The sequence below is a fragment of the Anoxybacillus sp. LAT27 genome, from assembly GCF_022030075.1.
In the GTDB taxonomy this organism is placed as follows: domain Bacteria; phylum Bacillota; class Bacilli; order Bacillales; family Anoxybacillaceae; genus Anoxybacillus; species Anoxybacillus kestanbolensis.
This window is the reverse complement of record NZ_JAIWYK010000424.1, coordinates 1-57,237: the sequence shown is the minus strand read 5'-3', so window position 1 is coordinate 57,237 and position 57,237 is coordinate 1. Positions and strand designations below refer to the sequence as shown.

Below are 57,237 nucleotides of genomic sequence, written 5' to 3'. Positions count from 1 at the left end.
TACCGAGTCCGCTTGAAATGAGCGCCATCGCTGGACTTAACCCGACCAAATATGGCACTAAAATGGTGGCACCAAACATCGCAAATAAATGTTGTAAACTAAGTGTAACAAGCTGTCCGAAAGAAGGAACATCTTTCACGTCTAATACTGGTTTATTCATCTTCTCTCTCCCTTTCTTTTTATTAAAAAACCCTCTTTGTCCGTACGAAGGCACAAAGAGGGTATAGGAAACGAATCCCCTTTGTCAGCCTCGCTGGACTGCCTTTAAAAAGGGTGCTTTATTCATGTATGCTCACTTGATCGATGTCGTCCACTTCTTTTAATTCGACGACAATTCTTTCTGCGCTTGATGTCGGGATGTTTTTGCCGACGAAATCGGCACGAATCGGCAATTCGCGATGACCGCGGTCAACGAGAACAGCTAATTGAATTTGCGCCGGGCGACCGAGATCCATAACGGCATCCATGGCGGCGCGCACCGTTCGGCCTGTAAATAATACGTCATCAACTAAAACGACTTTTCGATTTGTAACGGAAAATGGGACGTCCGTTCCTTTCACAAGCGGTTCACGATCGTCTGTTTTTACTGTTAAATCATCACGGTATAACGTAATATCTAACTCGCCAACAGGAATAGACGTTCCTTCAATTTGTTCAATGCGTTCAGCTAATCGTTTTGCTAAGTAAATGCCGCGCGTTTTAATACCGATGAGGACGCAACCGTCAATCCCTTTATTGCGCTCAATAATTTCGTGAGCAATGCGCGTCAACGCGCGTCGAATCGCTTGTTCGTCTAATACAATTGCCTTTTGCATCGTTCCACCTCCATACAAAAAACCCTCTCACCGTTTGGCGAGAGGGTATATGTAGGCATACGTCACCTAAATCCGACACCTTCTCAGCCTCACGGGACTGAACTTAAAGGTCTTTGTTCACTTGAACTCATTGTACGTTTCTTTTTTTCGTTTGTCAACGATTATTTCGCAACATGTCGAGCAATCGCTCAAATTCGTGAGGAATCGGGGCTTCAAACTGCAAATATTCGCCCGTGCGCGGATGTTGAAATCCTAATACGCCAGCGTGAAGCGCCTGTCCGTCAATCGGCAACGTTTTGCGTGGACCGTATTTTGGATCTCCGGCAAGCGGATAGCCAATGTATTTCATATGCACACGAATTTGATGCGTCCGCCCTGTTTCAAGCTGACATTCAACGAACGTATAATGTTCAAATCGTTCGAGGACGCGAAAATGTGTCACCGCTTCTTTTCCGTTTTCCACAACGGCCATGCTTTGACGATCGCGTGGGTCGCGCCCGATTGGGGCATCAATCGTCCCGTAATCGTGCGGAATGACACCGTGAACGATCGCGACATATTTGCGCGTCACCGTTTTGTTTACAAGTTGATTGACAAGCGACTCATGCGCCAAATCGTTTTTGGCAATCATTAATAAACCGGACGTATCTTTATCGATGCGATGAACGATGCCCGGTCGAAGCACACCGTTAATGCCGGAAAGGTCTTGACAATGTGCAAGTAACGCGTTAACAAGCGTCCCGTGCATATGACCTGGCGCTGGATGAACGACCATGCCGCGCGGCTTATTGACAACGAGCACGTCCGCATCTTCGTAATAAATATCAAGCGGAATTGGCTCCGGTGCGACATCTAACGGCTCCGGACTCGGAATGGAAATGACCACTTCATCATCGACATGGCATTTGTAGTTCGGTTTCACCGCTTTACCGTTCACGAGCACATGCCCTTCTTTTAACCATTGTTGTACTTGAGAACGCGACCATTGTTCATTTAGTTCAGCAATGACTTTATCAATGCGCTCTCCATCGTGTTGTTCTTCAATCGTGAGTTGAATTTGCTCCATCGCTCATTCCCTTTCGTTGTTTTTCTTCGGTCCATGTATAAATAAACATGAGCGCAACACCGATTGTCAATGCTGCATCGGCGACGTTAAAAATCGGGAAGCTATAATTGAAAATATACGTATGCACAAAATCGACAACTTCTTTTCGAAATACGCGATCAATAAAGTTCCCGAGCGCGCCGCCAAGCATCAATCCAAGCGCGATGCCAAACAGCCGTTGCGTCGGTTGCAACCGTTGAATGTATATGACGATGCCGACAACGACGACAATTGTAATCAAATAAAACAGCCAAAATTGTCCTTGCAACATGCCCCATGCCGCTCCACGATTGCGATGCGATGTCATATATAACACGTTTTCAATAATCGGAATGCTTTCGCCTAATTCCATATAGCGAACGACGAGCCATTTCGTCCATTGGTCAATCAATATCACGACAAAAGCAAGCAAATAATATAACATTATACCCCTCCAAAGCGAAATTCTTTTTCATTTTATCACAAACAATCCCGTTACAGAAAACTTACAAGACTTTATAAAAAACTTATAAAAGTCTATGTTTCCTTCCTTGTTCATCGCGCCCGATTTCGCGAAAAGCTACTCTCGTTTCTTTGACGCTCCGAAGGCTTCACTTCCCCACTAACGTATGGGTACATGTTGTGCTTTACTTGGCATAGTTTTTCAAGTTGATGCTTGCGTTGAGGTCGCGATCCATTTCTATCCCGCAAGCTTCACAGCGATACGTCCGTTCGGATAAAGAAAGCTTCTCTTTTACATGACCGCAACAGCTACACTTTTTGCTTGACGGATAAAACCGATCCGCCACGATCAACTCGATCCCATGCCATGCACATTTGTACGTCATTTGCCGCTTGAACTCGTGGAATGTTTGTTGTTGAATCGCTTTCGATAGCTTGCGATTTTTTAACATGCCACTTGTATTCAAGTCTTCCATCACGACATACGCTGGCTTGGTTTTCACCAACGTCGTGGTGATGTGGTGGGTATAGTTTAGCTGGGTATTTTTTAGCCTTCGGCGTTTTTTCAAAACAAGGAATTCTAGTTTCTTGATGTTTTCCGTTTTTCTGTAACGGAATTCCCCCCTTTCTGTTTGGATTTTGTTCATTTCATATTTTCGCGATATTTTTCTTTGCATTCGCTTCATTTGTTTTTCAAGCTTTTTCACTTGAGGCATGTGATGGATGTTAGGAAATGTCATCCCATTGCTGACGGTAGCGAACGATTTTACTCCCAAATCAATACCAATGCCTTCGTTGTATGTTCCATGTTTCACTTCCGCTTCCTCTACACCGACCGTTAAAAACCAATGAAGTCCGTCAAACACGATGCGCGGATTGACATACTTTATATGTGCACCGTGAGGAATACGTCCTCTTTCAGCAAGACGGATCCAATTGAATGTCTGTCTATTTTTCTTTTTAGAAGGCGTCAGTTTTTCTAGTTTCACATGCGTGTCGGTGATTTTGATTTTCGATGTATCTTGATAAAAGCTCGGTCGCGTTCGTTTTTTCGTTTTAAACTTTGGAAACTTCGCCCGTCCTTCAAAAAAGTTTTTGTAAGCTTGACACGCGTCTTTGATCGCTTGTTTTGTGATGTTGTTTGAGAATTGATTGAGCCAACTGTACTCTTTCGTTTGTTTGAGCTGCGTTAATCTTTTTCTTAGTTCGCCATCACTTAAAAATTTGCCACCTTGTTTATCATTTTCTTGTTGTTGCGCTAATGCAAAGTTATACGCCCATCTGGCAACACCTGCGCATTGAAAAAGCTTCGTCTTTTGCTTATTGTTGGGCAGAAGCATGACTTTGTACGCGCGAATCATCTTCTCCCAGCCCCTTTTTGACTTTTTTTACATAAAATGATCATCAGATTTTTACAAAATTTTTATAAATATTTATACATTTATCATGAACAGTCAAAAACCCCCTTGAAAGAGAGGGGGGATATGTGTTATTGCTTGACAATTGTCGCACAACGTGGACATAGCTCTGGGTGGTCTGCATCTTCGCCGACTGTCGGTGTAACGACCCAGCAACGTGCGCACGTTTTTCCTTCCGCTTGTTTGACGACAATCGCTGTTTTCGTAAATGTTTGCGCCTCGTTCGGTGCATCAGCAAACGTTCCACCAATCGAAAACGCGGAAACGATTAATAGCTGTTTCATATCTTCTTCAATTGAATCGATGAGCGCTTTCGTGTCGTCAGTCGGATATAAAATGACGTGCGCCGTTAGCGACTTGCCGATTAGTTTTTCATTGCGTGCCACTTCTAGCGCTTTTAATACTTCATCGCGCAATTCCATAAACGCATCCCATTTTTCAACGATGCGATCGGCATCATCAATATGCACGGCTTCTGGCATATCGACAAGCTGTACGCTTTCTTCTTTAACGTGTGGAATGTACGACCACACTTCATCTGCCGTATGCGGTAAAATTGGCGCAACAAGTTTCGTTAACGCTACAAGCGTTTCATACAACACCGTTTGAATTGAACGACGTTCATGATTATTGGCTGCTTCGATGTACAACACGTCTTTTGAAAAATCGAAGTAAAAAGCGCTTAAATCGACGGTGCAGAAGTTGTTTATTTCATGGTAAATCGTCGCAAATTCATACGTTTCATACGCTTGTTTTACTTTTTCGATGAGACGATTTAATTTAATGAGCATGTAACGGTCCACTTCGCGCAACTGCTCGATCGCTACCGTATGTTCTGCAGGATTGAAATCGAATAAGTTCCCGAGCATGAAACGGAACGTGTTGCGAATTTTACGATATACTTCTGCGACTTGTTTTAAAATGTTGTCAGAAATGCGCACGTCCGCTTGATAGTCGACAGAAGCAACCCAAAGACGCAAAATGTCGGCACCAAGCTGTTCCATGACTTTTGCTGGTACGACGACGTTGCCGAGCGATTTGCTCATTTTTCGTCCTTCGCCATCTAGTACGAAGCCATGGCTTAATACGCCTTTATACGGCGCTTTTCCGGTAACTGCAACCGCGGTGGAGAGCGATGAGTTAAACCAGCCGCGATATTGGTCGGACCCTTCTAAATAAAGATCTGCTGGACGTTGTAAATCGTCCCGTTCTTCTAGTACCGCTTGATGGGAAGAACCAGAGTCGAACCAAACGTCCATAATATCTGTTTCTTTCGTAAAGCGTCCGTTCGGGCTACCTGGATGCGTAAACCCTTCTGGGAGCAAATCTTTCGCTTCGCGCTCAAACCAAACGTTTGAACCGTATTGGCGGAACAAGTTCGATACGTGTTCAATCGTTTCGTCTGTAATAATCGGTTCACCGTTTTCCGCATAAAAGACTGGAATCGGTACGCCCCACGCACGTTGGCGCGAAATGCACCAGTCGCCACGATCGCGAATCATGTTGTGGATGCGAATTTCACCCCATGCTGGCACCCATTTCGTTTCTTCGACAGCTTTCAATAATTGATCGCGAATTTTGTCGATGGACGCAAACCATTGAGCTGTCGCACGGAAAATTGTCGGTTGTTTCGTCCGCCAATCGTGCGGATACGAGTGCGTAATAAACGATAGTTTTAATAAAGCACCTACTTCTTGTAGCTTTTCTGTAATCGCTTTGTTTGCGTCATCGTAAAACATGCCGGCAAACCCTGGCGCTTCTTCCGTCATATAGCCGCGCTCATCGACAGGGCAAAGAACACCTAAACCGTATTTTTGACCGACGATAAAGTCGTCTTCCCCGTGTCCTGGGGCCGTATGAACGCAACCGGTTCCGGCGTCTGTTGTGACGTGTTCGCTACAAATGACGAGCGAATCACGGTCGTAAAACGGATGTTTCGCAACGACGTATTCGAGTTCGCTTCCTTTCACTGTTTTTAATACAGTCACATGTTCCCAGCCAATTTCTTTTTGTACCGATTGTAATAACTCCGATGCAACGACGTATTTGCCACCATCTGCCTCAACGACGCTATATTGCAACTGTGGATGCACAGCGATACCTAAGTTCGCTGGAATCGTCCATGGCGTTGTCGTCCAAATGACGATTTTTTCGTCGCCATCAAGCACCCCTTTTCCGTCTTTGACAGGAAAAGCGACGTAAATCGATGGGGAACGTTTGTCTTTGTACTCGATTTCCGCTTCGGCAAGCGCCGATTCGCTTGATGGAGACCAATACACAGGCTTTAATCCTTTATAAATTAATCCTTTTTTCGCCATTTCACCAAACACTTTAATTTGTTGTGCTTCATATTCTGGCGTTAACGTAATGTAAGGATTGTCCCAATCGCCGCGCACACCAAGGCGTTTAAATTGTTCGCGCTGGCGGTCAATTTGCTCGTATGCATATTGCTCACATAACTTACGAAACTCCGCAACGCTCATTTCTTTCCGATTGACGCCTTTATTTTTCGTCAGCGCCGTTTCAATCGGCAAGCCATGCGTATCCCAGCCCGGTACGTACGGGGCACAATAGCCGCTCATTGACTTATAGCGAACGATAAAGTCTTTTAAAATTTTATTAAGGGCATGTCCCATATGAATGTCGCCGTTCGCATACGGCGGTCCGTCATGCAATACGAAAAGCGGGCGATCTTTTGTACGCTCTTGCACTTTACGATAAATGTCCATTTCATCCCATTTTGCTTGCATTTGTGGTTCACGTTGTGGAAGATTTCCGCGCATCGGGAAATCCGTTTTTGGCATGAGTAACGTATCTTTGTAATCCATTTTGTTTACCTCCTTTTATGTAAATAAAAAAACCTTCCCATGCCCAAAAGGGACGAGAAGGTCTCGCGGTACCACCCTTGTTGACTATGTAAACATAGCCCACTTGACATTCGTAACGGGAATGACGCGCCGTGGCCTACTATTTGTTCAGCACGGAACTCCGGGGTGATTTTCATTCTTTCGCTTATGCCGAGCTTCCACCGCCCTCGGCTCGCTGTAATAAGCTGATGAAAGAACTACTGTCCCCTTCATCGTTTTTGCGATATAACTGTATTCGATATTATAGGCAATCACAATAGCCATCGTCAAGACTCTGTTATTTCTTGTACCGCTTCATCATCAAGCTTGTAATCTAATAAATGATCCCAGTCGCCGCTATTTAACATATCAAGCTGCGCTTCAATTAACATTTTAAAACGATTGCGGAACACTTTCGCTTGACGCTTTAGTTCTTCCACTTCCATCGCGATTTTTCGCGTTTTTGCGAGCGCCTCACTAATGATGCGATCTGCATTTTTCTCCGCCTCTTTAATGATGAGCTTCGCTTCTTTTTGCGCGTTTCGCTTCACTTCTTCGGCTGTTTCTTGCGCAATTAAAATCGATTTATTTAACGTTTCTTCGATATTTGTAAAATAGTTGAGTTTTTCCGTCAGCTCTCGCACTTTTTCCTCAAGCTGCTTTTTTTCACGCAAAATCATTTCATAGTCTTTAATGACTTGATCTAAAAACTCGTTCACTTCATCTTCATCATATCCGCGAAAGCCTCGGCTAAATTCTTTATTATGAATATCTAACGGCGTTAATGGCATGCGGCCCACCTCCATCTTATGTACGTACCGTATGTTTCGACATGTTTTGCGAAAATCCTTCTTTTATTTTGCTTTTTCGACAACGATGCGCCATTTTTCTTTTTTTGTTTGCCCGACAATCGCTTGCAGTCGGCAGCGCCCATACCCGCGTAATGACAATAAATCACCTTCTTGGCACTCCATATGAGCTTGGTCAACCGTTTTCCAATTCACTTTCACGAAGTTTTGGGCAATGCAAGCTTGTGCTTTTTGGCGTGATATGCGAAAACATTGCGCTAAAATGGCGTCAAGTCGCAAAGAAGAAACGGTAAAAGTTTCTTCTTCCCATTCTTCTTTCACAGCGAGAAGTTGCGAAAGCGGTTGTTCTTCTAACGATACTTTTGCTTTTCCAATCGTTGTGACGTTCATTTTCACAAACGTTGCAATTTCTTTAGCGACGACAAACTGAATGATATCATCAACGATGACGATATCGCCAAATTTTTCACGCTTCACACCGAGTGACAAAAGGGCACCGAGCACGTCACGATGCCCGAGTGTAACAAATTTTTTTGGATAGCGAACGGAAAACAACGATAGTTGAAAATCATCTTCATTCGGTTGCATGTAAGTCGGATATAGCAGTGCTCGCTTTCGTTCAACAGATGATGAGCCACCAAAAAAAGCAACGTGCACTTCATCGTGATGGCCGACAATCGAGCGGACGATTTGTTGTTCGCGCGGAGTTAAAAAATCTGTGAGCTTCGGAGCATATTGTTCCGTGACAAGCCGCTTCCATTCGCAAACGAGATCAATAAAATGATGCTCTTCCTTGCGAAAATGTTGATAAATGTCCATTACAACCCTCGAATGACCATGTCGACTAATCCGTAAACGCCCGCCGTCGCAAAACGTAACACAAGCAAGGCGACGATCGGAGAAATGTCGATCATGCCAATCGGCGGAATAAAGCGACGAAACGGCTCTAAATACGGCTCACAAATGTTGGCGAGAAATTGACCAATTTTTGTTTCACGCGCATTCGGAAACCATGACATTAAAATGTAAACAATAATCGCGTACGAATATACTTCAATGACGGTTGCTAGAAAATTTGCTATTTGATACAAAATTACCACCTCTTTATTGTCGGTTCATCGTCAGAAACGATCGAAATGGATCCACTTACATCTACATTATCCGGCGTGCATAAAAAAATGGTAGAGCCGACTTGTTGAATGTCTCCGCCAATCGCATACACCGTTCCGCTTAAAAAGTCGACAATGCGCCGCGCTTGATCACGGTCAACACGATGAACGTTTACGACGACAGCACGCCGATTTTTTAAATGGTCGGCAATTTCTTGTACTTCCGCATATGCGCGCGGCTCAAATAAGACGAGCTTGGACGATTTTTGTACACTTTGTAAACTCACAACATTTTGTTTTTGTTCGGCTTTCGGTTGTTGAACGACTTCTTCTTCCTCGTATTCATCTTCTTCCCATTTTTCTTCATCTAAATCGAAAAAATCGCGAATTTTTTTCACAAATCCCATCATTCCACCTCCTCTTCACCGACAAGACATGTACCGAGGCGAAGAAACGTTGCTCCTTCTTCGACTGCAATTACGTAGTCGTTTGACATCCCCATGGACAATTGTGTACAAGGGGCGTGCGGCAATTGTTTTTCTTGTACTTGTTCTTTTAACTCGCGCAACGTCCGAAAACAGCGACGAATCGTCGCCTCATCGTCCGTATATGGCGCCATCGTCATTAATCCGACAACTTCAATACGTGAAAAAGCAGATAATGTTTCAATAAACGGCAATACGTCTTTTGGCGCTAGCCCGTGTTTCGATTGCTCCCCTGAAACATTGACTTGCACGAAACATTTGATCGTTCGATTCGCTCGTTTGTTAATTTCTTCTGCTAATGAAAGACGGTCGAGCGAATGAACGTAGTCAACGTAATCGATGATTTGTTTCACTTTTCTTGATTGCAACGTGCCGATAAAATGCCATGTTGCTTCTTTTCCGATTGTTTCGTATTTTTGTAAAAAACCGTCGGTACGACTTTCGCCTAAATGAACGATGCCCGCATCGATCGCCTCTTTTGCTCGCGCGATGCTGACATATTTTGTCACTGCCACAATTTGAACGTCTGATGCGTTTCGTCCTGTTTTTTCACACGCTTTAGCAATATGTTGTTGAATTGTTTGTAGCCGTTGTTTGACCGACATATCATTCCCTCCAGCCAATAAGCGCCATCATTCTTCCTGTTTTGCCACCGTCGCGTCGGTGAGAGAAAAATAATGACTGCTCACAGCTTGTGCAATACGATGAAACAGCGATACGTTCGCTCGGAACACCTGCTTGTTGCAAAAGCTGTTTATTCATTTCTTTTAAGTCGAGCGCATACTGTCCCTTACTTGTTTCATTATAAAGAGATTGTGGCGAGTTGACTAGCGCCTTTTGAACGAATTCAATGACGCGATCATCGACGACGTAACAACAACGGCCGATCGACGGACCGATGACGACGTAAATATCATCAGCCCCTTCTTCGTTCCATCGCTTCACCATTTCACCCGCGATGTTATGCACCGTTCCTTTCCAGCCGGCATGTGCAAGTCCAATTAGCTTTTTACTTGGCGAAAAAAAGTAAAGCGGAACGCAATCCGCAAAACAAAGCGCCAACATCAGTTGTCGTTCGTTCGTATACAGCCCGTCTGTATGAGGTACAGCGGTATCGTACGCGCGTACCCCTTTTCCTGCATGATTGTTCGTCACTTTTTCGATGTGTACGCCATGCACTTGATCGGCACATACCCAGCGATCAAGCGAAACGTTTAACTGCTCGGCTACTTTTTTTCGATTTTCATATACGACATCGCAATCGTCTGCGACATGCATGCCGAGGTTTAACGTGGCAAACGCCCCTGTGCTCACTCCGCCTCGTTTTGTCGTAAACGCAACGCTCACATTTTCCCATCCATCAAACAAAAGCAACGACTCGTGCGCTTGTCGAAATATTTCATTCATCGTTCGACATCCTTTGTACAATTTTATCACTTTTTTTCCTATTTTATCACAGCTTGCCGAAAACGTGAATTATTCATCGCCATCTAATCGAACGAGAATGACGTCGGCACCAACTTTCACAATATCGCGCCACGGAATAATAATTTCATCCGTTCGTCCAAATAAACCGAGCACCTTCCCTGCACCGATAATGATGATAGCTTCAATTTGACCGGTCGTTAAATTAATATCAATATCTCCAATATTTCCAAGCCGTTTGCCGTTTGCGACATTGACGACGTCTTTTTGTTGGAGTTCAGAAATTTTCACCATGTTCCCCCGCTCCTTTTCTTCTTTCTATCTCCTATATGTATGCGTAAATCGAAGGTTGTAGTCATGTTGAAAGCATAGAAAAACCCCCAGCTGTGTGGGGGATGTTACCATTGAATATTTTTATTCATTTGTTTAATGGCCGCTTTTTCTAAACGAGATACTTGCGCTTGGGAAATCCCGATTTCTTCGGCCACTTCCATTTGTGTCTTCCCTTGAAAAAATCGTTTGCGGATAATCATTTTTTCGCGCTCATTTAGCCGACGTAGCCCTTCTTTCAGTGCGATTTCCTCAATCCAATTTATATCACGGTTTTTCTCATCACTCAGCTGGTCCATCACATAAATTGGGTCGCCACCATCGTTGTAAATCGGTTCAAATAAGGAAACAGGATCTTGAATCGCATCCAATGCAAACACAATTTCTTCGTGTGGGACGTCTAAAATTTTTGCAATTTCTTCTGCTGTCGGTTCTTTTGCTGTTTCGCTCATCATTTTTTCGCGCACTTGTAGCGCTTTGTATGCAATATCGCGCAGCGAGCGGGACACGCGAATCGGGTTATTGTCACGTAAATATCGGCGGATTTCACCAATAATCATCGGTACAGCATACGTTGAAAATTTCACGTTTTGACTTAAATCAAAATTATCAATCGATTTCATAAGTCCGATACAGCCGACTTGAAACAAATCGTCGACATATTCACCACGATTGTTAAATCGCTGAATGACGCTTAATACGAGCCGTAAATTCCCGTTGATTAATTTTTCGCGTGCCGATATGTCACCGGCTTGCATTTGGCGGAATAGTTCACGCATTTCTTCGTTTTTCAGTACGGGAAGTTTCGATGTATCAACGCCGCAAATTTCAACTTTGTTTCTTGCCATGTCTTTCCCTCCTTGCAGGAGATGCTGTCAGCTTTCAGTATCTCCTTCGAAGGGAAAAATATGCATTACATCATTTTGTTAAACTCTTTTCGCAATCGTTTAATAATTCGCTTTTCTAAACGGGAAATGTACGATTGGGAAATGCCTAACAAGTCCGCGACATCTTTTTGTGTTTTTTCTTCTCCACCACTTAGCCCGAAGCGAAGTTCCATAATTTGTTTCTCTCGATCGCTTAATTGATCGAGCGCACGAAATAATAAGTTTCGGTCAATATTTGCTTCTAAATCTTTCGTAATGACGTCATCTTCTGTACCTAATACGTCCGACAACAGCAGTTCGTTGCCGTCCCAGTCGATGTTTAACGGTTCATCAAACGATACTTCTGAACGTACTTTATTGTTGCGTCGTAAATACATTAAAATTTCATTTTCAATGCAGCGCGATGCATATGTAGCGAGTTTAATTTTCTTCTCCGGATTAAACGTATTGACTGCTTTAATTAACCCGATCGTACCAATGCTAATTAAATCTTCAATGTTAATGCCGGTATTTTCAAATTTTCGGGCGATGTAGACGACGAGGCGAAGATTTCGCTCAATAAGGAGCGAACGCGCTGTTTCATCCCCAGAAGGAAGTTTTTTTAATAACATTTCTTCTTCCTCTTTTGTGAGTGGCGGTGGCAATGCCTCGCTTCCACCGATGTAATAAATTTCGTCCGCTTTAAGCCCTAATTTTTTTAATAGTTTGTACCATACATATGTGAGGCGTAATTTGAATAACTTCATAAAAAACCTCCTTCTATTTCAGCACGAACGGCCGTATGATAATAATAATTACGAAGCTTGCGACATAACCATATGCGGATGAACGATGCAGTTATACTCTCCGTCTGCTGATAACGATGACGGATAAAAGCCAACAAGCACTTTTTTGACAGATATCCACTGTTTTCCGTCTGACCATTGTACGCCGTCTGGTTTCATCGCCACTAACAGCTGTTGCTCGACGCCAACGGCACGGTACGGGACGAAACGTATCCGATCCAACCATTCGTTCGGGATGTCATCTGTGTACGTACGTTTTTGAATCATTTGTAAAACAGCTTGAGGGAAAATATGTGCGAACGGTTGCAATTCGACGATCATAACCGGTGTGTTTGTGAATGGGTCGCGCAACTGGTTTCCGCTGTCGACTAATCCTTTTAAACATACCGTTTGTCCAAAACATGTGACACGCACATCGATGACGTGTTCAAACCGCAATTTTTTTTCGCGAATCGTTCCCATTTGCACTTTTGATAACATCCATAAAATTGGAAACATGATGACGATAAACAACCAGCTAATCGAAGTTGAATGCGTGAGCCAACCCGATGAATAAGGCGTGATTTCACTTTGCAACAAAAAGTGAAAGGCAACCATCCCTCCCCCCATCATAAACGTGGCAAAATAAAAAGCGAGCACGTTTTCCACAAAAAAGCGAAAGCGATGGAAACCAAAACAAATCCACACGATGAAAAAAGAGATGACAAGTTTCGTTACGAAATGAGATGTCATATAAGCAAAAGGAGTGAAAACAAGCAAGACGAGCAACGAACCGAATAATGCTGCAAGCATAAGCCGCCATAAACGAATGCGACGCTTTAACATAATTGCCGCAAGCCATAGCAACATCGCATCAAAACAAAAATTTAATAACCATACGAGATCGGCATAAATCAGCGGCATCCCCTCCTTACAACATCTTGAAACTAGTATATAGCACTTCCAATAGAAAAGTGTGTCAAACGATGACGTCATTTCTTCAGAGATTTTGTCATATGATGATGGAAATAAAAAAACGCCCACACGTAGTGAGCGTTTTTTTAACGGCGACGGTTGCGATTGCGTAAAAAGGCAGGGATGTCGAGTGGATCCTCGACTTGTTGTCCGCGTGTTGGCGAGTAGTCGACTGGCTCTTCTTTTTTCTCGCGCTTGACGCCAACTGTCGGTTTGACAACCGCTTGTCGCGTCGCTTTCGCTTGATTCACTTCTTCGTTAAATCCTGTCGCGATAACCGTAACGATAATTTCGTCTTTTAAGTTTTCGTTAATAACCGAACCGAAAATCATATTGACGTCTTGATCAGCAGCAGATGCGACGATATCAGCTGCTTCTTGCACTTCGTACAAGCTTAAGTTCGTACCGCCTGTAATGTTCATTAATACGCCTTGGGCACCGTCGATCGATGTTTCTAATAGCGGGCTCGAGATCGCCTTTTTCGCTGCCTCCGCGGCGCGATTTTCCCCCGTTGCTACGCCGATTCCCATGAGGGCTGAACCTTTGTTCGACATAATCGTTTTCACATCGGCAAAGTCTAAGTTAATTAATCCCGGCACCGCAATTAAGTCGGAGATGCCTTGTACCCCTTGACGAAGCACGTTGTCTGCTTCGCGGAACGCTTCTAACATCGGCGTATTTTTATCAACGATTTCTAATAGACGGTCGTTCGGAATGACGATGAGCGTATCAACGGCTTCTTTCATCGCTGCGATACCGCTTGCCGCTTGCATCGCGCGCTTTCTTCCTTCAAACGTAAACGGCCGTGTGACGACGCCGACAGTAAGCGCACCTAAATCGCGTGCGATTTGAGCAATAACTGGCGCCGCTCCTGTTCCTGTGCCCCCACCCATGCCGGCTGTGACGAATACCATATCGGCACCTTTGAGCGCTTCTTCAATTTGTTCTTTACTTTCTTCGGCCGCTTTTTTTCCTACTTCTGGATTTGCTCCTGCACCTAATCCGCGCGTCAATTTTGCACCAATTTGCAGTTTAGTTGGCGCCTTGGATAAGTTTAGCGCTTGAGCATCTGTATTAACCGCAATAAATTCAACACCTTGTACACCATGTTCAATCATGCGATTGACAGCGTTATTTCCGCCGCCGCCGACACCAATTACTTTAATTGTTGCTAACTGATCAACAGTCGTGTCAAACTCCAACATGATAATCCTCCTAGCCATTCAAATTGTCATTCAAAAAAGTATCCGAAAAATTTCTTTACTTTATGCCCTAAATGTTCTTCTTTTTGTTTCGGCTTTGCTGGCGCTTTATGCACCTTTTTCTCCGGTTGGAAATCGTCTGTCGCGCTCGAAGAAAGAACAGGAACGTGTCTTCCTTGTAGCTTCGCATTTTTATAAGCAAATTGAATTAAGCCAACACCGTTTGTATATTGTGGATCGCGGACGCCAATATAATCCGGCATCGCCACGCGTACAGTATTTTCAAAAATGGCTTCGGCAAGTTCCAATACGCCCGGCATATTGACTGTTCCACCGGTTAACACGTATCCGCCAGGCAAATCGCGAAATCCACGTCTGCGAATTTCAGCTTGCGCCATTTGTAAAATTTCCTCTACACGCGCTTCAATCATATCCGCGATTTGTAATTGGCTAAATTTTTGATGTTGATCCGTACCGATAATCGGAACGCTAAATACTTCTTCATCCGAAGCGAGATCGTAAAATGCGTGTCCATGTTTTAGTTTAATGCGTTCTGCATCTTCTGTCGACGTACGCATGCCGATCGATAAATCTTTTGTAATATGTTCACCACCGATCGGAAGTACGGTCGTTGCTTGTAAAAAGCCTTGTTCAAACACAGCGACCGTCGTTGAACCACCACCGATATCAATAAGTGCCACACCTAAATTTTTTTCATCTTTCGATAATGCAATTGAGGCGGCCGCTAGTGGTTGAAGGCACACATCAAGCACATCTAACCCCGCTCGTTCGACACAGCGAAGCACGTTATGTAAAGCGGTTTTCGATGCAGTAATCATCGTTCCTTCCATTTCCAATCGGACACCTAACATACCGCGCGGGTCGTTAATGCCATCAAGGCCGTCAACGATAAACTGTTTCGGAATGACGTCAATAATTTCGCGCTCTGGTGGAATGGAGACGACTTGTGCCGCTTCAATAACGCGTGTGACGTCTTCAGTTGTAATTTCTTTATTTTCGCTTGATACAGCGACAATCCCATTGCACGGTTGAAGTTGAATGTGGTTGCCGTTTACTCCGACAATGGCGCCTTTAATCGTTACGCCGACCATCCGTTCCGCTTGTTCAACCGCTCGTTTAATGGATTGTACCGTTTCATCTATATCAATGATAGAGCCTTTTTTCAGCCCTTGCGACTTCACATTGCCGACACCGATAATGTTTAACTGATCGTTAATCATTTCGCCAATGATAACTTTTACACTGGACGTACCGATGTCAAGACTAACATAAAAATCGTTGCTGTTCATTCTGGTGGCACCTCCTTTACAAAATGAACGTTACTATGTATATCAACACTATATTCCACATTCGAACAGCATTCCCTTTTTTATAAGCGATTTTTTTGGCGGCTTTCTAACCATTTCGTTAGCAAAATTCGGCGGATGACAGCGATGTTTTGAAACAGGCGCACACCGAACGCAAATACAGCTGCTAAATACAAGTCTACACCAAGATGCACACCGAGAAAAGCTAAACTTGTTGCTAAAATAATATTAAAAAAAAATCCGGATACAAACACGTGCTCATCGTAAATATTTTGCAAATGTGCGCGAATACCACCTATGAGCGTATCAAACGCTGCGAGCACCGCGATCGATAAGTAGTTAGCATATTCGCTCGAAATGCGCCAATCTGTCAACAATCCGAGCAATATGCCAATGACGAGGCCGAGCAACGGAAGCCACATCACGTTCACCTCCTATCCTCTTCAACTGCTTCCATTTGTTTCACACGCACTGCTCCATCGTACGGAGGAATGACGACACGTTGTTGCGGTTCTGAAATCGTCAGAAGTAAATTTTCAATGGCAAAGTCATCGGCAATCGTTGAAGCTTTTAACCGGTTGTACATTTTTTCGGCGTCCGCCGCAATGACTTTAATTTCAAATGGGAAAGAGCGAAGCGGATACGAATCGACTTTCGTCACACCGTTAATGTCGCGAATGACCGTCGTGTTGACGACGCGCTGATCTGCAATCGCTACATATTGGGCGCCATACATGTTTAATTCATTCATGAGTCGGCGAAGCAACTCTGCTGACACCGTATCGCTAATCGGGCCAACGTACGATTCATCATACATTTGTTCGACATAAAGCACGACACCTTCCCCGACAACTTCCGTTAACCCAGCTTCTTTTTTTAGTTCTTCTACCGTTTGGCGAAGAATCGCTCCTTTGCTTTCTGAACGTTGCTGTTCATATTTTTCTAACGTTTCTTCATATTTTCGTATTTCGTTTAATAGTTGTTTATGTAGCTCTTGTTCTTTTTTTAAATCTTGTCTAATTTCCCATATGTCACGTGTATCGCGCACATCTGGCTCGTTGTTCGTCTGGAATTGGACAGCTAACATAAAGCCAATAATGAACGACACAAGCGTGAAATGCCATATCGTTTTTTGCGTCAACATCGCTCCTCCTCTATTTTTGCATCAACGGTTCCATTGTAATTTCCGATTTTTCCGTAATGTCAACAATAATATGGTCGCTCGTCAGCTGATCTTTCACCCCACCAGCAATCGTTAACGCCGGAATAAGTACGTTTGGGTCGCCGATCGCTTGAATAACGAACGGGGCTGGATGTTGTGTCCCATCGATTTCAATGACCGGACCATTGCACAAAATATACGATCGGTGCGATAATCGCTGTCCGTTAATCGATATTGCAGACGCCCCCGCAATCAATAGTTCATTGACAACTTGAAACACATGTTGTTCATGGACGATGTAGTTTGTGGCGTTCGCTTCTGAAGGAATGTATGAAGCATCAGATAGCGTCACTTCGACCCCTTTTCCTTTCACTTTCACTTTGCCAAGATACATGCGCAACCGCTCTGCATCTTCAGCGAGGTTAAAATAAATTTGTTCTTCGCTTGCTAATTGTTTTTCCATTTCGCGTACGCGTTGTTGTTTTTTAAACAATTCAGCTTGCAACTTTTTGTTTTGCTCTTGTTGTTCAATGAGCTGTTGACGATATTCGTACTCTTTATCCCATTGACGTTCTAGCTCGCGATTGGCCGTCTCTTTTTTCGTTATCTGATAAGAAAAAGCCAACATAAATCCTAAAACTAAACAAACGAACGACAAAATGACGTGGCTACCGTTCATTTTCATCTTCGTTTTCCTTCCCTTCATCCGCTTCGTACGGTTTGAAATATGTGCTCATCTCTAAATGAAGAACGCCTTTTACCCCCGGCTGTAACTGACTGACAATCGAAGGATAATGCACAATTTTTTTCGCAAAACGATCGATTGTAGCACTCACTTCGATGCCGTCATTCATATAGACAGTAATATGCCTTGCATCCAATGCGTTTGGGGTATAATGAATTTCTGAGATAAGGTTTAAAATCGAATTTGGCGTATTCGCCAATTGGGCAGCCATGTCTTGAATAGCCTCTCCTTCTTTCCACCCGACTAAAATCGGAGCATCACTCGGAATCACTTGTTTCGCATGCGTCAACACTTTTCCGTTATCTAAAATCGGCAAAAAGGAATGCTTGTCCAAAATGTAAGCGATGCGCTTTCGCTCGACGATCACGATGTCGATACGATTCGGAATTCGTTTTTTTACACTGACGTCTTTCACTTCTGGATGTTGTTTCACTCGCTGTTCGACCTCGTCTTTTTTTACTTTCCAAAAGCTCGTTTGTTTCGTTATACCGCTTAATTGGATGATCTGTTGCGAAGCGATATGATGATTTCCTTCGACGTGGATGACTGCGACGTTGCTAAGTGGCGACTGGGCATAAACAACGCCTAATAAAAGCATAAAAAATAAAGCGATATATGCAACAAGTAAGCGATTAGCACGCTGTCGTCGCTGCTCCTTTAATTTTGGTACACGTTCTTCAAGAACAACAACTTTTCCTTTTTCTTTTCCCATTCACTCCACCTCGGTCGATGGACCAAATCAAAATAACAAGAAAACTAACGGCGCATGTCAGCCACCGTTAGTTCATCATCTCCATTTCTATTATAGCATAATATAGAAAAATTAGGATGGGGAAAATGTATTACTTCCGCCCAACAATTTCAACTTCTGTTTGCAACGACACGCCATATAAGTCGTGAATCGTCTTTTTCACATAATCGATGAGCTCGAGCACGTCGTTTGCTGTTGCCCCGCCTGCGTTGACAATAAAGTTCGCATGCTGTTCAGATATTTTCGCCCCGCCGATCGTATATCCTTTTAACCCTGCTTGTTCAATTAACTGCCCAGCGTATTGCGGAAGCGGATTGCGGAAAATGCTTCCCGCACACGGGTAGTTCCACGGTTGCGTCTCGCGGCGGTAATCTTTATTTTTTTGCATCGCCGCGACAATTTCATCACGGTTTCCTTTTTTCATTTCAAGCGTTGCTGCAATGCAAATTCCTTTGCGCTTTTTTTGTAAAACGGATGTGCGATACGAAAACTCCATCTCTTCATTCGTTAACCATTCAATCGTTCCGTCTTCAAATAAAATTTGTGCTTTTTTTACGATGCGCGACATATCCGATCCGTGAGCACCAGCGTTCATATACACCGCTCCGCCAACTGTGCCCGGAATGCCTCCTGCAAACTCCAACCCAGACAATCCTTGCTTACTAATGACCGTCGCTAGTTTAATGAGCGAATATCCCCCACCGACTGTCACTTCTGTATCATGAATGTATAGATCATCTAATCCTTCGCCAAGTTTAATGACGACCCCTTCAATGCCTCCGTCTCGCACAAGTAAGTTGGAGCCGCGACCGATCGCACGCCAAGGTACATTATATTTTCGTACGATTTCTATCGTCTTTTTTAAACCATCTATATGTTTCGGTTCCACAAACAAATCAGCAGGTCCACCGATTTTAATCGTTGTATGACTAGCCATGCGTTCGTTTTCTTTTACTGTTCCCACGTTAGCTTGCAGGAGCTCTTCACGTAGTTTTTCCAATGGTCTACCTCCTCTACCTCTTTCCTATATCGTATGCAACTTATGAAATCATCTCCACCATGACGCGATATAAACGCTCTGCCGCGTCACGAATGCCTAATTGAAACGCTGCTTCTTTCATATTTGTCAACGTTTGTTCGTCTAACAATATGCGGTCGATATCATCAAGCAAGCGCCCGCCTGTCAATTCGCTTTCTAAACGAACGATCGCTGCTCCCTTTTTTTCAAGCGCCCGCGCATTTTTTTCTTGGTGATTATTTGTCACATACGGGCTCGGAATTAAAATGCTTGGAATGCCGAGCGCCGTAATTTCTGCGAGTGTCGTTGCGCCTGCACGAGCGACGATGACATCGACCCCTGCCAATACTTCCGGCATGTTGTGAATAAACGGACGGATGATGACGTTTGAAGGATTGCCGACATCGTTTACCGCCTTTATTACTTTATCATAATGAACGTCACCTGTAACATATAAACATTGATACGGCTTTTGTTCAACTTCATGCAGCACTTGCAAAAACGCCTCATTGATCGGGCGTGCGCCGCGACTCCCCCCGACAATGAGCACCGTTTTTTTCTTCTCATCTAATCCGAGCGACCGTCTCGCTTCTCGTCCGTCTTTTCCTACGACTTCTGAAGCCCGCGGGTTTCCTGTTAACACTACTTTTTCTTGTGGGAAATATTGTTTTGTTTCTTCAAAACAAATGGCCACTTTATTCGCATAACGGCTTAAAAAAGTATTCGTCAGCCCTGGAATGCTGTTTTGTTCATGAATGATCGTTGGAATACCTAGTTTAGCTGCCGCATATACGACAGGTGCGCACACGTATCCCCCTGTGCCGAGCACAACGTCCGGTTTGTATTGTTTCAACAGTTTTTTGCATGCGCGCACACTTTTTATAAAACGTACGATCGTTTTGACGTTTTCAAATGAAAGACTGCGCTTTAATCCGCTAATGTCAATCGCATGAAATGGGATGTTTTCTCTTGGAACGATCGTACTTTCTAACCCTTTTTTTGTCCCGATATATAATACATCGACGTTTGGATGTTGTTTTTTTACTTCATGAATAAATGCAAGCGCAGGATAAATATGACCTCCTGTTCCGCCACCACTTACTACAATTTTCATCGTTTTTCCCCCTCATCGAAAGTAACAGAAGAAGCTGACTTCCGGGAAGTCAGCCTTAATATCGCGCATAACGGCTAATGTTTAGCAAGACGCCAATCGCCATAAGCATGAGCGTCAATGACGAGCCGCCATAACTTAAAAACGGCAACGTAATCCCCGTTACCGGCATAAGTCCGGTCACGACCCCGATATTGATCATCACTTGGATGGCCACCATCGCAATGATACCGACAGCTAAAAAACTGCCGTATAAATCTGGTGCTCCTAAAGCGATACGAATGCCACGCCAAAGCAGTAAACTGAAAAGAAGCAAAACGAGCGAGCCGCCAATAAAGCCAAGCTCTTCTGCTAAAATGGCAAAAATAAAGTCCGTTTGTGGCTCAGGCAAGTAAAAAAACTTTTGGCGGCTTTGTCCGAGCCCGAGCCCAAATAGCCCGCCCGGCCCGATCGCATAAAGCGATTGAATGATTTGAAAACCGCTTCCTAACGGATCTTCCCACGGGTTTAAAAATGACGTAATGCGCTTGATGCGATACGGAGCGGATAACACAAGCCCAGCAAAACCAGCCAAACCAAGCAAGCCAAGAAGAACAAAGTGGCTCATGCGCGCACCAGCGACAAAAATCATAACAACACACGTGCCGACCATGACCGTTCCCGTCCCTAAATCGGGCTGCAACATAATCATTCCGAACGCAATAAATACGAGCGTTAAAGACGGAAGTAAACCTTGTTTAAATGACGCGATTTTTTTTTGGTTTTCAGATAAATATTTCGCTAAAAACGCGATCATCGCCATTTTCATAAACTCAGATGGCTGAATGGAAAACGCGCCAACACCAATCCAGCTACGCGAGCCGTTGCGCACCATGCCGATGCCCGGAATTAAGACGAGAATGAGAAGGATAAAACAAACGATAAGCAACACTTTCGCCCACGTCCGCCACGTCCAATAGTCGATGTTCATGAAAAAAAACATTGCGACGATGCCGACCCCTGCGAACAATAGTTGGCGTTTCGCAAAGAAAAACGAATCATGAAACTTGTAATCCGCCCATATGGCGCTAGCGCTATACACCATAACAAGCCCGATCGCCAACAACGAAAACGTGATGATCATTAACAAAAAATCAGGTGCAGACTTTTTTCCATGCAATGCGGAACACCTCAATTTACTTAAAATTCGTCTTATTTAAGCTTATGCACCGCATGTACAAACATGTCCCCACGCTGTTCGAAAGTTTTATATTGATCCCAACTTGCACACGCTGGGGAAAGTAAAATAATATCGCCCGATGACGACCATTCATATGCGGCAAAAGCTGCTTGTTCCACATTATCGACACGTTTCACTTGCTGTATTCCTGCTTCGCGCGCAACCCGCTCAATTTTTGGTGCCGTCTGCCCGAATGTAATGACGGCTTTCACATGTTTGAAGTACGGCAATAACTCATCAAACTCGTTGCCGCGGTCTAACCCACCGGCAAGTAAAATGACCGGCTCATGAAAGGCGCTTAACGCTTTTTGCGTCGCTAATATGTTTGTCGCTTTTGAGTCGTTATAAAATTTTCTTCCGTTGATTTCAGCGACAAATTGCAAGCGATGAGGAACGCCTGTAAACGTCGTTAAGACACGGCGAATCGCCTCGTTGTCTGCACCTGCGAGTTTTGCTGCTGCAACAGCGGCCAATATGTTTTCGAGATTGTGCGTTCCACGTAGCGCTACATCTGTAATATCGATGATGCGCTCGTCATGAAAATAAATGGCGCCTTCTTTCACCGTTGCTCCGTACGATAATGGTGTTTTCACAGAAAACGGCACGTGTTGTGCGCGGCTTTTTTTCGCTAATTGCATGACGATCGGATCATCGGCGTTGACGACCGCGTAGTCCGTTTCCATTTGGTTTTTAAAAATGTTTCCTTTCGCTTCTGCGTACGCTTCTTTCGTTCCGTGATAGTCTAAATGTGCATCAAAAATGTTTAACAACACGGCGATATGCGGACGAAAGCGAATCGTCCCGAGCAGTTGGAACGAAGATAATTCCATGACGATAACATCATCTTTTGTCGCCTGTTTCGCGACTTCGCATGCAACTGTTCCGATATTTCCGGCGATCAAAGGACGACGTTTCGCTTCTTGTAACATGTGATAAATCAAGGTCGTCGTCGTCGTTTTTCCGTTTGAACCTGTAATGCCGATAATCGGTGCTTCTGACGTTTCATACGCAATTTCGACTTCCGTAATAATCGGAATGTGTTTGGCGAGCGCTTTTTGAACGAGCGCGTTTGTATATGGAATGCCCGGATTTTTTACGACGAAATCGAACGGCTCATCAAGCAACTCAAGCGGATGCCCCCCGCATACGAGACGAACGCCAAGCGCTTCTAACTGTTGCTTTTCTGGCTCGCTCGGTTCGTTGCGATCGTTGACAACGACATCCGCACCGAGTTCACGGAGTCGTTTTGCTGCTGCCAACCCGCTTTTCGCTAAACCTAATACGAACACTTTTTTTCCGTTGTACATTATACCCACACCTCAATATAAATTCCTAAGATGGCAAACAATAAGCCAACTGCCCAAAACGTCACGACAACGCGCCACTCCGACCAGCCGATTAACTCGTAATGATGATGAAGCGGGCTCATACGAAACACGCGTTTTCCTGTCGTTTTAAACGAAATGACTTGAATGATGACAGATAATGTTTCAATGACGAATACGCCACCGATAATGACTAATAATATTTCAAGTTTCGTCAAAATGGCAATCGTCACAATCGCCCCACCAAGCGCAAGGGAACCGGTATCCCCCATAAACACTTTCGCAGGATGCGCGTTGAACACAAGAAATCCAAGCACCGCACCGACAACCGCAACGCTAAAAATAGCGATGTCATATTGCCCTTGGTTCCATGCTAAGACAGCATATGCACCGAACGCAACCGCTGCTGTTCCCGCTAATAACCCGTCTAAGCCGTCCGTTAAATTGACTGCATTCGAGCCGCCAACAAGCATAAAAATAATAAGCAAAACATAAGCAACACCTAAATCGATCGATACGTCTGTCCCGGGAATCGAGACGACTGTTGAAATGTTGTAACGTTGAAAGAAAAAGTAAAAAACGAGCGCAATTAACAATTGTCCTGCTAGTTTTTGCTTGCTCGTTAAGCCGAGGTTGCGTTTCATCACCACTTTAATAAAGTCGTCAATAAAACCGAGCAACCCATATCCGACCGTAACGAACAACAACATGTATGTGTGCGCTGTTCGTTCAAAAAATATATCGCTCATGATCCATGTGGTGATAGAAAGCGACAATAAAATCATTAACCCGCCCATCGTCGGCGTACCTGATTTTTTTTGATGAGATTTTGGTCCTTCTTCACGAATGCTTTGCCCAAATTTTAATCGTCTTAAAAACGGAATGAAAATGGGCGATAACACAACGGTAATAATAAAGGCAAGCCCTGCCGTAAACAAAATGACTTTCTCGTTCATGATCGTTGCACCTTCCTCATTTCCTATTTATCTTTTCTTCGTTGAATAGCTTCGCGTGCGACGACACGATCATCAAAATGGAACACATCTTTCCCGATGATTTGATACGTCTCATGTCCTTTTCCAGCGATTAAAATGATATCGTCTTTTTCGGCTTGCTCAATGGCGTATGTAATCGCCTCTTTTCGATCGACAATACATACGACGTCTTCGGCTACCCCTTGTTTCATATCGTTTAAAATGACGAGCGGATCTTCTGAACGCGGATTGTCGGATGTAAAAATCGGTACGTCGCTATATTTGACTGCGATTTGCGCCATCAATGGTCGCTTCGTCCGATCGCGATCTCCACCGCAGCCGACGACGACAAATACACGTTTTTTCGCAAACTGTCGAATCGTATGCAATACGTTTTCTAAACTATCTGGTGTGTGTGCATAATCGACGATGACAGTAAACGGTTGTCCGGCATCGACAACTTCAAAGCGACCGGGAACACCTTCAATATCGGCAATCGCTTCGACAATCGTAGAGAGCGGAATGTTTGAAACGAGACAAGCGCCGACTGCAGCTAACAAATTATAAACATTAAACATGCCAATAAGCTTCGTTTTCACTTGTACCGTTTCGATTGGGGTAACAAGTTGGAATGTCGTACCACTTGTAGTTATTTCAATTTGTTTCGCCATAATGTCGCTTTTATGATGAATGCCGTACGTCACAACTGTTGCGGCCGTACTTTTTTTATACTCTTCTGAGGCAGCATCGTCTGCATTCAATATCGCAAATTTTGGACGTCGGTGATCAAAACGGTTACCGAGTTGCGCAAACAACAGCCCTTTCGACCAACGATAATGGTCCATCGTTTGATGATAGTCTAAATGGTCTTGCGTTAAGTTTGTAAACACCGCGACATCAAAATCGCATCCGTGTACTCTCCCCATATGTAACGCATGAGACGATACTTCCATCGCAACGACGTCCACGTGCGCATCAACCATTTTCCGAAACATGTTTTGTAAAATAAGCGATTCAGGTGTTGTATTTTTTACATCATACGTGTCATCGCCAATTTTCATGTTAATCGTACCGATGAGTCCGGTTTTTTTTCCAGCGTGACGGCATATGCGTTCGATGAGATGCGTCGTCGTCGTTTTTCCGTTCGTTCCTGTTACCCCAATTAAATGAAGGTGGTGCGTCGGCTGACCGTAAAAGGCGTCGGCTAATACAGCGAGGGCACGTCGGCTATCGTTCACATAAATGACCGGCACAGGCAATGTGAGCGGTTTTTCTGCCACGACTGCAACTGCTCCGCGCGCGACAGCTTGTTCCGCAAAATCGTGTCCATCTACTGTAAATCCTTTGATGCAAACAAATAATGAACCTTGTTTGACTTCCCTTGAATCCATTTCGATCGATGTAATCGTTGGATTTTCTGTTGCAAGTGGGGTAAAGCTATGTAAATGTTGAAGTAACGTTTGTAACTTCATACCGATCGTTCCTTTCTTTTTTTCTTATCTAAACAGAAAAAGAAGCCATGAGGATACTTCCTCTAGGCTTTACCGTTTCGTTCCAAAATAAACCCGGATCGTCGCTCCTTCTTTCACTTTGACTCCAGGCTTCGGCGCCTGTTCAACAACCGTATCGCCTTCGCCACTACCATCTAATTTTAAGTTAAAAAGTTGCTGTTGCAAATCTTTTTTTGTTAAACCGATTAAATTTGGTACTTCTACATAGCGTGGGTCGAGCCATGTCGTTTCTTTTTCAATTTGCTGTTTGCGCGGTTTGACACCGAGCGCGCGCAAGCTATCTTCCATAATGTTTCCAACAATCGGGGCGGCGACGACACCACCAAATTGTACTGTGCCTTTCGGATTATCGACCGCCACGTATACAACAATTTGTGGATCGTCTGCTGGCGCAAAACCGATAAATGAAACGATATGGTTGTCTTTTAAATATTGACCGTCTTTCGCTTTTTGAGCTGTTCCGGTTTTACCGCCAACGCGGTAACCGTCGACAAACGCTCCCTTCCCTGTTCCTTGGGCTACCACGCTTTCGAGGGCATAACGAATTTGTTTAGACGTTTCCTCGGAAATAACCCTTCTTTTTGCTTTCGGTGTTTGTCGTTGAATGACTTCTCCTGTAACCGGATCGAGCCATTCTTTTGCGATGTATGGTTGGTATAAAATCCCTCCATTTACCGCAGCAGCGACCGCTGCCACTTGTTGAATCGGTGTAACAGCTACCCCTTGACCGAAAGCAGTCGTTGCTTGTTCGACCGGTCCAACGCGATGAAGTGGGAATAAAATTCCTTTTCCTTCCCCTTGCAAATCGATGCCCGTTTTCTCACCGAAACCAAACGCGCGAATATATTCGAATAGTTTATCTTTGCCGAGTCGATCACCAAGTTCAACGAATCCCGGGTTGCAAGAGTTTTGGACAACTTCAAGAAACGTTTGATCGCCATGCCCCCCACGTTTCCAACAATGAAGCGTCGCACCAGCCACTTTCACATATCCCGGGTCGTAAAAATGTTCTTTTAATAAATCGACTTTTTTTTCTTCTAACGCTGCCGCGAGCGTAATAATTTTAAACGTGGATCCCGGTTCATACGTGCTCCAAATCGGCAAATTGCGGTTAAAAATTTCAGGTGGCACGTTTTGAAAATCAGCGGGATCAAATGTCGGACGGCTTGCCATCCCTAAAATTTCTCCGTTGTTCGGATTCATCGCAATCGCAATAATTCCGTCAGGGCGGTACGTCGCTTCTGCAATCGTTAGCTCGCGCTCTAAAATCGTTTGTACACGTGTATCAATCGTCAATTTTAAATCAAGCCCATCCACGGGGGGCGTGTACGCATCCGCCATCCCAGGCATGCGTTTTCCTTTCGCATCGGAATAAAATTGAACGGAACCGGGTTTTCCGCTTAGCTGTTTATCGTAGTAAAGTTCAAGTCCCATTAATCCTTGATTGTCAATACCTGCAAAGCCGAGCACATGTGATAAATAGCTCCCGAACGGATAATAACGCTTCGAATCTTCCGCAATGTATACTCCTTTCATCCCTAAATCGCGAATTTGTTTCGCTTGTTCGTTTGAAATTTTTCGCCCCTCTGGATGAATACGTTCAATCGACGTTTTTTTCGTCACATGTTTATACGCTTTTTCTACCGGCATATTTAATATGCGCGCAAGCTCTTTCGCTACTTCCGATGGGTTTTCAATTTGTCGTGGAACGACGAGCACGGATGGGGCACTCATATTTGTTGCGAGAGGCACTCCGTTACGATCAACGATTTCCCCACGCTCTGGTTCAAACGGAATGTTTCGACTCCATAAATCTTTCGCTCGTTCTGTTAACATATCTCCTAAAACAAATTGTACATAACCGAGACGAATGTCAATAATCGCAAAAATGAAAAATCCGATCAATAAAACAGCCGTCAATCGCTTTCGAACAGTTACTGCACGCATACAGCGGAACCTCCTTCATCTATTTCGGCTCGTTCCACTATATGCTTGTACCGTTTTATATAGAACTAATCGACTGGGCCGTCTATCTCTTGCTGTTCAGTGCTTGCTTGTTGTTTTTCATCGATGTCTGACGGTTTTGCAAGCTCGACAATCATATAGTCGTTTTGCTTGACGACTGTCCCCGGCGTAATATTTTGCCTAAATACGTATCCGCTTCCGATAAAGCTTGGCTTTAACCGCAACAGTTCGGCAAGCTTCATGACGTCGCGCAACGACCAGCCTGTCACATCCGGCATGATCGCATCGCCGTCCGTTTGCAACAACACGCGATCTGGCGCAACGACATATTCGCCAGCTTGTGGAAATTGGGCACGCACTTTCGTTCCCTTTCCGATGACCGTCACATGTAATCCTTGTTTTTTCAATGACTGCGTTGCTTGCTCTACCGACTGACCAATATACGAAGGAAGAGCGATGCTTTTTTCTTTTTTCACGTGTTTTTTCTTAACGGTCGGTTCAATGTTTAAATATTGTAAACTATTTTTCATCACCGAGTTGAAAATCATCGATACAGGTGCTGCCCCTGTTTCTGTATATGAAATGTTCGGTTGTTGCACAGCAACATACATCACTAAGCGCGGATTTTCACGTGGCACCATTCCTAAAAATGAAAAAATATAGTTTTGATGCCCAGTTAAATACCCGCCTTCTGGATCTGGGATTTGGGCTGTTCCTGTTTTTCCTGCGACGCGATAACCCTCAATTTGATACGGACGCCCTGTTCCTTTTTCAGATGTGACGACCGTTTCTAAAATGTCTAGTACTTTTTCAGCTGTTTCTTTTGAAATCGGTGTATCGACAACAACAGGTTCGTGCTTCATCACTGTTTTTCCTGTATCTCCGTCAACAATGCGGTCAACAACGTACGGTTTCATCATTTTTCCACCGTTTGCGATGGCGGTTGCTGCTTGAATTTGTTGAATCGGTGTGACTGACGTTCCTTGTCCGAATCCTGTCGTCACTTTTTCGATCGGATAACGATATAAAATGTTTCCAGCTTTTTCACCCGGCAATTCAATGCCTGTCGGTTCGTTAAAACGGAAACGATGCAAATATTGTAAAAAGCGATCTTCCCCTAATTTTTCACGCACAATTTTTGCGAATGCGACGTTTGACGAGCGCTGTACTCCCTCAAGAAACGTAATTTTCCCCCACCCGACTTTGTTATGGTCACGAACGCGATGAGGACCGATTTGATACGAACCGGATTGATACGTTTCATTCGGCTCAAACACCCCTTCATTCACCGCAGCGGCGAGCGTGAAAATTTTCATCGTCGATCCCGGCTCATACGGATACGAAATCGCATCGTTAAAATAGTTTTCAATGTTTCGTTTGTTCGGATCAAAACTCGGACGGGTGCTCATCGCTAAAATCGCCCCAGTTTTCGGGTCGGCGACAATGGCGATCATTTTTTTCGGTGTATATTGTTTTTCAACGGCATTCATCGCATCTTCTAAAAACGTTTGAATATGTTTATCGATCGTTAAATAAATGTTTTTACCGTTTTGCGGTGGAACGATTTGTTCATCTGCATACGGGAGTTTAAATCCTTTTGGGTCGCTTTCATACGTGATCTCTCCGTCTTTTTCTTTCAGCTGCTCATTAAACTGCTTTTCAATGCCCATTTTCCCAACAACTTCTTCCAGCGTCTCATCTTTTTGGGCGTAGCCGACAACGTATGACGCGAACGTACCGTTTGGATAAAATCGTTTTGAATCGCGTATAAACGTAATGCCTGGAAGCTGTAACGCCTCAATTTTTTGTTTCACCGTTTGGCTAATGCCGCGGCCGTTCGGGCCGAACTCAACTTGCTTCGCCTTCTTTTTTAAAATGCGCTCGACATCCGCTACATTCATGTTTAATAGCGGCGCAAGTTTACGTGCGGTTTCTTCCGGATCGGTCACATGTTGCGGCATGTTCGGATCGAGAATGGCGGCCACTGTATATGAAGGAATGTCTTCAGCAATTACTTCTCCGCTTCGGTCGAAAATCGTTCCACGCTTCGCTTCAAGCGTTTGTTTTTTGAAATAACGTTTTTGTGCCTCGACCGCTAACACTTGTCCATCTACAACACCTGTAGCTTGTAAATAAACGAAACGTACAAACAATATAAAAAAGAGCAAGCTAAAAAAAACAAAACATATAGCTGCTCCTTTATGCGTATGTTTATGCTTTCTCATTCTGCATCAGTCCTGCACAACTTTTACGTTATTTTCGTTTAATGTAAGGCCAAGTTCTTTCGCTTTCGCTAAAATGCGCTCATACGTGCTTAACTCTTGCACTTGTACGTATAAATCGCGGTTTCGTTTTTCTTGCTCCTCAATGCTTGTTTGTAATTGTTGCACTTCTTTATTGACATGATAAATCGTAAATTGATTCGAAACGATTGTGACGCTACTATATAAAGCGAAGGCAAAAAACGAAACGAACACCATTTTTTCCCCAATCGTCCAACGTATATTTCGTTTTCGCTTTTTCTTTGGCGCGCGTTGGACGTGTTGTTCTTGTTGTACTTTTTGTACTTTTTGTTGAATGCGAACAGCAGCCATACATTTTCCTCCTTTTTACAGTTTTTCAGCAATGCGCAATTTTGCAGATCGTGCGCGATGGTTATGTTGCAGTTCTTCTTCAGACGGGACGATCGGTTTTTTTGTAATGATTTTTAATTTCGGCTTATATTCATCTGGAATGATCGGCAATCCCGGCGGCAAGTGCGGTGTTTCACTTGCTTGTTTAAATGCGATTTTGCAAATGCGGTCTTCTAGCGAATGGAACGTAATGACGCTAATTCTTCCTCCGGGCTTTAATAGATCAATTGCTTGTTCAATCGCTTCTTCAAACGCGCGCAATTCGTCGTTGACTGCAATGCGAATCGCTTGAAACACGCGTTTGGCTGGATGTCCCCCTGTTCGACGCGCTGGTGCGGGAATCGCTTCTTTAATGACTTCTGCAAGTTCTGTTGTCGTTTCAATTGGCTTTTGCTTGCGTGTTTGCTCAATTTTACGAGCGATCGCTTTTGAAAATTTTTCTTCACCATATTGGAAAAAAATTTTCACGAGCTGTTCGTACGACCATGTGTTGACAACGTCGTATGCTGTCAACGTTTGGTCACGATCCATGCGCATATCGAGCGGCGCTTCATGTTGATAACTAAAGCCACGCTCAGGCATATCTAACTGCGGGGACGATACACCAAGATCGAACAAAATGCCGTCGACTTCATGCACACCGTAAAGCGCCAGCTGTTGTTTCAAATAGCGAAAGTTGCTTTTAATGATCGTAAACTGACCACGATATCGTTCAAGTCGCTGTTGCGCATGACGAATCGCGATATCATCTTGATCAAAGGCAAATAGTCTTCCTTCTGGCGATAATTGCGACAATAAATATTCGCTATGTCCAGCTCCCCCGAGCGTGCAATCTACATATGTACCATCTTTTTTAATATTTAATCCGTCAACTGTTTCCTTCAATAATACGGTTACGTGATGAAACAATGATGTCACCTACCTAAACAACATATACATAAAAAATGAGTGCAATTGTATTGTACCATCATTTCACAAAATTCACTACTTACTTCCGAACTATTCTATTGTACATAAAAAAAATCCTGTACGCGACAGGATTTTTTTATCGACGAAAATAGTTAAAGATATACAATTTTATGCATCCCATTCCAACGATAATCGACATGAAGAAGACGGTCAACAAAGTCTAAGCCGTAGCGATTCATATAGTAAAGCACGTTCCAAACCCGCTCTTGTGGCATATTGTTCGGGCGAAGCGACAGTTCAATGCGTTCATATTTGCGCACATGTACGTCATGTTTTTGCAACATGCGCCGTGTAATCAATTGTTGAAGATAATCGATTTGTGTCTCGACTCGTTCGGCATTTTTCAACATCACTCTTTCAAGATGCGGATCGACTTGCATGCCGAGTTGGCGAAGTTGCTCGTGAATGTGCGCTATCTGTTTTTTCGCTTCATGAAACGTCTCATCAAACGCCACAGGTTGATTGTTGCGCACCCATTCCTCTAACGCTTGCTTCGTGCCGTTTGTCAACGCCTCTGCTACTGTCATTTGCACATCCGCCAAGTCCGTAGCAATATGACGCTCGACAAGCGTGAGCGAAAGGCGCGGCACGATCGGCGGCATATGCCAATGGAAATGCTCAAATACTCGTTTTAATTCCGCCCAATAAGCAATTTCCCCCGGACCGGCGATAAAAGCGAGCGTCGGAAATAACCATTCTTGCATAAGCGGTCGTGTAACAACGTTGTTGCTAAACGATTGCGGCTCACTTTCGATTCGCTGTCTTAATTCGTCTCGCGTGAAACGATACACCCCATCTTTTGTGTAAAAACAATGTTGGGCATCGTCATAATATAACAAGCGACGTTGACCGTCATCATAAAATAAATGTGCGCACATCGGCGATACATCAATCGCTTGCTCATAGCCGAGTTGGGCGAGATGTCGTTGTTGAATTTGCAACGCAGTTGTAATCGCTTCGTGTTCACGAGCGAGCGTCATAAACCATTCGCGCTCAATCGCCCGCAAATGCGGATGTGCTGCATCGACAATTACGATTCCTTCTTTCGCAAACAACTTAAGTACGATCGTCGCAAAAAAGTCGGCCACCGTTTTTGATGTTGCCATGCATTCATATATGTACGTACGCAATTCGTTTGTTACATTTGTTTCGCCAAATGTTTTGAATATGTCATCTATCCATTGCTTCAACGCATCTGCATCAAGCTCGATGTGAGCAGCCATTCGCTTTTCTTTCGCTAGTGGCGAATACACATATTTTTTCACTTTTCCACGTTGTGCGACATGGACGTAATTAATTTCTGCAATGTCGTGGTCTTCAGATGCCATCCAAAATACCGGAACGACCGGCACACGAAGCTGTTGTTCTTGCTGTTTTGCTAATGTAATGATGGAAATGATTTTATATATCGTATAGAGCGGTCCGGTTAAAAGACCTGCCTGTTGCCCGCCGATGACGACGACGCTTTCTCGATGACGCAATTTTTCAATGTTTGCAATCGTTTCTTCACTTGCTTGAAACTGTTTATGATACGCAAGTAAATGATGAACGAGCGCATCCCGGGCATACGTCCGCTTTTGTAACTCATGCAAACGTTCTTCAAATGAACAAGGATGGAACGCCTCGTGAACAGGAAACGTCCCTTCAATATATTCCGTAGCTAAACGGTTCGTTGCTGGCAAAGACAGCTCGATAACTTCCATTGTAAACTTCCTTTCTCATTCATGATGAAAATGCGATCATGACACGATGGATGACCCCATATATAAATAATCCCATATAAGCAGTTGCAAATAATAAAAATTGCATTCTCCAATATAACTTAAACGTTCGTTGTAACGATACATCGCCCGTTTTTTTCCAATACAAAATCATTCCAAGCATAAACGTTACAATCAAAAAAATGAGCAATTCAACGATATACGATCGTTGAAAAACGGCTTGCAATAAAACATGAACAGCAAAAATAAAAAAAATGGTCGATCCGTTCACAGCGAAATGAAACGCCCGTTTTCCTTTTCGTTTAAAAATAGCTTTGGCAAGTGTAAATATAAAAAAAAACGACAAAAACGGCATAACAATCATGATAGCAATGAAAGAGGTGAGTATATCTTTCATCTCTCCGTCTCCCCCTCTAATTGTTTCCCTTTCATAAGCGCATATAAAAACGTGCTAATTGGGGCTGGGGCGCATCGCTCGTTCGCTCGCTCAATCACATAGCCTAAAATCGCATCTAATTCCGTCATTCGCCCCGCCTCGATGTCACGCAACATCGATGAGCGATTGGCAGCCGTTTGTTGACAAACCGTTTCAATATGCTGCCATATACGTTCTCGCTGTTCAATCTGAAAAATAGATGCGACTTCATGAAACAACTGTTCCATCGCTTGCCGATACGGCGCATGTGTCACTAACATGCCGTTTGGTACTTGCAATAGAGCGGTAAGCGGATTAATAGCAACGTTCACCATTAATTTTTCAATTAACATCGTTTCCCAATCGCCGACATATTGGAACGGAAAACGGGCATCTGTCGTATATAGAAAAGAAAACGTTTCTTTTTTTCCGCGCCATACGCTCCATTTCGTTTTACCGACACCCGTATGGGAAACCGTCGTATCGTCGATTTTGAACGCGCCATGTTCAACAACCGCAAGCGCAATATGATGATGAGGCATGTGCGGTAAATGGGACACATGCTCCATGCCGTTTTGCAAAAACATCACAGCGTCCGCTCGAAGCATATGCATGTTTGTTTTCAATATGTTTGTTAAGTCATATTGTTTCACCGCTATAAATAACACATCTACATTCGTTTCACGAACGAACGGTTCAGCATGAACACGATGCTTCGTCCGTTCATCGCCACAAATGACCGTCAGCCCATGCGTACATAATTGTTCTGCTTGTTCTTGCCGACGCGTATAAACCGTCACGTCATAGTGGTTACTGAAATACGCTGCCGTCAATAAGCCGACTGCTCCGCCCCCTATAATTCCGATGCGCACGATGCGATCCTCCTCTTTTTTTCCTATGTTTTATTGTATAAAAAAAAGTAGCTGGCGTCTATCAGCTACTACACAGACAATTGACGTGCACGTTCTAAAATGTGCATCACCGTCTGATATTCTTGTTGCACCGCTTGCAGTTTCTTTTCAAGCTCTTCTTTTTCTTTTTGGAGCGTCCGTACTTGTTCGCGCAACTGTTCGATTTCTTGTTGCCCTTCCCCGCGTTGTTGCAACGTTTGTAAAAAAGAGATCACATCTTGCAACGTCATGTTTCGCTCGGCTGGTTGCGGTTCTTTTTTCTTTTTTCGTTGCTGTTTAGCAAGCTCTAACGCCTCTTCATATTGCTTCCGCACGTATGCGTTCCAACGAAAACCACAAGCGGCTGCCGTTCGTGATAGTTTTTTCCCTACTTCTTCAAACGCGCGTAATTGGGTGCTCCCTTCGCGCACAAAAGCTAACACCGTTTCAGCGAGCAATACATCTTCTTCTTCTGTCCATGCATCTTGGCGCGTCATTTCTATCCCTCCTCGCTACATTTACTATATGAGTATGCAGCTAATAGAGAAGATAGACTATTTGTTTCGTTTTGCTAAAAATGATTGTACCGCTTCATTGTGTTCTTCGCTTTCCCATAAATATGCACATCGTTCGATTTCAGCGAAAAACCGTTGGCGAAACTGCTCTGTTTTCCAACGTGCCACCGCGGCTTCTTTATAAGCGCGCAATACAGCCGTTGATTTGTTCGTATACTCCCTTAACTCTTTTTCACATCGTTCGCGCAACGAGTCAGGAAAAACGCGATGGACAAAGCCGATATGCTCCGCTTCTTCCGCTGTCATCGTTTTCGCGCACAACAATATATTGAGCGCTTGATCGTACGGCATTTTTTCAAATAACATCGTCGCACCGCCCCAGCCGGTCGTGATCGCTAAATTCGCTTGCACAAATCCGAGGCGCACCCCGGCACGCGCGAAACGAAAATCGCATGCGGTCGCTAACTCGCAACCTCCGCCGATCGCAGTTCCATTGATTAATGCAACCGTTGGCTTCGATAACGTCAATAAACGATATAAAATGTTTCCCATTTTCGCTAACATCGCATGCGCTTCTTCTTTTGTTTTCAGCTGATGAAACACTTGTAAATCGCCACCCGCGCAAAACGCGTCTTCTCCTTCCCCTGTAATGACGAGCACCTTCGCCTCATCATCTTGTTCAACGAGCGTCAGCGCTTGCTCGAGTTCATCCATGACTGCATAATCAATCGCATTTCGTCTTGCCGGACGACAAATGGTAAACGAGACGATGCCATGTTGTTTTTCGATCATTTTCCCTCTCCCCTTTACTGCATGTCCATCTTTTTTATTCGCTTTCCCGTTCTTTTTTCCTTCCAAATAAGAAAAGCGCAAGGGAGTGGCCCTTACGCTTCTCTTATTTGTTTACAACGTCTTTTCCTTTGTATGTTCCACAAACTTTACATACGCGATGAGCAAGTTTCATTTCACCGCAGTTTGGGCATTCTACCATACCAGGTACGCGCAATTTGAAGTGCGTACGACGTAGTCTTTTCTTCATTTTTGATGTTCTTCTAAAAGGTACTGCCATCATTTCCACCTCCTTAAAGAGATTTAGGCGAATATGGAGGCCGGTGTAGTTCCGGATCTTCCCTTAAGATTCATTTTTGTTTTCGAAAAACTTTGCTAGCTTCGCAAGGCGCGGATCAATTTTGTTTTCATGTTCTTCTTCCGAAATGACCGTCCATCCTTTTCCTGATTGTGGAACGGCATCCGGATGATCCGGTTGCTCGCTAAACACTTGCATCGGCACTTCAAGAAGAATAAGCTCTTTGACGATCGGCATTAAGTCGATCGCATCTCCTTGAACAACATGTGACTCTTCATCGGTTGCATCATAATCGTTCAAAAAAAACGTTTCTGTGCTTTCGATGGCGAATGGATACGATACGTCCACGAGCGTACGAGAACAAGGGAGTTTCATCGTCCCTTCGATCGTTAAGTGGAACGTGAACTTTTTCGCGCTCACATCTGCCCGTCCGTGCACACGCACAGGGGAAATGTCGCGAATCGAGTCGTCCACTTCTTTCAATTCGGACACATCAGCCATTTCGTCAATCGTTAGCCCTTTATGTTGCAACTGATGAAGTTGATGAATAGACCATCTCAATGATAATCACCTCAAGACAACAAAGAAAATTATACGTTTGAACAACGGTTTTGTCAATATTTTTTCTTTACACTACTTCCATTATAATCAGTTTATACTCACTGTATCACGTTTTACATAAAAAAGAAAGGTGGACAATACATGAAAGCGGTCGGCATCGTTGTCGAATACAATCCGTTTCATAACGGGCATTTATATCATGTGCAACAAACGAAAAAAAAAACGAGCGCAGATTGCGTCATCGCTGTCATGAGTAGCTCATTTACACAACGGGGCGAACCTGCGATCGTACCGAAATGGGAGCGCGCTCGCATGGCGCTTGCAGGCGGCGTCGATCTCGTCGTTGAACTTCCTTATACGTTTGCTGTCCAAACAGCTGAATGGTTCGCTCAAGGGGCTATTTCGATTCTCGATGCGCTTTTTTGCGAGCAATTATGTTTCGGAAGCGAGCACGGAAGCATCGAACCGTTTATAAAAACGGCTCAACTGCTCGTTTATAAAAAAGAGCAACATAACGAAAAAGTAAAACAATATATGCAACAAGGTATCAACTATGCAAAAGCGTATACGCTTGCCCTTCATGACATTGGTCACGATACGCTTGACGTTTCACAACCGAACAACATTTTAGGGTTACATTACGTCAAGGCGATTATCGAACAACGAAGCAAGATGATGCCAGAAACGATTCAACGAACGGTTGCTCATTATCACGACGAAACGCTTCCAGCAAACGATAACATTGCGAGCGCAACGAGCATTCGTCGCTTTTTACAGGTTAGTTATGACGATGTCGCACGCTACGTTCCGCATACAACATATGAAACGTTACAAACGTATCGCCATACGTATATGACGTGGCACGATTGGAAAAAATATTTTCCGTTTTTAAAATACCGACTATTGACGATGGAAGTAGACGACATTCAACAAATTGCTGAAGTGGAAGAAGGAATTGAGCATCGACTAAAAAAAGCAATCATTCACGCCACGTCATTTCACGATTTTCTTTCGGCTGTCAAAACGAAACGATATACGTGGACACGATTGCAACGTATATGCACCCACATATTAACGAACGTCACGAAAAAAGAAATAGCGAAAGCAATCGAAAACAAGCGTGCAACATACGTTCGTCCGCTAGCGATGAACGAAACAGGGAGAGCGTATTTACAAGAAGTTAAAAAGCGCATGACGTTGCCGCTTGTGACAAGCGCTAAACAAATGAGACACGATCCGATATATCAAATCGAAAAAAAAGCGACGCAGGCGTATTTTTCGATTTTGCCTGAGCCGCTTTGTTCGGAAGCGTTACAGCGCGAGTATAAAACTCCGCCGTTACGATAACTTTTGTAAAAATTGAACGGCATCATCAAACGTATCAACAGGTACAATTTTCATGTTTGTGCCAATATCTTTCGCTGTTTTGACCGCTTCTTTATAATTGGAATGTTTCGCTCCACGTTCGTTCGGCGCGAAAAAAATGTCCGCTCCTGCTTTATGAGCAGCGATCACTTTTTGAGAAATGCCACCGATTGGTCCGACTTCGCCGTCGATGTTGATCGTTCCGGTGCCAGCGATGCGATACCCTTTCGTTAAATCTTCTCGGATCAATTGATTGTACACTTCAAGCGCAAACATAAGCCCAGCGGACGGTCCGCCAATTTGATCGGATTCAATGCGGACAGGCGGATCGGTAACGATATCGCGGTCGGTCATGACGGAAAGTCCGAGACCGACGCGATGCTTTTCTTTTGGAAACGGCGCAAGCGTCAACGTTGCTGTTTTTTCTTTTCCTGATCGTTTATACGTAATTTGGACGCGATCTCCTTTTTTCTTTCCGCTTACGTATTGAATAAATTCGTCTGCGTCGTTGAGACGTTGCCCGTCAATCGCAACTAATTGATCGCCGCTTTTCAGCACGTTTGAAGCTGGCATGCCATCCACGACATATAACACATATACTCCTTTATTTCGATACGAAAACGATTTGTTTGCTTTGTTATAGGCAACGGCAATCGCCGTTTCTTTTGAATTTTCCATCATTTTTAATTGGCGATGCGTATATTCTTCGTCGCTTTCCCCTTCTTGTCTTACTTCATCCATGCGGTACAACTCGTTATATTTACTCACATGCGCAAGCATAAACGAAAAAAGATTGGCTTGCCCCATGCGAACGGTCGTTAACATAAATTGTCCTTTTTCTTTATAGCCGCCTTGCACTTCAACGAGCGGACGTAACGGTTCCGCCGTTCCAGGCATCGTCACGTAATACGGCAAGTGAAAAAAAGTCGCAAAAGCGAGTAGTAGTGCAACGATGATCGTAATTCGAATATACCGTCTTTTATTCATTGTTTAAACCCCTTCTCTGCAAGCAATTGACGAATGATCGGAAGCTGTTGGCGCGTTGCTTCTTCTCCCATTTGAATCATCTCTTTCGCATGGGTGAACGCATACGAGCTATAACGCTCAAGCGATGGACGAATGACGACATCCGCTTGGGCGATACGGTGGGAAGCAAGTTCAGCTTGAATAATATCTAAACTTTGTAAAATGACATCAAAAATCGAGGTGATCGTATCATTTTTTTTCACGGAAGCAACGTCGACAGCGATGACGACGTCAGCTCCCATGTCGCGTACAACGGACGCTGGTACGCGATCGATCACTCCACCGTCAACAAGCAGACGCCCGTTCCATCGTTCTGGCACGAAAATGCCCGGAATGGAAATGCTGGCGCGCACCGCATCTGCCATACTTCCTTTGCGAAACACAACTTTCTCCCCTTTTTGTAAATCGGTCGCCACGATCGCAAGCGGAATACGGGCGTGTTCAATGCGCTTTTGTTTTGTCATGACCGAAATGAAATGTTTAATTTGACGCCCGGCAACGAGTCCCATTTTCGGGACTGTCCAATCGATGTAATCGTTGCGTCGAAACGCTGTCGCGAGCCGATATAATCGTTCCGTTGTCATGCCTGATGCGTACAACGCACCAACGAGCGCCCCCATGCTACTTCCGGCGATCATATGAATCGGAATGTTTTCTTCTTCCAACACTTTAATGACCCCGGCATGCGCAAAGCCGCGCGCACCGCCAGAACCTAACGCCAACCCGATTTTCATTCCTGCTCCCCCTTCCTGTTCAATACTATGGTCTAAAATGTCCGCATATACTCGTATATTAAAACGAGTACGATCGGCAAATGAGGAGGCTAACGAACGATGAAAGAAAAATGGAAAACGTTGCTGTTATCATCGATCATTATTTGTTTATGTATCGCATTACTTCGCTATCCGCAACATTCGTTTGAAGCGGCGGTGCGTGGATTGCATATGTGGTGGGATGTCGTCTTCCCATCTCTTCTTCCTTTTTTTATTGTATCAGAAATTTTGATCGGCTTTGGCGTCGTTCATTTTCTCGGCGTATTGCTTGAGCCGTTCATGCGTCCGCTATTTAAAGTGCCGGGCATCGGCGGATTTGTTTGGGCGATGGGTATGGCTTCGGGATACCCTGCCGGTGCAAAACTGACTGCTCGCCTAAGACAGCAACAACAGCTTTCCGCCATCGAGGCGGAGCGGCTCGTCTCGTTCACAAACTCATCTAATCCGCTTTTTATTTTCGGAGCGATTTCCGTCGGTTTTTTTCATAATCCGAACATCGGCATCATTCTTGCTTTGTCTCATTATCTCGGCAACATTTGCGTCGGGCTGATAATGCGCTTTTACGGAAAAGACGAAAACAACGCGGTTCAAAAACAAACAAAAAGCCTTTTGCGTCAAGCGTTTCGCGCCATGCATGAAACGCGCTTAAAACATAGCCAAGCCATCGGAAAGCTGCTTGGAGATGCGGTTCGTTCCTCCATTCAAACGCTTCTAATGATCGGTGGATTTATTATTTTATTTTCTGTTTTGAATAAGCTACTTTATATTACAAACATAACGAAATGGCTAGCCGACATCGTACGATACGCCTTAGCGCTTTTCCATTTGCCTAGCGAACTAAGCGTTCCATTCATCGCCGGGTTGTTTGAAATTACACTCGGCAGCCAAATGGCAAGCGAGGCAACAAACGCAACGCTATTACAAAAAGTCATTATTACAAGCTTTATTCTTGCTTTTGGCGGCTTTTCGGTACAAGCTCAAGTCGCAAGCATTTTAGCGGAAGCACATATTCGCTTTCAACCGTTTTTTATCGCTCGTATATTTCACGGCTTTTTCGCTGCTTTTTTCGCATTCATTCTTTGGAAACCGCTGTATGTTCAGCCGCTTGAGTCGGCAGAAACGTTGCCTGTTTGGCTTCCGGAAGCGACGATCCGTTGGCCGATATTGTACATACATTGGATCGAGCAATATGGCTTTTTTGTGACTGCAATCGCATGTTTCCTATATGTCTTTTCGGCTTTCCGACGTGAAAAACCACCTGTTTAAAGGTGGTTTTCTGCATGAGCAAACTTTTTTCGGAGCGCTTCTTCGACAACTTTTGGCACAAGCTCGGAAATGTTGCCGTTATATTTCGCGACTTCTTTCACGATGCTTGAGCTTAAAAAGGAGTATTGGTTGTTTGTCATCATAAAAAACGTTTCAATTTGCTCATTTAATATGCGGTTCATCGATGTAATTTGCATTTCGTATTCAAAATCGGAAACGGCACGCAAGCCACGCAAAATGGCACTTGCGTGTTTGCTTTTCGCATAGTCAACAAGCAAACCTTGATAACTGTCAACGACGACGTTATGTAAATCTTTTGTCACTTCTTCTAACAGCTGCACTCGCTCTTCTGCTGAAAATAACGGTTTTTTTGATGAATTGTTTAATACGACAACATACACTTTGTCAAACACTTTCGCTCCGCGGCGAATAATATCTAAATGTCCATATGTGACAGGATCAAAGCTTCCTGGGCATACCGCAATACTCGCCATCTTTATTCTCCTTCCTCATCTACGTAAGCGTAAATCGATACAGCCGTAATGCCATACGTTTCGTGTTTCACTTTTGTTAAACGACCGATGTGAATGGGAAGCTCGACTTCCGCATCATGCTCCGCAACAAGAAAGCCGTCTCGTTGTAGAAGCTGATGCGCATCAATGATCGCGATAAGCGCTTCCAACTGTTTATTTTTATAAGGCGGATCAAGAAAAATTAAGCGAAAGGTCAGCCCTCTTTTTATAATTGCTTTTAATGCGCGTTCGGCATCGTTGCGATAAATTTCCGCTTGATCGGTCAAACGACAGGCAGCAACGTTTTTTTTCATCGTTTGCACCGCTTTTGCGTCATGATCGACGAAAATAACGCGATCTAATCCGCGGCTTAACGCTTCGATGCCAAGTCCACCGCTTCCGCCAAATAAATCAAGCCCAAGTCCGCCGGAAAAATACGGACCGATCATATTAAACATCGCTTCTTTCACTTTATCTGTCGTTGGACGTGTCGTCATTCCCGGAACTGCTTGAAGCGATTTACCTTTACACTTCCCTGATATGACTCTCATCGTATTTCACCTCGCTTTTATGATCATAGCATAACCGACGAAATGGACAATCATTGTAAGGAAAAAAATGATGGGGATGTATACAATGCGAAACAATGGTCATACTGTTAGTAACAACATCGTTAATGATGTTGTTGCCAACCACGGAGAAGACTTACGTTCCCCATAAGTTCTTCCTCCGGTTTCTCCTCTCCCTTTTTTCCTTCTCTTTTTCGGCTTGTCCGAGAAAGAATGGAAGGGACCCTGCGGCATATGCCACAGGGCATTTTTTTTGCCTTATTGGCCGATCACGTGTATTTCTTCAGCCGTTTCGCTAATGTAGACGGAAAACCATTTCGGAAATTCCGTCCGTTCAATGTATAGCGTCCCGTTCCATTCCCGAATGACTGCATTTGTGCTGTTTGTAAAAAATCGCCAACGAGCATTCCCTTTTTCAATAAATACCGCTTCTCCCGAACGTTGAACAGTATAGCCGAGCGTGCGCATAATCGGAATAAACGGAAACAGTTGTTGATCGTCTTTTAATAAAACGTGAGCGTTTGGCAATTTCACGTCATTGACGACGAGCATTTTTCGCTCTGTAAACGTCATGTATGGTTCCTCGTTTTGAAAAAATGTCGTGTTTCCTTCGTACGCTTCGCCTAGCCATTCGTCTAATTTTTTCAACGTCAACGGCTGACCGTCATTTTTATTGACTAACGTCCAAAACGTTTGTTGTTGTTCTTTCGTTAACGTTTGTTGCAATTGCTGAAAAACAAGTTTCGCTCTTTTTGTCATCGGCTCAGTTTTCGTCATATATGAAACGAGCAAGTCCCATATCCAATCGGGAACAGTGCTATTTGGAAAGCGATGCTGTAACTGCACGCGAACGTAAGCGCGCTGTGCGTCAGAAACGGAAGATGTATCCGATATAATGACGAACGTCGGCGTCATATATTGCAGACGCGATGAAGTAACAATTAACGTTTGTACATCGCTTTCTTTCCAAAACGATAACGCTGTTTCGTGAAGCGGTTTTGTCGCGTATATGACTAAATCACCGTTAAACGTTGGCTGCAACGGTTGCGATTGAAAATAAAGCGGAACGGTTTGTCCGCCTTTTTTCTCCCACATGAAAAAAGAAAAAGACGGTTTATAGACGTAACCAACGAGCTTTCCGTCTGCTGCCCATACCCCTTTCGGATGAACAACATCGGTGAACGATACGTTCGTTTGTTGTGGTTGTGTCGTATGAAAATAAACGAGCCATTGTTGAATGAAAAGCGGTTCTTTTGGAACAATCGACACGCGATAAGTGAGCGAAAGTGTATTTGTTTTCGATGCGTCGACGATCGTTTTCCCATTTTTTTGTTCGACGCACGTTTTTTTCTTCGCACAAGAAATGTTTGTCACTTCTTTTGGCACCGTCACTTCATATGTGTCAGCAACCGCACCGCGTATATGATGAACGACTTCGATTGTTTTTCCAGTAAATGTTGCTTCAATATCATGTTGCAACACTGATTGTTTCGTCGCTTCGGTATGATATTCGTCCCATTGGTAATATAAAGCTCCTGCGCTAACGCCAAGGAAAAGGAGCATTGAAATAAAAGCTACTTTCCACATACGATGGCTCCTCATTCAGCAGTTTATATTATAACAATAGCAAAATTTCGATGCATTGTCATATACCGTTTTCACTAATTGTCGAAAAAAGTTGAACGTGTTAAAGTAAATGAGGGAATACAACATAAAGTGAGGGAATGGTGATGATTCAACGTTTTATTGAATTAGGGGAAGGATATTCTGACATTTATGAGTTAATTGAAATTGCGAAATCAAACCGTCATCGTTTATCGGGTTTGTTTGCTTTTCATACGATGAAAGACGGCAAGGCGCTCACATCGTTCGTCGTCGTGCTTCATCCGACAGATCCTGGCGATTTTCAACCGCTATACATTTGCCGTGAAGGCATTCCACACCCGTCTGTGAAAGTGACAAAACGATATGAGTTGTTCCTCGATTTAGCGAAGGAACTGAATCAAGAAATCATTCATTTGGACGTCAAACCGTCTAACTTTTTTGCGGACTTACAATTGTACTATCAGCATTTAATCGGCATTATGCGCATGAATCGATTTATTCCGCCACTACAGTAAGAAAAGCGAAAAGGATGTCAGCGATTGACATCCTTTTTTTATATGCCGTATTCGTATTCTCTCTCTTTGTCTGCTTTTGATTCGAATTCAACTTTCACATACGGGCGATATGAAGGTTCGACGCGTTTAACAAACGGAAGCGAAGCGAGTTTTCGCATCGTCTCTTCTGCTTCGTCCATATTGCAATATAAAACGGCGTATTTTAACCGTTTCGATACGTAATGAACGTTTCCGTATTTCCGCAACTGTTTACTATGTTTTAACGAATACAGCCAAACGATAATGCCTTGACGCATTGGAAACATAAAAATCCCATCCCCCTTTTTCACTTCGTCCGACAGCCACACGCGCCACCAGATCCGCATCCTCCACCGCAAGATAAAGAATCGAAATACGGATTTCCTGTCGGCACTTTAATGTTTTCAGATACGGCTCGACCGATCATCGTACTAATTTCATCTAACAGCGACTGCATGTCTTTTTCTGCTTGTTTAAACGCGGCAATCGGACCGTATAAATCCAGTTCACGTTTCGCCTCACGCACTTGCTTTGTGACTTCTTTGTAGTCTGGATGATATTTACCAAAACGCTGCACCTCTTCGTACCGTTCTTTTAGCTGAACGAATCGGCGAATGAGTTGCTGCGCTTTTTCATCTTGTTGCATATGATAAAAACAGCGACGGTATTCCTCCGCCACGTCTGATTCGACAATCATTTTGCCAAGCTCTTCAGCAAAGTCTAACAACTGTAATCGTTCGATCGTTGCTACAATCACGAGCAACACCTCCACAACGGTATCATAACATGATTTCGCCAACAAAACAAATAAGTCTGGTTGTCCCAGACTTATGAAATCGTCACCGTAAATTCATGTGAGATGTTATATTTACTTGCATCGTTATGGACAAGTTCCAACCGAATCGCATGTTTTCCAACAGGCAACCCGCGAATGACAAAAGCCGCCGTTGTCGTTTCGCCCACTCGTTTCCCGTTCACGTAAATATATATGCGTCCTTGTCCGTCTTTTTTCGGATGCGTTCCTTTTGTAAACGTAAACTGATCGACAATACATTCGACAAATACGTTATTTCCTTTGACGAGATGTTTCACAAATAACGTTTGTTTTTGCTCAGCAAAAACGATTGTGCTGTCATGATGAACATACGTAGAAAACAAAAGCGCAATACATAAAAAAAAGAAGCGCAACACTTTCACCATCCTTTCATAGTGATAGTGTTTGCGTTTCTCGCTTAATTATGAGTGTCCTTCATCAGTTTCATCATCGCCATCATCATGTTTGCCATTTCGATCGTTTGAACGACTTGTTCGACTTTATGCGGCAACGTTTGTTTATAATAGTGACGCATTTGTTTTTCCATCTCTTTTATATCCAGCGGGCGTCTTGCTAGCCGGCGATACCATATCGGTTGCTCGCGTAAAAATTGATGAAGCTTTGGCTTCGCTACAATGTATTCGTATACGTCTTTTCTCATCGCCTATCTCCTTAATCTTTTCGAAACGAAAACGGATCTTTTTTCGTCTGTTGCATTTGGCGAACGACTTCTTGGATGGATGCAATCGCTTGTTGAACGTTTGTAATGTACGTTTGAAGTTCATTAACATCAAGGTGTTTGACGTAACTGGCTAGCTTTTGCATCAAATCCCCTTGATCTTGTTTGACATCGCTTGAGCGATATTCGTCCCACATGTCATCGTCTTCGCCAAACACGTACCAATCGTTATATAACTCTTTCCACGTCTTTTTCCCTTGGCGCACCTCTTCAATCAGTTTCGGATGGTTTTTCACAAACTGTTTAAATTGTTCGATGGACATATCGGTCGCTCCTTCCTTGTTTGTTTGCCTATCATATATTACGACCGAACAGCCAATGCGTGCGCCTATTTTGGCTCAGAAAAAGGACGAATAAAGTTTTGCGTATAATGACGTTTATATACACCAACGCCTAAATGCGTCAACTCAGCATTTAACAACGTTTGCCGATGACTACGGCTGTTAAGCCACGCTTCGACAACCGCCGGTCCATCGACATATTCCGAGGCGATATTTTCTCCCGCTAATTCAAAACGAACGTTTGCTTTCGTCAACCGCTGTTGTAAATCTCCGTTCGTTGGCGATTCGTGCGCAAAAAAATCATTTTCTGCCATATCTTTACTATGTCCGTACGCCACTTCCGCCACGCGCTCATCCCATGTAAGCGGTGGAACACCGTGACGAATGCGCATGACGTTTGTAATCTCAAAAATTTGTTGTGCATTTGCTTGCTCGACTTGTTTTTCGAGCGTTTCATCCATTTCTATGCTCGGTAACGGACCGCGATATTCAAGTTCATATGGACGAAGCTTCACTAACGTTTCTCCGTCGACCCAGCGAATGCTTGATAATTTGCCGGTAAAACGATCAATATACAATTGTACGTAAACGTCGTCAAACGAAAGAAGCGGTTGAATGAGTAAATCTTCTTCTGTCAGTTGAAAGCGATATACCCCATCGTCCAGTTGCACATGAATTGTATCGTGAAGCGGCATCGTTTGTAATAGCTCGTTAATCGAGCGATCGAACTGAAACGGGGCAACGTTGACTTCCGGTCCACATGCATAAATTGTGACAACCCGTCCGTCAACAATACCGATTTGCATATACGTTTTCGGGTCGTTATATACCCACCATACGTAACCGTAAGCGGACGGATCGATACGTGCTGGTTGTCCGAATGTTTGTTTCACTTCTTCTTCTGTTTTTCCAATCCATGTACCAAGCCCTTGTACAACAGTTTTCTCGCTCGTTTGTTCACTCATGATCGATGTATCGTTTAAAGGGGCTTGTTCATCTGTTGGGAAAAAAGAAAAAATAAAAATAAAGATCGTAATTAGAGCAATGATCCAACGCATTCATCATTCTCCCTTAGCTATTGTATGTACTTCCATTATATACAGCTTGTCTACATTGCAACACTAAAAAATAAAGGCTATGCAAAAAACATAGCCTTCGTGCTTAGTGATATTGTGAGATTTCAGATAACGCTTCCCCTGCTTGTTCGTCGCTTGCTTCATGAATCGCTAAGTCGCCAAGCGACATCATGCCAACTAACGTCTCGCCTTCGACAACAGGCAAACGACGAATTTGATGTTTTGCCATCAACCGAGCCGCTTCCTCTACGGACGCGTTTGGTGAAATCGTCACGAGCTGTTCGCTCATCACTTCTGTCACCGCTGTTGAACCTGGTTTCTTTTCTGCGATACCGCGTATGACTAAATCGCGGTCCGTCACAATGCCGATGAGACGATTTCCATCTGTAATCGGAATAGCGCCGACGTTATAATCGCGCATTTTTACCGCTGCTTCGTACATATTATCTAGCGGTGTACAACATTCGACTTCTGTTGTCATCATTTCTTTTACTTTTGGCATGTGCATCTCTCCTTTCGCACATTAGTTTCACCAAAATCGGAACAATTATAAAGCTCGTCATTGAAAGTTATGCGCTTTCGTACTATTATTAATGGAGGAATGTTTTATTTTACATAAGGGGGACTTGAACGATGCGCTTCGAAAATACAGGTATTGAAAATCAAACAGCGCCATTAACACGTTTAGATGACTTAATGGAAAGCCTCGGCTTCGTACGTGCCGGTCAATGGGATTACGATCGTGTCACATATGACCGCAAATTTGAAATTAAAAATGACGTCTTTTATTTACGTGTGCAAGGTTATGCGATTGAAGGAGACGTTGGTGGTCGCCATGCGGTCATTAAACTGATGAAGCCGTTGCTTGGCAAGCATTATTATCCACATGGTGTCGAATATGGTGAGGGAGAGAACTTCCCTTCATCATTAGTAAACCAATGTGAAGCTCTTTTAGCAAAAGTGAAAGAAGGTCTTGCAACTATAAACGCATGAGCGCGCTCATGCGTTTTTTCCGTCAACGAGACGACGGACGTACAGGTGAACAGAAACAACCTCTTTTCCTGTCATGTCGTATATGTCATCGATCACTTGTTTTTGAATACGTTCACATAAAGTGAGCATATTGCCATGCACCTTGACAGAAATGGTCATGGAAATCGTCAATCGGTTTTGTCGTTCATACACGTTCACTTCTTCTAATATGACATGATCAAACGGTTGTACACTCATCGCAACAATCGTTATAATGGGTTTATGCATATACATCCTCCATACGATTTATGAAATGAAAGCAGGTGTCGTTTCGTTGTTTGAGAAAATTCCAAAGCGGTCCGTATACATGGTCCTTATTTTACTTGCGATCGTCTTATTGACATACTGGGTCGCTCCAATTGCTGTTCCGATTTTATTTGCGTTTATTACAGCTATTTTTTTAGAGCCTGCCGTCAAAGTGGCACAACAGCGGATCGGGTTCAAACGGCAGTCCGCCACGCTTCTTGTATTTAGCTTATTTACGCTGTTTATGCTTTTAGGCGGCTACTTTATTATTACAAAAATTGTGACGGAAGCGTTTCATTTTTTTAGACATTCACCACTATACTTAAATGAAATGATTGCAGGTTGGAACGAACTTGTCGCACGCTGGTACAAGCAGACAGAAAAATTGCCGCCGTTCGTTGTAGCGGAACTGAGCCAACAAGTCGATTTATTTTTAACAAAGTTAAAGATGCAACTAACGGCTTCGCTCAGCTTTCATAAAGTGAGTGCGCTCGTGGCGAATGTTCCAACGTTTTTAATTAACTTTCTCGTGTATTTAATTACTTTATTTTTATTTATGCATGACTTACCGAAAATACGCGAAGCGATTTTTTCACATTTAACAGAGGAAACGAAAGAAAAAGTGCATTTTATGTTATCGCGGCTATCGTATGTCGTATTCGGTTTTTGGAAAGCGCAATTTCTCGTGAGTTTAATTATTTTTGCCGTTTCGTTAGTCGGATTGTTGTTGATTACACCGAAAGTTGCGTTATTTACTGCCTTTATTATTTGGGTGATCGACTTTATTCCAATTATCGGCTCGATCATTATTATGGCACCTTGGGCCATTTTCCACTTTGTCACAGGCGATACAGTACTAGCAACTAAACTATCGATTCTCGGCGTCATTTTGCTTATTTTACGTCGAACAATTGAGCCAAAAGTCATGGGGGCGCATATCGGTTTATCGCCACTCGCAACGCTTATTTCCATGTATTTAGGTGTGAAAATGATGGGGGCACTCGGGCTTATTTTATTCCCGCTTTTACTCATCGCCCTAAAATCAGCGAAAGAAGCAGGCATCATTAAATTTAACTTTAAATTGTAAAAGAGGGTGAACTGTCACCCTCTTTTTAAAATCCTAAAATCGCTTTAATGACCGATGTCGTTTCACCGCCACGGTAAAATACGTATAACAACAAATACACAGCAACGCCTGTTGTCGCGGTGAAAAACCAAACGATGCTTGTTATCGGACCAATTTTTTTATGGCGTACCCAATTTTTTTTCACCGCGGAAAGCAACGTGACAATGCCGAACACCGCGCCGGCAGTCGCTAAAAAAATGTGGAAAAATAGAAAGATTGTATAATATATTTTTATATCGTCTGGACCGCCGAAGCTCGTATTGCCGATAAAAATGGTGCGTGACAAGTAAATGATGAAAAAGCCGAGCGCAAAAGCGGCCGCCAGCCACATCGTTTTTTCGTGCTTTTCTATTTGTTTTTGGCGAATAAAATACCAGCCAACGGCTACAAGGATAGCACTAATGACGATAAAGCTTGTACTAATCGTAGGTAAAATCGGTAACGAACCCATCGTATTCCCTCTCCTATTTGATCATTTTGTCGTCTGAACAGCCACGTGTTCTTCATCTCTTTCTTTTCGATACCATTCAATAAAAATGAAAAATAACATAACCCCATACACAATTTCTTGAATAATTTTCATTAAAACGCCACCGAGCTGTTGATCGTGTAACAGAGACATCGAGCTAAACATTTCCGGTCCGCTCAATTCAAGTGACGATAACGTACTTTGCGGCACACAAAGCGCTAACGCGTTCATCCAAGCCGCTGGGTCGTAATACGTCGCATAAAGCGGTGTATCTGCGAAAATAATGAGCGCACATGCTGGGGTAAGAAGCACCCCATCGGCAAAAATGTAGCCGATTTTTTTTACGCCAGATAACGTTTGAAAACCACGTACATCATTAACAAGCGGCCACCACATCATGACAGCAGCGATAAAAATAGCTGTTGTCATAAGCGCATGTAACCACATATTTGTTTTCACAACATCGAAAATAAGCGGCACGTGATATAGCGAAAAAATGCCATTAAACAAAAATAACGCAATTAACGGTTTTGTGAAAAACGTAAACATTGAACGAACGATGCGCATGCGAAATAACGCTTCAAACATCCACGACGGAATGCCTTTAATAAGTAGCGGCGGCACCATTAAATAAAGGACAGCCATTTGCGTCATATGCGCACTAAACATTAAATGACCTAATAAATCGACCGGCGAGCCTTTACAAATGTAAAGCAACACGATCGCCGTAACAAATAACGTTTTTTGTTTCGTCGTCGTTTGTTCTTTCGAGCGATTGACAAGCCAAAAATAAACGATCGTCACAGCGACTAAAAAAATAAAAAAGTATGGACTCCACATCGCTTCAAAACCAAATATACTTAACGGCATGATGTTCACCTCGCTTTTTTTCCGACTTTATTATACTACAAACGTAACAAACGTGAAAAGAAAAGAAGCTAGCCAATGCTAGCTTCTTAAATCCAAACGACTGTTAAAAACGCCCAAATCGTAATAAACGCCACGGCTACCCCGCCGTACAAGAAAAGCGCTGGAAGTTCATGTCCTTTATGGCTCATATGCATAAAGTAATACAGTTGGAAAATAACTTGCACGACCGCTAACAATAAAATGAACGGTACGGAAAACCAAGCGGAAAATCCTTCATATCCAACCGCAAAAAAGGCGATAAGCGTTAAGAAAATCATTAACGTAAACGAAATGATTTGATGTTTCATTTCTTCCGCGTTCTTTTTGCGACGATATTGTACATCTACTTTTGGGTTTTGTACATGTGTATGATTTGCCATACAATCACCCCACCATTCCCATTAAGTATACGACCGTGAAAATGAACACCCAAACGACGTCGATAAAGTGCCAATATAAGCTAGCCACGTAAAACTTCGGTGCATTATATAAGTTTAACCCACGTTTCGCATTGCGAATCATTAACGTTAAAATCCAAAGTAAACCAAATGCGACGTGGCCACCGTGCGTACCAACTAACGTATAAAATGCTGAAGAAAACGCACTTGTTGAAAATTTAAATCCTTCATGTACGTATTCTGTAAACTCATAAATTTCAAGCGCTAAAAAGCCTGCGCCGAGCAATACGGTAATGCCGAGCCAAAGTTGCATTTTTTTAAAGTCGAAGTTGCGCATATGATGCATCGCATATACGCTCGTTAAGCTGCTTGTCAGTAACAACATCGTCGCTAAAAAGACGATCGGCATTTTAAATAATTCTTCTGCAGTTGGGCCGTTCGCTACAGAGTCTTTTAACGCTAAAAATGTGGCGAAGAGAGAGGCGAACAATACCGTCTCTCCGCCGAGGAACAACCAGAAACCTAAAAACTTATTTTTCCCTTCAAGGGTCGCTTTTTCAGGCTCTGCCGGGAACGTCTCCGGCGTTAATTTTTCTTCCACGTGCATTATGCCCCAGCTCCCTTCTTCTCTGCTTCCATCACTTCTTCTTTATGAATATGGAAGCCGTGATCGTCGATAATCGAACGGAAGAACATCGCACCGAGCGTAATGAGCAAGCCTACTACGCCAACTGGTGTTCCCCATGCGTGATCGTTATGGAACAAGAAACCGAATGCGGCTACAAATAAGCCAAGCGAAATGACAAACGGTAAAAATGATGGATTTGGCATATGAATATCACCAAGCGGTTCTGCTGGTGTTAAACCTTTTTTGCCTTCCATTTTTTCAATCCAATATGCGTCTAAGCCACGCACAAGCGGCGTTTGCGCAAAGTTGTACTCTGGTGCTGGCGAAGATACCGCCCATTCCAACGTACGACCATCTTCCCATGGATCGTTGCCAACGCGTTTTCCTTTTACTGTTGTGATGACAACGTTTGCTAATAACACGATTGTACCTGCTGCCATGAAAAATGCACCGATTGTACTAATCATGTTTCCTGTTTCAAATCCTTGACCAGGTAAGAATGTGAATACGCGACGAGGCATACCCATTAAGCCAAGGAAATGTTGAATAAAGAATGTTAAATGGAAACCAGTGAAGAACAACCAGAATGTCACTTTTCCTAATTTTTCATCTAACATTTTACCGAACATTTTTGGCCACCAGTAGTGAGCACCTGCAAGTAGTGCGAATACAACCCCACCGACGATAACGTAGTGGAAGTGCGCAACGACGAAATAGCTATCGTGATATTGATAGTCTGCTGCTGCTGTTGCGTTCATAACCCCTGTGACCCCACCGATAACGAACGATGGAATGAACGCGACGGCATACATCATTGGCGTTGTAAAGCGAATGCTTCCGCCCCACATCGTAAACAACCAGTTGAAAATTTTAATTCCCGTTGGAACCGCAATGGCCATTGTCGCAACCGCAAAGATGGCGTTCGCAATTGGCCCCATACCAACCGTAAACATATGGTGCGCCCACACCATGAAGCCTAAAAATCCGATTAATACTGTCGCAAATACCATCGAAGAGTAACCGAATAAACGTTTACGTGAAAACGTCGCAAAAATTTCTGAGAAAATACCGAACGCTGGCAATACGAGAATGTATACTTCTGGGTGACCGAAAATCCAGAACAAGTGCTCCCAAATGATCGTATTTCCACCAAGCGCTGGATCAAAGAAGTTTCCACCGAACAAACGGTCCATCATCATGAAAATTAAACCGACTGTTAATGGCGGGAACGCGAATAAAATAAGCGCAGATGTGACAAACGTCGCCCATGTAAACATCGGCATGCGCATATATGTCATTCCCGGTGCGCGCATGTTGATGATTGTCACAAGGAAGTTAATTCCCCCGATTAACGTTCCGAAACCAGAAATTTGTAAACCTAATACGTAAAAGTCGATCCCGTGTGTTGGTGATGCAAGCGATAATGATGCATACGATGTCCAACCAGCATCAGGTGCTCCACCTAAAAACCATGATAAGTTTAAAAACACACCACCGAAGAAAAATAACCAAAATCCAAGCGCGTTTAAAAATGGGAACGCAACATCACGCGCACCGATTTGAATCGGTACAACAGCGTTCATCATTGCAAACACGAGCGGCATCGCCGCAAGGAAAATCATCGTCGTTCCGTGCATCGTTAACACTTCATTGTAGAAGCCTGCACTAATGAAGTCGTTGTTTGGCACGGCGAGCTGAATGCGAATAATCATCGCTTCTAAACCACCAAGCAAGAAGAAAACTCCGCCGGCGATTAAGTACAAAATCGCAATCTTCTTATGGTCTACTGTCGTTAAGTAGTCCCAAATGACTGCGCCGACACCTTTTTTCCGAGCTAACGTACTCACAGTTTAACCTCCCTTTATCGATAATCCCCTTACTCAACAGATAATGTCATTAAGTATTTTGTTAATGCGTCAATTTCTTGATCAGACAATTGAGGATATGTGCCTGTCATTTTGTTGCCTGGCTTAATTTTCTCTGGATCTTTTAACCAAGCTTTTAAGTTTTCTTCGTTATGTTCCAATACGCCTGCAATGCGTTCACGATCCGCAAAGTTTCCTAAGTTTGGCGCAAGGCGCGCTTGCTCAGGGCGACCATCGACCGGCGTGACCGCGTGACAGCCAATACAGCTTTTGTTGAAAATTTCTTCCCCTTGCTTCACAGCTGGATCTGTTGAAGCAACAGGTTTAGCATTTTTCATTTTTTCTACCCATTGATCAAACTCCGCGCGAGGAAGCGCTTTTACTTTAAAGTCCATCAATGCGTGGGACGGGCCGCAAAGCTCCGCACATTTTCCGTAAAATAGACGTCCTGCCTCTTCGGCACGTTTGTCATCAAATGTGAGGAAAAATTGGTTTGTGTTATCTGTATTTGTATCCATTTTTCCTCCGACAGCTGGAATCCAGAACGAGTGTTTAACGTCAGACGCTTTCAAATTGAAATACACGCGTTCACCTGTTGGAACGACCAAATCTTGGCTTGTAATAATGCCGTAATCTGGATACTCAAACTCCCACCAGTACAAGTTCGCACGAACGTTGACGACAACGACGTCGCGTTCTTTTTTGTTCATCGGTTTTACATCCGCAAGCTTAAACGTGTATAAAACCGTTGGAACAGCTAAAATGATTAGCAAAATAATCGGAATAACTGTCCAAATAATTTCAAGCGTATGGCTTCCTTCCACTTGCTTTGGAATTTTGTTTTCTTCCCCTTTACGACGACGGAAGCGAGTCACAACGTAAAGGAAAATGATTGTTACAACCGCAATGACGATAACCATGATGGCCGTGCTGAGCAGCATAAGCTTGTACTGCATGTCAGCTACTTCTCCTGCTGGTTGAAGCGTTGATAAAAACGGCTTACCGCAACCAGCTAGCAAAAGCGCCATGGCGGATACAAGAGAAACCAAGCGCCAATTTCGTAGCCACTTCTTCATAGCCTAATCAAACCCCTCTTTCGATTATGAAATAAAGTGAAATATATACATTCTTTCTTTACAAAAAGAAAGAATTGTAAACCTCTTTAATCAATTGTTACGATCACCATTGTAACAAACAAAATTGTTAAATAGTTGAGCGAATAAATAAACATCCATTTCGCCCATTTCATATCGTCTTTCATTTTAAAACCAGCTAGTCCGAGCGCTAGCCAACCGACGTTCAACAACGTGGCAATCACTAAAAACGGAACGCCTAATGAAAATAAGTAAAATGGAAGTGGTAAAAGCGCCACAATCCAAATGACGATTTGCCGTTTCGTGATCGCAAATCCGTGAACGACAGGTAGCATCGGAATGCCTGCTGCGCGATATTCTTCACATCGCTTCATCGCCAGCGCCAAAAAGTGCGGCGGTTGCCATAAAAACATAAGCAAAAATAAAATGACAGGAACGATATGAAATCCATCATCGACCGCTGTCCAACCGATCACAGGCGGAACGGCACCTGAAATGCTTCCGATGACCGTATTGAACGTATTGCTTCGCTTAGACCACATCGTATATAAAAAGACGTACGTCACAACGCCAACAAGTCCGATCACTGCGGCGGTGACAGTTGTCATAAGCAAGCTTAACGTGCCGATAGCAACGAGAAACACGCCAAACCAGAGTACGCGCTTTGGTTCTACGCTTCCGCTTACCGTCGGACGATTTTTCGTCCGCTCCATTAAGTGATCGATGTCGCGATCAATAAAGTTATTTAATGCGCACGAACCTGCAATGACAAGGGCAGATCCAATAAGCGCGAAAAACACGATATGCAAATTGCTTAAAAATCCTTTTCCGGTAAAATGAAGGGCTAACCAAAGTCCCGTAAATGTCGTAATTAAATTCGAGTTCACGATACCAATTTTTACAACAGCTAATACATCTTTGAACACGCCTGATTGTAGCTTTGTCGGTTTGACATCTTCGACTACATCCGCCATGTGCCGCCACTCCTCTCTTATGCCTTTGAAGGCGTTTCCAATCTATACACGATAACGATATGTCGTCTCTGTATATTAAAACACATTTCTTCGTCAAATTGTGAACTTTTTTTGTCTTAATTGTGTCGAATTTGTGTCAAAATGATATTGTTACGATGAGAACGTTGAAAAAATACCGCATTTATATTTCTAGCAAACTCCGCACAAATATTCAACCATATTTGCAACGATTGCTATATTGTAAAATAATAAAACTTTGCGCTTTTCGACATTTTCCGCTAATATGAGAGTAGAATTTTTCACACGTATTTCACATTTATTATACAGTTTTTACTAGGCATTTGCTAGACCAAAATTTCGCGTTAAGGAAGTGAATACATTGCAGCGGCTTTTAAAATGGTTTGCAGTAGCGACAACAATCGGCATGCTTTTCGTTTTAATTGGCGGCGCGCTCGTCACAAAAACAGGCTCAGGCATGGGGTGCGGTCGTTCGTGGCCGCTGTGTCACGGACAGCTCATCCCATCCAACATTACGGTAGAGTTGCTTATTGAATTAAGCCACCGTGTTGTCTCTGGTGTCGTTGGGTTGATGGTACTTATTTTATCCATTTGGGCTTGGAAAGCGATCGGTCATATTCGTGAAACGAAGTTTTTGGCGATCGTATCGTTTGTTTTTCTCGTCTTACAAGGGTTGATCGGCGCTGCCGCGGTCGTATGGGGCCAATCGGACGTTGTGCTAGCGCTTCATTTTGGCATTTCGCTCATTTCATTTGCGGCCGTCTTTTTATTGACGTTGTTTATTTTTGAAGTCGATAAAAAATTTGATGCCGCGTCCGTCGTGCTTGATCGTACGATGAAATTTCATATTTACGGCATTATTGCGTATTGCTATATCGTCGTATATACAGGCGCGCTCGTGCGCCATAAACAAGCGAGTTTAGCGTGCCCGAGCTGGCCGTTTTGCGCACAAACAAGGTTCTTCCCAACCCAACTACATGAATGGGTGCAAATGGGTCACCGCTTCGCCGCGGGATTATTATTTATTTGGATTTTCATAGCGACGATATATGCGATGAAACGATATAAACAACAGCCAATTATGTATTGGGGCTGGCTGATTGCGTTCGCTCTTGTCAGCTGCCAAGTCGCAACAGGGGCGCTCGTCGTCTTTACAGAGTTGAACTTATACGTCGCCTTAGCACATGCGTTTTTTATTTCCTGTTTGTTCGGTGTATTAAGTTACTTTGTGCTACTGGCAACGCGCAGTCAAAAACAAAAAGATGCGCCGCAACGATCGAACGTCATTCCATCTGCCGTATTAAAATAAAAGAACGAGGGATCCCCTCGTTCTTTTACAGACTGTTGAAAAACGATTTTGTCAAGGACAAAATCGTTTTTCTTTTGTTAATATGTTAAAGGAAAACTA

65 protein-coding genes and 1 other annotated feature (1 of these 66 only partly in view) are annotated in these 57,237 nt (G+C 43.6%); of the genes, 6 read left to right on the top strand and 59 right to left on the bottom strand.

Features of this window, described 5'->3' with window-relative positions; all coding sequences use genetic code 11:
* The 39 genes from LD028_RS12585 to LD028_RS12395 form a co-directional block, all read right to left on the bottom strand.
* Positions 1-160, bottom strand: the beginning of a protein-coding gene (locus LD028_RS12585; protein WP_237812014.1) for a solute carrier family 23 protein. 1,133 nt of this gene lie to the left of the window's left edge; only the first 160 of its 1,293 coding nucleotides appear in the window; its start codon is at positions 158-160; its stop codon lies beyond the left edge, outside the window.
* 118 nt (positions 161-278) lie between these two features.
* Positions 279-815 carry a bifunctional pyr operon transcriptional regulator/uracil phosphoribosyltransferase PyrR gene (pyrR, locus tag LD028_RS12580; protein WP_035020978.1) on the bottom strand — a complete coding sequence of 179 codons (537 nt, stop codon included), beginning with the start codon at positions 813-815 and terminating at the stop codon, positions 279-281.
* 154 nt (positions 816-969) lie between these two features.
* Positions 970-1,881 (bottom strand): RluA family pseudouridine synthase, encoded by a 912-nt coding sequence (locus tag LD028_RS12575; protein WP_237812013.1) that lies wholly within the window; start codon positions 1,879-1,881, stop codon positions 970-972.
* Positions 1,856-2,344 carry a signal peptidase II gene (lspA, locus tag LD028_RS12570; protein ID WP_237812012.1) on the bottom strand — a complete coding sequence of 163 codons (489 nt, stop codon included), beginning with the start codon at positions 2,342-2,344 and terminating at the stop codon, positions 1,856-1,858. Before lspA ends, LD028_RS12575 begins: the two co-directional genes overlap by 26 nt.
* Before the next feature lie 202 nt (positions 2,345-2,546).
* On the bottom strand, positions 2,547-3,722 hold the full coding sequence (locus LD028_RS12565) for an RNA-guided endonuclease InsQ/TnpB family protein (RefSeq protein WP_237812011.1): 1,176 nt from the start codon (positions 3,720-3,722) through the stop codon (positions 2,547-2,549).
* 128 nt (positions 3,723-3,850) lie between these two features.
* Positions 3,851-6,607, bottom strand: a complete 2,757-nt coding sequence (gene ileS / locus LD028_RS12560) for an isoleucine--tRNA ligase (protein WP_237812010.1) — start codon at positions 6,605-6,607, stop codon at positions 3,851-3,853.
* Positions 6,608-6,652: 45 nt separating this feature from the next.
* Positions 6,653-6,868 (bottom strand) — a binding site (T-box leader).
* 44 nt (positions 6,869-6,912) lie between these two features.
* Complete coding sequence (locus LD028_RS12555; protein WP_006321477.1) at positions 6,913-7,416, bottom strand: DivIVA domain-containing protein; 504 nt, start codon at positions 7,414-7,416, stop codon at positions 6,913-6,915.
* A gap of 63 nt (positions 7,417-7,479) precedes the next feature.
* Positions 7,480-8,253, bottom strand: coding sequence for a YlmH family RNA-binding protein (locus tag LD028_RS12550; RefSeq protein ID WP_237812009.1), 774 nt, complete (start codon positions 8,251-8,253; stop codon positions 7,480-7,482).
* Positions 8,253-8,525 carry a YggT family protein gene (locus LD028_RS12545; RefSeq protein WP_006321475.1) on the bottom strand — a complete coding sequence of 91 codons (273 nt, stop codon included), beginning with the start codon at positions 8,523-8,525 and terminating at the stop codon, positions 8,253-8,255. Before LD028_RS12545 ends, LD028_RS12550 begins: the two co-directional genes overlap by 1 nt.
* Positions 8,526-8,527: 2 nt before the next feature.
* Complete coding sequence (locus LD028_RS12540; protein WP_064220854.1) at positions 8,528-8,950, bottom strand: cell division protein SepF; 423 nt, start codon at positions 8,948-8,950, stop codon at positions 8,528-8,530.
* On the bottom strand, positions 8,950-9,633 hold the full coding sequence (locus tag LD028_RS12535) for a YggS family pyridoxal phosphate-dependent enzyme (RefSeq protein WP_006321473.1): 684 nt from the start codon (positions 9,631-9,633) through the stop codon (positions 8,950-8,952). Before LD028_RS12535 ends, LD028_RS12540 begins: the two co-directional genes overlap by 1 nt.
* Position 9,634: 1 nt before the next feature.
* Complete coding sequence (gene pgeF / locus LD028_RS12530; protein ID WP_226373812.1) at positions 9,635-10,435, bottom strand: peptidoglycan editing factor PgeF; 801 nt, start codon at positions 10,433-10,435, stop codon at positions 9,635-9,637.
* A gap of 69 nt (positions 10,436-10,504) precedes the next feature.
* Entirely contained in the window at positions 10,505-10,747 is a 243-nt protein-coding gene (locus LD028_RS12525; protein ID WP_032101528.1) for a YlmC/YmxH family sporulation protein, read from the bottom strand.
* Between the two features lie 104 nt (positions 10,748-10,851).
* A complete protein-coding gene (gene sigG / locus LD028_RS12520) occupies positions 10,852-11,631 on the bottom strand; it encodes an RNA polymerase sporulation sigma factor SigG (RefSeq protein ID WP_237812008.1) in 780 nt (259 codons plus the stop codon).
* A 65-nt stretch (positions 11,632-11,696) separates the two neighbouring features.
* A complete protein-coding gene (gene sigE / locus LD028_RS12515) occupies positions 11,697-12,416 on the bottom strand; it encodes an RNA polymerase sporulation sigma factor SigE (protein WP_006321468.1) in 720 nt (239 codons plus the stop codon).
* A gap of 48 nt (positions 12,417-12,464) precedes the next feature.
* Entirely contained in the window at positions 12,465-13,358 is an 894-nt protein-coding gene (gene spoIIGA, locus LD028_RS12510) for a sigma-E processing peptidase SpoIIGA (protein WP_237812007.1), read from the bottom strand.
* Between the two features lie 137 nt (positions 13,359-13,495).
* A complete protein-coding gene (gene ftsZ / locus LD028_RS12505; RefSeq protein ID WP_006321462.1) occupies positions 13,496-14,614 on the bottom strand; it encodes a cell division protein FtsZ in 1,119 nt (372 codons plus the stop codon).
* A gap of 26 nt (positions 14,615-14,640) precedes the next feature.
* Positions 14,641-15,921, bottom strand: coding sequence for a cell division protein FtsA (ftsA, locus tag LD028_RS12500; RefSeq protein WP_237812006.1), 1,281 nt, complete (start codon positions 15,919-15,921; stop codon positions 14,641-14,643).
* Positions 15,922-16,001: 80 nt separating this feature from the next.
* A complete protein-coding gene (locus LD028_RS12495; protein WP_004891201.1) occupies positions 16,002-16,361 on the bottom strand; it encodes a small basic family protein in 360 nt (119 codons plus the stop codon).
* Between the two features lie 5 nt (positions 16,362-16,366).
* A complete protein-coding gene (locus LD028_RS12490; protein ID WP_237812005.1) occupies positions 16,367-17,083 on the bottom strand; it encodes a DUF881 domain-containing protein in 717 nt (238 codons plus the stop codon).
* Positions 17,084-17,093: 10 nt separating this feature from the next.
* Entirely contained in the window at positions 17,094-17,786 is a 693-nt protein-coding gene (locus tag LD028_RS12485) for a DUF881 domain-containing protein (protein WP_077429490.1), read from the bottom strand.
* Positions 17,770-18,558 carry a cell division protein FtsQ/DivIB gene (locus tag LD028_RS12480; RefSeq protein WP_077429491.1) on the bottom strand — a complete coding sequence of 263 codons (789 nt, stop codon included), beginning with the start codon at positions 18,556-18,558 and terminating at the stop codon, positions 17,770-17,772. Before LD028_RS12480 ends, LD028_RS12485 begins: the two co-directional genes overlap by 17 nt.
* Before the next feature lie 130 nt (positions 18,559-18,688).
* The gene (gene murB / locus LD028_RS12475) at positions 18,689-19,597 is read right to left on the bottom strand and encodes a UDP-N-acetylmuramate dehydrogenase (RefSeq protein ID WP_064220849.1); all 909 of its coding nucleotides are present in this window, start codon (positions 19,595-19,597) and stop codon (positions 18,689-18,691) included.
* 40 nt (positions 19,598-19,637) lie between these two features.
* Entirely contained in the window at positions 19,638-20,729 is a 1,092-nt protein-coding gene (gene murG / locus LD028_RS12470) for an undecaprenyldiphospho-muramoylpentapeptide beta-N-acetylglucosaminyltransferase (protein WP_237812004.1), read from the bottom strand.
* Between the two features lie 55 nt (positions 20,730-20,784).
* Positions 20,785-21,849: a stage V sporulation protein E gene (spoVE, locus tag LD028_RS12465; RefSeq protein WP_049754165.1), complete on the bottom strand. Its 1,065-nt coding sequence runs from the start codon at positions 21,847-21,849 to the stop codon at positions 20,785-20,787.
* Between the two features lie 68 nt (positions 21,850-21,917).
* Positions 21,918-23,252 carry a UDP-N-acetylmuramoyl-L-alanine--D-glutamate ligase gene (gene murD, locus LD028_RS12460; protein ID WP_237812003.1) on the bottom strand — a complete coding sequence of 445 codons (1,335 nt, stop codon included), beginning with the start codon at positions 23,250-23,252 and terminating at the stop codon, positions 21,918-21,920.
* Positions 23,252-24,226, bottom strand: coding sequence for a phospho-N-acetylmuramoyl-pentapeptide-transferase (mraY, locus tag LD028_RS12455; RefSeq protein WP_237812002.1), 975 nt, complete (start codon positions 24,224-24,226; stop codon positions 23,252-23,254). The genes murD and mraY overlap by 1 nt, the downstream gene beginning before the upstream one ends.
* Before the next feature lie 23 nt (positions 24,227-24,249).
* On the bottom strand, positions 24,250-25,716 hold the full coding sequence (locus LD028_RS12450; protein WP_237812001.1) for a UDP-N-acetylmuramoyl-L-alanyl-D-glutamate--2,6-diaminopimelate ligase: 1,467 nt from the start codon (positions 25,714-25,716) through the stop codon (positions 24,250-24,252).
* 69 nt (positions 25,717-25,785) lie between these two features.
* Complete coding sequence (locus LD028_RS12445; protein WP_237812000.1) at positions 25,786-27,702, bottom strand: stage V sporulation protein D; 1,917 nt, start codon at positions 27,700-27,702, stop codon at positions 25,786-25,788.
* A 65-nt stretch (positions 27,703-27,767) separates the two neighbouring features.
* On the bottom strand, positions 27,768-29,945 hold the full coding sequence (locus tag LD028_RS12440) for a penicillin-binding protein (RefSeq protein ID WP_237811999.1): 2,178 nt from the start codon (positions 29,943-29,945) through the stop codon (positions 27,768-27,770).
* A 6-nt stretch (positions 29,946-29,951) separates the two neighbouring features.
* Positions 29,952-30,314 (bottom strand): cell division protein FtsL, encoded by a 363-nt coding sequence (gene ftsL / locus LD028_RS12435; RefSeq protein ID WP_006321443.1) that lies wholly within the window; start codon positions 30,312-30,314, stop codon positions 29,952-29,954.
* Between the two features lie 15 nt (positions 30,315-30,329).
* Positions 30,330-31,262 carry a 16S rRNA (cytosine(1402)-N(4))-methyltransferase RsmH gene (rsmH, locus tag LD028_RS12430; protein WP_004891221.1) on the bottom strand — a complete coding sequence of 311 codons (933 nt, stop codon included), beginning with the start codon at positions 31,260-31,262 and terminating at the stop codon, positions 30,330-30,332.
* A 152-nt stretch (positions 31,263-31,414) separates the two neighbouring features.
* Positions 31,415-33,025 carry a bacillithiol biosynthesis cysteine-adding enzyme BshC gene (gene bshC, locus LD028_RS12425; RefSeq protein ID WP_237811998.1) on the bottom strand — a complete coding sequence of 537 codons (1,611 nt, stop codon included), beginning with the start codon at positions 33,023-33,025 and terminating at the stop codon, positions 31,415-31,417.
* A gap of 19 nt (positions 33,026-33,044) precedes the next feature.
* Positions 33,045-33,440, bottom strand: coding sequence for a DUF3397 domain-containing protein (locus LD028_RS12420; RefSeq protein ID WP_237811997.1), 396 nt, complete (start codon positions 33,438-33,440; stop codon positions 33,045-33,047).
* Positions 33,437-34,330: a 2-dehydropantoate 2-reductase gene (locus LD028_RS12415; protein WP_237811996.1), complete on the bottom strand. Its 894-nt coding sequence runs from the start codon at positions 34,328-34,330 to the stop codon at positions 33,437-33,439. Before LD028_RS12415 ends, LD028_RS12420 begins: the two co-directional genes overlap by 4 nt.
* Positions 34,331-34,398: 68 nt before the next feature.
* Complete coding sequence (locus LD028_RS12410; protein ID WP_237811995.1) at positions 34,399-34,845, bottom strand: RsfA family transcriptional regulator; 447 nt, start codon at positions 34,843-34,845, stop codon at positions 34,399-34,401.
* Between the two features lie 57 nt (positions 34,846-34,902).
* Positions 34,903-35,736: an enoyl-CoA hydratase/isomerase family protein gene (locus LD028_RS12405; RefSeq protein WP_237811994.1), complete on the bottom strand. Its 834-nt coding sequence runs from the start codon at positions 35,734-35,736 to the stop codon at positions 34,903-34,905.
* A gap of 22 nt (positions 35,737-35,758) precedes the next feature.
* Positions 35,759-35,932, bottom strand: a complete 174-nt coding sequence (gene rpmF, locus LD028_RS12400) for a 50S ribosomal protein L32 (protein ID WP_003395111.1) — start codon at positions 35,930-35,932, stop codon at positions 35,759-35,761.
* 63 nt (positions 35,933-35,995) lie between these two features.
* The gene (locus LD028_RS12395) at positions 35,996-36,511 is read right to left on the bottom strand and encodes a YceD family protein (RefSeq protein WP_006321425.1); all 516 of its coding nucleotides are present in this window, start codon (positions 36,509-36,511) and stop codon (positions 35,996-35,998) included.
* A gap of 141 nt (positions 36,512-36,652) precedes the next feature.
* Here LD028_RS12395 and LD028_RS12390 point away from each other — a divergent pair, with 141 nt between their 5' ends.
* Positions 36,653-37,858 carry a nucleotidyltransferase gene (locus LD028_RS12390; RefSeq protein WP_237811993.1) on the top strand — a complete coding sequence of 402 codons (1,206 nt, stop codon included), beginning with the start codon at positions 36,653-36,655 and terminating at the stop codon, positions 37,856-37,858.
* On the opposite strand, the gene LD028_RS12385 is transcribed toward LD028_RS12390, so the two are convergent.
* Entirely contained in the window at positions 37,850-38,863 is a 1,014-nt protein-coding gene (locus tag LD028_RS12385) for a SepM family pheromone-processing serine protease (protein WP_006321421.1), read from the bottom strand. The two genes, LD028_RS12390 and LD028_RS12385, sit on opposite strands and share 9 nt — an antisense overlap.
* A complete protein-coding gene (locus LD028_RS12380) occupies positions 38,860-39,636 on the bottom strand; it encodes a patatin-like phospholipase family protein (RefSeq protein WP_237811992.1) in 777 nt (258 codons plus the stop codon). The genes LD028_RS12385 and LD028_RS12380 overlap by 4 nt, the downstream gene beginning before the upstream one ends.
* Positions 39,637-39,735: 99 nt before the next feature.
* On the opposite strand from LD028_RS12380, the gene ylbJ reads away from it, so the two are divergent.
* Positions 39,736-40,941, top strand: a complete 1,206-nt coding sequence (gene ylbJ / locus LD028_RS12375; protein ID WP_237811991.1) for a sporulation integral membrane protein YlbJ — start codon at positions 39,736-39,738, stop codon at positions 40,939-40,941.
* Here the strand turns inward: ylbJ and coaD are convergent.
* From coaD to LD028_RS12360, 3 genes are all read right to left on the bottom strand, one after another.
* On the bottom strand, positions 40,938-41,435 hold the full coding sequence (gene coaD / locus LD028_RS12370; protein ID WP_006321418.1) for a pantetheine-phosphate adenylyltransferase: 498 nt from the start codon (positions 41,433-41,435) through the stop codon (positions 40,938-40,940). The two genes, ylbJ and coaD, sit on opposite strands and share 4 nt — an antisense overlap.
* A 2-nt stretch (positions 41,436-41,437) precedes the next feature.
* Positions 41,438-42,004: a 16S rRNA (guanine(966)-N(2))-methyltransferase RsmD gene (gene rsmD / locus LD028_RS12365; RefSeq protein ID WP_237811990.1), complete on the bottom strand. Its 567-nt coding sequence runs from the start codon at positions 42,002-42,004 to the stop codon at positions 41,438-41,440.
* Between the two features lie 276 nt (positions 42,005-42,280).
* Positions 42,281-43,609, bottom strand: coding sequence for a hypothetical protein (locus tag LD028_RS12360; RefSeq protein WP_237811989.1), 1,329 nt, complete (start codon positions 43,607-43,609; stop codon positions 42,281-42,283).
* A 143-nt stretch (positions 43,610-43,752) separates the two neighbouring features.
* Between LD028_RS12360 and LD028_RS12355 the strand changes: the two genes are divergently transcribed.
* Positions 43,753-44,142 carry a DUF7147 family protein gene (locus tag LD028_RS12355; RefSeq protein WP_004891245.1) on the top strand — a complete coding sequence of 130 codons (390 nt, stop codon included), beginning with the start codon at positions 43,753-43,755 and terminating at the stop codon, positions 44,140-44,142.
* 38 nt (positions 44,143-44,180) lie between these two features.
* Here the strand turns inward: LD028_RS12355 and LD028_RS12350 are convergent, their stop codons facing one another.
* The 7 genes from LD028_RS12350 to LD028_RS12320 all read right to left on the bottom strand — a co-directional run bounded on the left by LD028_RS12350 (position 44,181) and on the right by LD028_RS12320 (position 47,572).
* Complete coding sequence (locus tag LD028_RS12350; RefSeq protein ID WP_004891246.1) at positions 44,181-44,447, bottom strand: YlbG family protein; 267 nt, start codon at positions 44,445-44,447, stop codon at positions 44,181-44,183.
* Positions 44,448-44,467: 20 nt separating this feature from the next.
* Entirely contained in the window at positions 44,468-44,917 is a 450-nt protein-coding gene (locus tag LD028_RS12345; protein WP_035020289.1) for a YlbF/YmcA family competence regulator, read from the bottom strand.
* 71 nt (positions 44,918-44,988) lie between these two features.
* The gene (locus LD028_RS12340) at positions 44,989-45,357 is read right to left on the bottom strand and encodes a hypothetical protein (RefSeq protein ID WP_004891249.1); all 369 of its coding nucleotides are present in this window, start codon (positions 45,355-45,357) and stop codon (positions 44,989-44,991) included.
* Between the two features lie 35 nt (positions 45,358-45,392).
* Positions 45,393-45,635, bottom strand: coding sequence for a YlbE-like family protein (locus tag LD028_RS12335; RefSeq protein WP_077429510.1), 243 nt, complete (start codon positions 45,633-45,635; stop codon positions 45,393-45,395).
* 11 nt (positions 45,636-45,646) lie between these two features.
* Positions 45,647-45,976 carry a YlbD family protein gene (locus LD028_RS12330; RefSeq protein ID WP_077429511.1) on the bottom strand — a complete coding sequence of 110 codons (330 nt, stop codon included), beginning with the start codon at positions 45,974-45,976 and terminating at the stop codon, positions 45,647-45,649.
* Between the two features lie 65 nt (positions 45,977-46,041).
* The gene (locus LD028_RS12325; protein WP_237811987.1) at positions 46,042-47,052 is read right to left on the bottom strand and encodes a CAP domain-containing protein; all 1,011 of its coding nucleotides are present in this window, start codon (positions 47,050-47,052) and stop codon (positions 46,042-46,044) included.
* 103 nt (positions 47,053-47,155) lie between these two features.
* Positions 47,156-47,572, bottom strand: coding sequence for a CBS domain-containing protein (locus LD028_RS12320; protein WP_077429513.1), 417 nt, complete (start codon positions 47,570-47,572; stop codon positions 47,156-47,158).
* Positions 47,573-47,703: 131 nt separating this feature from the next.
* Between LD028_RS12320 and LD028_RS12315 the strand changes: the two genes are divergently transcribed.
* Positions 47,704-48,063 (top strand): YugN family protein, encoded by a 360-nt coding sequence (locus LD028_RS12315; RefSeq protein WP_077429514.1) that lies wholly within the window; start codon positions 47,704-47,706, stop codon positions 48,061-48,063.
* Between the two features lie 6 nt (positions 48,064-48,069).
* Here LD028_RS12315 and LD028_RS12310 read toward each other — a convergent pair whose 3' ends face one another.
* Entirely contained in the window at positions 48,070-48,330 is a 261-nt protein-coding gene (locus LD028_RS12310) for an Asp23/Gls24 family envelope stress response protein (RefSeq protein ID WP_237811986.1), read from the bottom strand.
* Here LD028_RS12310 and ytvI point away from each other — a divergent pair.
* Entirely contained in the window at positions 48,317-49,435 is a 1,119-nt protein-coding gene (gene ytvI, locus LD028_RS12305; protein ID WP_370642810.1) for a sporulation integral membrane protein YtvI, read from the top strand. The two genes, LD028_RS12310 and ytvI, sit on opposite strands and share 14 nt — an antisense overlap.
* 25 nt (positions 49,436-49,460) lie before the next feature.
* Here the strand turns inward: ytvI and LD028_RS12300 are convergent, their stop codons facing one another.
* The 7 genes from LD028_RS12300 to cyoE form a co-directional block, all read right to left on the bottom strand.
* Positions 49,461-49,925 (bottom strand): DUF420 domain-containing protein, encoded by a 465-nt coding sequence (locus LD028_RS12300; RefSeq protein WP_237811984.1) that lies wholly within the window; start codon positions 49,923-49,925, stop codon positions 49,461-49,463.
* 21 nt (positions 49,926-49,946) lie between these two features.
* On the bottom strand, positions 49,947-50,813 hold the full coding sequence (ctaG, locus tag LD028_RS12295; RefSeq protein ID WP_237811983.1) for a cytochrome c oxidase assembly factor CtaG: 867 nt from the start codon (positions 50,811-50,813) through the stop codon (positions 49,947-49,949).
* A gap of 86 nt (positions 50,814-50,899) precedes the next feature.
* Complete coding sequence (gene ctaF, locus LD028_RS12290; RefSeq protein ID WP_004891266.1) at positions 50,900-51,232, bottom strand: cytochrome c oxidase subunit IVB; 333 nt, start codon at positions 51,230-51,232, stop codon at positions 50,900-50,902.
* A gap of 4 nt (positions 51,233-51,236) precedes the next feature.
* The gene (gene ctaE / locus LD028_RS12285) at positions 51,237-51,857 is read right to left on the bottom strand and encodes a cytochrome c oxidase subunit III (RefSeq protein WP_237811982.1); all 621 of its coding nucleotides are present in this window, start codon (positions 51,855-51,857) and stop codon (positions 51,237-51,239) included.
* Positions 51,857-53,725, bottom strand: a complete 1,869-nt coding sequence (gene ctaD, locus LD028_RS12280; RefSeq protein WP_237811981.1) for a cytochrome c oxidase subunit I — start codon at positions 53,723-53,725, stop codon at positions 51,857-51,859. The genes ctaE and ctaD overlap by 1 nt, the downstream gene beginning before the upstream one ends.
* A 29-nt stretch (positions 53,726-53,754) precedes the next feature.
* A complete protein-coding gene (coxB, locus tag LD028_RS12275; protein WP_035020282.1) occupies positions 53,755-54,819 on the bottom strand; it encodes a cytochrome c oxidase subunit II in 1,065 nt (354 codons plus the stop codon).
* Positions 54,820-54,905: 86 nt separating this feature from the next.
* The gene (gene cyoE, locus LD028_RS12270; protein ID WP_237811980.1) at positions 54,906-55,811 is read right to left on the bottom strand and encodes a heme o synthase; all 906 of its coding nucleotides are present in this window, start codon (positions 55,809-55,811) and stop codon (positions 54,906-54,908) included.
* Between the two features lie 379 nt (positions 55,812-56,190).
* On the opposite strand from cyoE, the gene LD028_RS12265 reads away from it, so the two are divergent.
* Complete coding sequence (locus LD028_RS12265) at positions 56,191-57,138, top strand: COX15/CtaA family protein (protein ID WP_237811979.1); 948 nt, start codon at positions 56,191-56,193, stop codon at positions 57,136-57,138.
* Positions 57,139-57,237: the final 99 nt, after the last annotated feature.

What these genes read in the sequence shown, in the direction of transcription:
- LD028_RS12315 (WP_077429514.1), top strand. Translation starts at nt 47,704, where the DNA reads ATGCGCTTCGAAAATACAGGTATTGAAAATCAAACAGCGCCATTAACA.
- LD028_RS12450 (WP_237812001.1), bottom strand. Translation starts at nt 25,716, where the DNA reads ATGAAGTTACAAACGTTACTTCAACATTTACATAGCTTTACCCCACTT.
- LD028_RS12300 (WP_237811984.1), bottom strand. Translation starts at nt 49,925, where the DNA reads ATGGGTTCGTTACCGATTTTACCTACGATTAGTACAAGCTTTATCGTC.
- sigE (WP_006321468.1), bottom strand. Translation starts at nt 12,416, where the DNA reads ATGAAGTTATTCAAATTACGCCTCACATATGTATGGTACAAACTATTA.
- LD028_RS12555 (WP_006321477.1), bottom strand. Translation starts at nt 7,416, where the DNA reads ATGCCATTAACGCCGTTAGATATTCATAATAAAGAATTTAGCCGAGGC.
- LD028_RS12535 (WP_006321473.1), bottom strand. Translation starts at nt 9,633, where the DNA reads ATGTCGGTCAAACAACGGCTACAAACAATTCAACAACATATTGCTAAA.
- ctaF (WP_004891266.1), bottom strand. Translation starts at nt 51,232, where the DNA reads ATGGCAAATCATACACATGTACAAAACCCAAAAGTAGATGTACAATAT.
- coaD (WP_006321418.1), bottom strand. Translation starts at nt 41,435, where the DNA reads ATGGCGAGTATTGCGGTATGCCCAGGAAGCTTTGATCCTGTCACATAT.
- ylbJ (WP_237811991.1), top strand. Translation starts at nt 39,736, where the DNA reads ATGAAAGAAAAATGGAAAACGTTGCTGTTATCATCGATCATTATTTGT.
- murD (WP_237812003.1), bottom strand. Translation starts at nt 23,252, where the DNA reads ATGTACAACGGAAAAAAAGTGTTCGTATTAGGTTTAGCGAAAAGCGGG.
- LD028_RS12360 (WP_237811989.1), bottom strand. Translation starts at nt 43,609, where the DNA reads ATGTGGAAAGTAGCTTTTATTTCAATGCTCCTTTTCCTTGGCGTTAGC.
- LD028_RS12335 (WP_077429510.1), bottom strand. Translation starts at nt 45,635, where the DNA reads ATGAGAAAAGACGTATACGAATACATTGTAGCGAAGCCAAAGCTTCAT.
- ctaE (WP_237811982.1), bottom strand. Translation starts at nt 51,857, where the DNA reads ATGCACGTGGAAGAAAAATTAACGCCGGAGACGTTCCCGGCAGAGCCT.
- lspA (WP_237812012.1), bottom strand. Translation starts at nt 2,344, where the DNA reads ATGTTATATTATTTGCTTGCTTTTGTCGTGATATTGATTGACCAATGG.
- pgeF (WP_226373812.1), bottom strand. Translation starts at nt 10,435, where the DNA reads ATGAATGAAATATTTCGACAAGCGCACGAGTCGTTGCTTTTGTTTGAT.
- LD028_RS12495 (WP_004891201.1), bottom strand. Translation starts at nt 16,361, where the DNA reads ATGTGGCTTCCGTTGCTCGGCCTCGTCATTGGCATATTGCTCGGATTG.
- pyrR (WP_035020978.1), bottom strand. Translation starts at nt 815, where the DNA reads ATGCAAAAGGCAATTGTATTAGACGAACAAGCGATTCGACGCGCGTTG.
- bshC (WP_237811998.1), bottom strand. Translation starts at nt 33,025, where the DNA reads ATGGAAGTTATCGAGCTGTCTTTGCCAGCAACGAACCGTTTAGCTACG.
- LD028_RS12320 (WP_077429513.1), bottom strand. Translation starts at nt 47,572, where the DNA reads ATGCCAAAAGTAAAAGAAATGATGACAACAGAAGTCGAATGTTGTACA.
- ftsZ (WP_006321462.1), bottom strand. Translation starts at nt 14,614, where the DNA reads ATGTTGGAGTTTGACACGACTGTTGATCAGTTAGCAACAATTAAAGTA.
- coxB (WP_035020282.1), bottom strand. Translation starts at nt 54,819, where the DNA reads ATGAAGAAGTGGCTACGAAATTGGCGCTTGGTTTCTCTTGTATCCGCC.
- spoIIGA (WP_237812007.1), bottom strand. Translation starts at nt 13,358, where the DNA reads ATGCCGCTGATTTATGCCGATCTCGTATGGTTATTAAATTTTTGTTTT.
- LD028_RS12410 (WP_237811995.1), bottom strand. Translation starts at nt 34,845, where the DNA reads ATGACGCGCCAAGATGCATGGACAGAAGAAGAAGATGTATTGCTCGCT.
- LD028_RS12310 (WP_237811986.1), bottom strand. Translation starts at nt 48,330, where the DNA reads ATGCATAAACCCATTATAACGATTGTTGCGATGAGTGTACAACCGTTT.
- rsmD (WP_237811990.1), bottom strand. Translation starts at nt 42,004, where the DNA reads ATGAGAGTCATATCAGGGAAGTGTAAAGGTAAATCGCTTCAAGCAGTT.
- ftsA (WP_237812006.1), bottom strand. Translation starts at nt 15,921, where the DNA reads ATGAACAGCAACGATTTTTATGTTAGTCTTGACATCGGTACGTCCAGT.
- LD028_RS12355 (WP_004891245.1), top strand. Translation starts at nt 43,753, where the DNA reads ATGATTCAACGTTTTATTGAATTAGGGGAAGGATATTCTGACATTTAT.
- LD028_RS12380 (WP_237811992.1), bottom strand. Translation starts at nt 39,636, where the DNA reads ATGAAAATCGGGTTGGCGTTAGGTTCTGGCGGTGCGCGCGGCTTTGCG.
- spoVE (WP_049754165.1), bottom strand. Translation starts at nt 21,849, where the DNA reads ATGATCATCACGTTTTCGTTGTTGGCGATCGGGCTTGTTATGGTGTAT.
- LD028_RS12540 (WP_064220854.1), bottom strand. Translation starts at nt 8,950, where the DNA reads ATGGGATTTGTGAAAAAAATTCGCGATTTTTTCGATTTAGATGAAGAA.
- ileS (WP_237812010.1), bottom strand. Translation starts at nt 6,607, where the DNA reads ATGGATTACAAAGATACGTTACTCATGCCAAAAACGGATTTCCCGATG.
- LD028_RS12525 (WP_032101528.1), bottom strand. Translation starts at nt 10,747, where the DNA reads ATGGTGAAAATTTCTGAACTCCAACAAAAAGACGTCGTCAATGTCGCA.
- sigG (WP_237812008.1), bottom strand. Translation starts at nt 11,631, where the DNA reads ATGGCAAGAAACAAAGTTGAAATTTGCGGCGTTGATACATCGAAACTT.
- ftsL (WP_006321443.1), bottom strand. Translation starts at nt 30,314, where the DNA reads ATGGCTGCTGTTCGCATTCAACAAAAAGTACAAAAAGTACAACAAGAA.
- LD028_RS12485 (WP_077429490.1), bottom strand. Translation starts at nt 17,786, where the DNA reads ATGAAAATGAACGGTAGCCACGTCATTTTGTCGTTCGTTTGTTTAGTT.
- LD028_RS12565 (WP_237812011.1), bottom strand. Translation starts at nt 3,722, where the DNA reads ATGATTCGCGCGTACAAAGTCATGCTTCTGCCCAACAATAAGCAAAAG.
- LD028_RS12420 (WP_237811997.1), bottom strand. Translation starts at nt 33,440, where the DNA reads ATGAAAGATATACTCACCTCTTTCATTGCTATCATGATTGTTATGCCG.
- LD028_RS12385 (WP_006321421.1), bottom strand. Translation starts at nt 38,863, where the DNA reads ATGAATAAAAGACGGTATATTCGAATTACGATCATCGTTGCACTACTA.
- LD028_RS12550 (WP_237812009.1), bottom strand. Translation starts at nt 8,253, where the DNA reads ATGGACATTTATCAACATTTTCGCAAGGAAGAGCATCATTTTATTGAT.
- LD028_RS12390 (WP_237811993.1), top strand. Translation starts at nt 36,653, where the DNA reads ATGAAAGCGGTCGGCATCGTTGTCGAATACAATCCGTTTCATAACGGG.
- LD028_RS12330 (WP_077429511.1), bottom strand. Translation starts at nt 45,976, where the DNA reads ATGTCCATCGAACAATTTAAACAGTTTGTGAAAAACCATCCGAAACTG.
- cyoE (WP_237811980.1), bottom strand. Translation starts at nt 55,811, where the DNA reads ATGGCGGATGTAGTCGAAGATGTCAAACCGACAAAGCTACAATCAGGC.
- LD028_RS12490 (WP_237812005.1), bottom strand. Translation starts at nt 17,083, where the DNA reads ATGTTGACGCAAAAAACGATATGGCATTTCACGCTTGTGTCGTTCATT.
- LD028_RS12445 (WP_237812000.1), bottom strand. Translation starts at nt 27,702, where the DNA reads ATGCGTGCAGTAACTGTTCGAAAGCGATTGACGGCTGTTTTATTGATC.
- LD028_RS12575 (WP_237812013.1), bottom strand. Translation starts at nt 1,881, where the DNA reads ATGGAGCAAATTCAACTCACGATTGAAGAACAACACGATGGAGAGCGC.
- LD028_RS12480 (WP_077429491.1), bottom strand. Translation starts at nt 18,558, where the DNA reads ATGGGAAAAGAAAAAGGAAAAGTTGTTGTTCTTGAAGAACGTGTACCA.
- LD028_RS12440 (WP_237811999.1), bottom strand. Translation starts at nt 29,945, where the DNA reads ATGAGAAAGCATAAACATACGCATAAAGGAGCAGCTATATGTTTTGTT.
- ytvI (WP_370642810.1), top strand. Translation starts at nt 48,317, where the DNA reads ATGGGTTTATGCATATACATCCTCCATACGATTTATGAAATGAAAGCA.
- LD028_RS12350 (WP_004891246.1), bottom strand. Translation starts at nt 44,447, where the DNA reads ATGTTTCCAATGCGTCAAGGCATTATCGTTTGGCTGTATTCGTTAAAA.
- murG (WP_237812004.1), bottom strand. Translation starts at nt 20,729, where the DNA reads ATGAAAATTGTAGTAAGTGGTGGCGGAACAGGAGGTCATATTTATCCT.
- ctaG (WP_237811983.1), bottom strand. Translation starts at nt 50,813, where the DNA reads ATGCCGTTAAGTATATTTGGTTTTGAAGCGATGTGGAGTCCATACTTT.
- mraY (WP_237812002.1), bottom strand. Translation starts at nt 24,226, where the DNA reads ATGAACGAGAAAGTCATTTTGTTTACGGCAGGGCTTGCCTTTATTATT.
- rpmF (WP_003395111.1), bottom strand. Translation starts at nt 35,932, where the DNA reads ATGGCAGTACCTTTTAGAAGAACATCAAAAATGAAGAAAAGACTACGT.
- LD028_RS12325 (WP_237811987.1), bottom strand. Translation starts at nt 47,052, where the DNA reads ATGCGTTGGATCATTGCTCTAATTACGATCTTTATTTTTATTTTTTCT.